Genomic DNA, 56,768 nt, shown 5'->3' on the forward strand with positions numbered 1-56,768 from the left:
GGCCCGCCCGCGCTTCATCGTCCCGCTCGCGCGACGACGAAGCGCCGCCTCCGTCTTCCGGCACGCTGTGGGATGAACCGTCGCCGCCGGCCGCAGCGCCGAAGCACGGCCGACGCCGGCGCGGCGTGCCGCCCGCGCCGATCTCCGACGACGTCGCGGCGCTGGCCGCCGCGCTGCCGCCGAACGTGCGGCTCGGCACGTCGTCGTGGTACTTCCCCGGCTGGAACGGCATCGTGTTCGACGGCGACTTCGCGCAGACAAAGCTGTCGCGCGAAGGGCTCGAAGCGTACGGCGCGCATCCGCTGCTCCGGAGCGTGAGCCTGGACCGCTCGTTCTACGGCCCGCTGTCGGTGGCCGACTATCTGCGCTACGCGCAACAGGTGCCCGACGACTTCCGCTTCGTCGTGAAGGCGCCGGCGTCCGTCACCGACGCGGTCGTGCGCGGCCGGCGCGGCGAGCCGGAAGGGCCGAATCCGACCTTTCTCGACGCGCGGCTTGCCACCGACGAATTCGTGCAGCCCTGCATCGAAGGGCTCGGCAACAAGGCGGGCGTGCTCGTATTCCAGTTCTCGCCGCTGCCGGACCGGCTGCTCGCGGAGCCGGCCGCGCTGATCGACCGGCTGTCCGCATTCTTCGCGGCGCTGCCGCCGCTGCCGCCTGATGCCGACGGCCCGCGCTATGCGATCGAGATTCGCGACGCGAGCCTGCTGACGCCGCGCTTCATCCGCGCGCTGGCCGCGCTCGGCGTGCGGTACTGCGTCGGCCTGCACGCGCGCATGCCGGACCCGCTGCGGCAGGCCGCGGCGCTCGCCCTGCTCGACGGCGACGCGCCGGGCCCGCTGATCGTGCGCTGGAGCCTGCACGGCGGCTTCAAGTACGAACAGGCGAAGGCGAAATACGAACCGTTCGACAAGCTCGTCGACGAAGATCCGGCGACGCGCTCGGCGCTCGCCGAGCTGGCCGCGCGCTATGCGCTGGCCGGGCAGCCGGTGATCATCACGATCAACAACAAGGCGGAAGGCTCCGCGCCGCTGTCGTGCATCGCGCTCGCGCGCGAGATCGCCGCCGCGTGCGCGCAGTTGCGCAGCGACGCGGCGTAGGGTCGGTTCCCGCCGCTCACGCGCCGCGTTGCGACTTCAGCCGGTGCGCGAACTTCTGGCGGAATTTCGCGAGCTTCGGCCCGATCACGACCGAGCAGTAGCCCTGCCCCGGATTGCGCGCGTAATAGTTCTGGTGATAGTCCTCGGCCGGCCAGTAGTTGCCGTCGAGCGGCACGACCTGCGTGACGATCGGCTGTGCGAACACCTGCTCGCGCTCCAGCTCGCGAATCACGTCGAGCGCGGTGTCGCGCTGCGCGTCCGAATGCGTGAACACGACCGACCGATATTGCGTGCCGACGTCGTTGCCCTGCCGGTTCAGCTGCGTCGGATCGTGCGTCGCGAAGAAAATCTCGAGGATCTCGCGATAGCCGATGCGCGCGGGATCGAACGTCACGTTGACGACCTCCGCGTGGCCCGTGTCGCCTTCGCACACGTCGCGATAACCGGGATTGCGCGTATGGCCGCCCGCGTAGCCGGACTGGACGGCGGTCACGCCGTCGACGTCGAGAAACACCGCTTCCGTGCACCAGAAGCATCCGCCGCCCAATGTCGCGGTTTCAAGCATGTCGTTCACCATGAAATCAGCACCTCGTTGATCACAGGGGCAGGCGCCCGTGCGCCCGTCCCACCGAACCGTGTCGCCGGCTGCCGTCCGTGCGGACGACGCGGCACGCCGCCCAGTATCTCACTCGCGCGCGAAGCCGGCAGGCAGCGGCGTGCGCAGCACCCGCCCGTCGTGCGTTTCTCGCCTACACTTGCAGGCACGCGCGACGCGACGACGATCGCGCTCCACGCGGCATCACGCGCAATCGTCCGCCGAAACATCGATACGGATGCCTTAACAGATACCGACGCGTCGTCGGCGCCGCTACGCACGCGCGCAGCGAATAGCGCGCACGAGATTCCGTTCAACCGAGAGGGCTTCACCATGAGCATGCGGCCTGACCCGACGTTTTACGCTTCGCCGGAACTTGCGATGCAGGCACCGGCGGAAGAATTTGCCTATACGTTGTTGCTGAGCCCCGATTTTTCCAGACCCGACGCGCTCGCGGTGATCGACGTGAAGCGCGGCTCGCCCACATACGGAAAAATCGTCCGCACGGTGACGATGCCGAATACCGGCGACGAGTTTCACCACTTCGGATGGAATGCCTGTTCGTCGGCGCTGTCGCCGCTGACCGGTCATGCGTTTCTCGAACGCCGCTTCCTGATCGTTCCGGGCCTGCGCTCGTCGCGCGTGTACGTGATCGACACGAAGCCGCATCCGACGCAGGCGCGCATCCACCGGATCGTCGAATCCGACGAGATCTTCGCGAAGACCGGCTATTCCCGGCCGCACACCGTGCACTGCGGCCCCGAAGGCATCTACGTGAGCACGCTCGGCGGCGCAGGCAAGGACGGCACCGACGGGCCGCCCGGCATCTTCATCATGGATTGCGAGACGTTCGACGTGCTCGGCCGCTGGGAGATCGATCGCGGCCCGCAGGACAAGCACTACGACTTCTGGTGGAACCTGCCGCGCGACTACATGGTGTCGAGCGAATGGGCGCTGCCGCCGCAGTTCGAGAACGGGATCGTGCCGGAAGACCTGCTCGCGAACCGCTATGGACACCGGCTGCATTTCTGGGACTTGCGTGCGCGCCGCCACGTGCAGACGATCGATCTCGGCGCGCAGCATCAGATGGCGCTCGAAGTGCGTCCCGCGCACGATCCGGCGCGCGAATACGGGTTCGTCGGCGTCGTGGTCGATACGACGAATCTCGAAGGATCGATCTGGACCTGGTGGCGCGAAGGCGGCAAGTTCCATGCGAAAAAGACCGCGACGATCGCGGCCGAACCGGCCGCGGCCGACGAACTGCCGCCGCTGTTGAAGTCGTTCGGCGCCGTGCCGCCGCTCGTCACCGACATCGACCTGTCGCTCGACGACCGTTTCCTGTACGTGTCGTGCTGGGGCACCGGCGAGATGCGCCAATACGACGTGTCGGATCCGCACAACCCGGTGCTGGCCGGTTCGGTGCGCATCGGCGGCATCGCGCGCCGCACGCCGCATCCGAACGGCCGCGCCTTCGCCGGCGGTCCGCAGATGGTCGAGATCAGCCGCGACGGACGGCGCGTGTACTGGACGAACTCGCTGTACTCGACATGGGACGACCAGTTCTACCCGGACGGCGTGCCGGCCGCGCAAGTGCTCGCGGATGCGGGGCCGCAGGGCGGGCTGACGCTCGCCGACGATTATTGGGTCGAGTTCCCCGACGGCTATCGCGCGCACCAGATCCGGCTCGAAGGCGGCGACTGCTCGACCGACTCGTTCTGCTATCCGTCGGTCTCGCGTTGAGCGGCAACCTCTCATCGTCCACGCAGTTCGCGCTGTGGGCGGCCGTGCTCGCGAGCGGCGTCTATCACGGCTCGAATCCGGCGATGGGCTGGCCGCTCGCGGTGGCGAACGGGCTGATGACGCGCCGCGGCAGCGCGCTCGCGGCGGCGCTCGGCTATCTCGCGCTCGGACACGCGCTCGCCGTACTCGCGGTGATGCTGCCGTTCGGGCTGCTCGCCGCGCTGCTCGCGTGGCAATCGGCGATCCGGATCGGCGCGGGCGCGCTGGTGATCGGCTTCGGCGTCGCGCTGCTGATTCGTCGCCGGCATCCGCGCGCGCTCGCGCGGATTGCGCCGACACGGCTCGCGCTGTGGTCGTTCGCAGTCGCGATCGCGCATGGCGCCGGGCTGATGCTGGTGCCGATCTATCTCGGGCTGTGCGGGCTCGACGCGGATGCCGGCCACCGTGCGGCGACCGCGCTCGTCGACGCGGACCTCGGAATGGCGCTCGTCGTCGCGGCCGTACACGCGACCGCGATGATCGCCGCCGGCGGCACGCTCGCGTGGATCGTCTACCGCCATGTCGGGCTGAAGTTCGTGTCGCGGAGCTGGTTCAATCTCGACGCGGTGTGGGCGTCGAGCCTGATCGTGACGGGCGCGCTCGCGCTCGGGCTGGCAGCCGCGCGATAGCGCGGGCGCGGACCGCGGCACGCGAAAGCGCAGCGCCCGACGAAAACGCAGCGGAACGCCGGCGTGTGCGCCGCGCACCACGACGCGCGGCCGCGTCGCGGCAGTGTTCGCTACGTCACCCTGCCCGCTCGATGCGCGGCCCGGCCGGGTCCGGCGCGTCCGATTCCGCTAAAATCGGGCCCATGCGAACCTTTTCCCGCTCGACCGCCTTGTCGCCTTTCGTCCGCTTCGCCCGCCGCATCCGCCGTGCGCCGCGCCTGTCCGTTTCGTTCGGGATGATTGCACGATGAGCCGCGCCAACCCGCCGGATTTCGATTCGGTCGCCTTCCGCCAGGCGCTCGGCCAGTTCGCGACGGGCGTGACCGTGATCACGACGCGCGCACCGTCCGGGCAATTGATCGGCATCACCGCGAGCTCGTTCAACTCGGTGTCGCTCGACCCGCCGCTCGTGCTGTGGAGCCTCGCGCACAAATCGGCGTCGACGCCCGTGTTCCGCACCAACAGTCATTACGTCGTCAACGTGCTCGCCGCGTCGCAGCTCGACCTGTGCAAGCGCTTCTCGACCTACAAGGGCGACCGCTTCGAAGGCATCGCGCACGTGGCCGGCAATTCCGGCATGCCGGTGCTCGACGGCGCGCTCGCGTGGTTCGAATGCCACAACCGCAGCCGCTACGACGAGGGCGACCACGTGATCTTCGTCGGCGAAGTGGAGCGCTGCGGCGTGCGTGCATGCGACGCCGCGCCGCCGCTCGTGTTCCACGGCGGCGGCTTCCACGGCCTCACACCGCTTTGATCGCACCGGTGCGCGCAAGCCCGACCGGCGCGCCCGCTTCGTCCTTCAGCGTCTGCAGCACGATGTTCGAACGGATGTCCATCACGCCCGGCGCCTTGTACAGCCGGTTCAGCACGAAATCCGAATAGTGCTTGAGGTTGTGCGCGAGCACGCGCAGCAGATAGTGGCTCTCGCCGGTCACGACAAATGCGCCGATCACCTCCGGCCATTCGCGCAGCGCCTCGGCGAACCGTTCGTGCCACTGGTTCTCCTCGTTGCGCATCGACACCTGCACGAACGCCTCGAGCTCGAAGCCGAGCTTCTCGCGGCTCAGGCACGCGCGATAGTGCTCGATCACGCCCTGCTCCTCGAGCAGGCGCATGCGGCGCAGGCAGGCCGACGGTGAAAGCGAGATACGTTCCGCCAAGTCGAGATTGCTGATTCTGCCTTCCTCCTGCAGGACGGCGAGAATCCGGCAGTCGGTGGCATCGAGCGTGATCGCGTGCATTTTTGGTCCCCCTTTTCCGTCTGATTCGAATTATCTGCCAATCGGGCGGATTGTCCATGTTTATTTCGCAAGCACTTTCTGCGAGCGTCCGCCTATCATTCGAAGGATCGATTCACCGATTCGTCATGGCATGGACACACTCTGGGACATCTCGCCGCCGATCAGCCCCGCAACCCCCGTATGGCCGGGCGACACGCCGGTTTCGGTCGAACGCGTGTGGCGGATGGAGGCCGGCTCGCCGGTCAACGTCGCGCGCGTGACGCTGTCGCCGCACACCGGCGCGCACTGCGATGCGCCGCTGCATTACGACGCCGACGGCGCGCCGATCGGCGCGGTGCCGCTCGACACCTATGTCGGCCCGTGTCGCGTGATTCACTGCATCGGCGCGGCGCCGCTCGTGCAGCCGGCCGACGTCGCGGCCGCGCTCGACGGCGTGCCGCCGCGCGTGCTGCTGCGCACGTACGCGAATGCGCCGACCGCGCACTGGGACAGCGCGTTCTGCGCGGTCGCACCGGACACCGTCGATCTGCTTGCCGCGCACGGCGTGAAGCTGATCGGCATCGACACGCCGTCGCTCGATCCGCAGGAATCGAAGACGATGGACGCGCACCGCCGCGTGCGCGCGCACCGGATGGCGATCCTCGAAGGGATCGTGCTCGACGAGGTGCCGCCCGGCGACTACGAGCTGATCGCGCTGCCGCTGAAGTTCGCGACGCTCGACGCGAGCCCCGTGCGCGCGGTGCTGCGCGCGCTGTCCGCACGCGCTTCCTGACTCCTCCGATCATTCCGACCCACGACCTACATCATGATCCACACCCGTGAAGACGCGCTCGCGCTCGATCGCGACGACCCGCTCGCCCCGCTGCGCGACCAGTTCGCGCTGCCCGACGGCGTGATCTACCTCGACGGCAACTCGCTCGGCGCGCAGCCTCGCGCATCCGCCGAGCGCGCGCAGCAGGTGATCGGCGCCGAATGGGGCGAAGGCCTGATCCGCAGCTGGAACACGGCCGGCTGGTTCTCGCTGCCGCGCCGCCTCGGCGACAAGCTGGCGACGCTGATCGGCGGCGCGCCGGGCGAAACCGTCGTGACCGACACCATTTCGATCAACCTGTTCAAGCTGCTGTCGGCGATGCTGCGCTATCAGGCCGAACGCGCGCCCGAGCGCCGCGTGATCGTGTCGGAGCGTTCGAACTTCCCGACCGACCTCTATATCGCGCAAGGGCTCATCGAGCAGCTCGGCGGCGACTACAAACTGCGCCTGATCGACGATCCCGCCGAGCTGCCCGACGCGCTCGGCCCGGACACCGCCGTCGCGATGATCACGCACGTGAACTACCGCACCGGCTACATGCACGACATGGCCGCCGTCACGCAGCTCGCGCACGATGCGGGCGCGCTGATGCTGTGGGATCTCGCGCACTCGGCCGGCGCGGTGCCGGTCGATCTGAACACCGCACGCGCGGACGGCGCGGTCGGCTGCACGTACAAGTATCTGAACGGTGGCCCCGGCTCGCCGGCGTTCGTGTGGGTGCCGCAGCGCCACCACGCGCATTTCTCGCAGCCGCTGTCCGGCTGGTGGGGCCATCGCGCGCCATTCGCGATGCAGCCCGGCTTCGCGCCCGACCCTGGCATCGCGCGCTTCCTGTGCGGCACGCAGCCGATCGTGTCGATGTCGGTGGTCGAATGCGGGCTCGACGTGTTCCTGCAGACCGACATGCAGGCGATCCGTCGCAAGTCGCTCGCGCTGGCCGACGCGTTCATCGCGCTCGTCGAGGCGCGCTGCGCGGGCCGCTCGCTGAAGCTCGTCACGCCGCGCGCGCACCATCAGCGCGGTTCGCAGGCGAGCTTCGAGCATCCGCACGGCTATGAAGTGATGCAGGCGCTGATCGCGCGCGGCGTGATCGGCGACTACCGCGAGCCGTACGTGCTGCGCTTCGGCTTCACGCCGCTCTATACGCGCTTCGTCGACGTGTGGGATGCCGTCGAGACGCTGCGCGAGATTCTGGACACCGACGCATGGAAGGCGCCCGAGTTCGCGGAGCGCGGCGCGGTGACCTGATCGGCCGACGCCCGCACGCGCCCACGCGTGCCGCGGGCCGTCCTTCAATCCTGGAGAAAGTCGTGAATTCTGGTCATATGCAACCGCCGGGCGGCGACGCGCCGGCCGGCTGCCCGTTCTCGGGCGCACGTGCGGGCGCGCCCGCGCATGCCGCGCACGAAGCGCCGCACGTGCCGGGCGATGCCGGCGACGAAACCGGCTGGCACAACGCGCAGCTCGATTTTTCGAAGTCGATGAGCTACGGCGACTACCTGTCGCTGAATGCGATTCTGAACGCGCAGCATCCGCTGTCGCCCGATCACAACGAGATGCTGTTCATCATCCAGCATCAGACGAGCGAGCTGTGGATGAAGCTCGCGCTGTTCGAACTGCGCGCGGCACTCGACGCGGTCCGGCGCGACGCGCTGCCGCCCGCGTTCAAGATGCTCGCGCGCGTGTCGCGGATCCTCGAGCAGCTCGTGCAGGCGTGGAACGTCCTGTCGACGATGACGCCGTCCGAGTACTCGGCGATGCGACCGTATCTCGGCCAGTCGTCGGGCTTCCAGTCGTACCAGTACCGGCAGCTCGAATTCCTGCTCGGCAACAAGAACGCGCAGATGCTGCAGCCGCACGCGCACCGGCCCGACATCCTCGAACAGGTGCGCGCGACACTCGACGCGCCGTCGTTCTACGACGAGGTCGTGCGTCTGCTCGCGCGGCGCGGGTTCCCGATCGCGCCGTCGCGGCTCGACCGCGACTGGCGACAGCCGACGCAGCACGACGAAACCGTCGAAGCCGCGTGGCTCGAGGTGTACCGTCATCCGCAGCAGCACTGGGAGCTGTACGAGATGGCCGAGGAGCTCGTCGATCTCGAGGACGCGTTCCGCCAGTGGCGCTTCCGGCACGTGACGACGGTCGAGCGCATCATCGGCTTCAAGCAGGGCACCGGCGGCACGAGCGGCGCTCCGTATCTGCGCAAGATGCTCGACGTCGTGCTGTTCCCGGAGCTGTGGCACGTGCGCACGACGCTGTGATGCACGTCGTCGGCCTGCCGTCGCGGTGACGCGCGGGCCGTTCGTCGCCGCGTCGCACCGCGCGCGACGGCGACGGTCGGTGCCGCCGCACCGCGACCAGCGCCACGCGCACCGCCGTAATCGGCGGCGCCGACGCCCGGTACACCACGTGCGGAACCGCCGGGCCGATCTTCACGTCGACATTCCCGCAAAGTGCGTGAGACCGCCTCGCCGCGCGGCTCGATTGGCGGTCGGATCGGCTCATGCGCTCCATCGCAAGAGCGCGCCGACAATACTGGCGAAATCGTCGTCATTCCGCCGTGCGGTCAGCAAAGCTGCCGCCATATCGTTGCCGCGCCGCAGCATCCACGGCGCTCGGCGTCGCCCGATCGTCAAGACCCGCAGGATCGGCACAAACCGACGCGCGCACCCTGCTCCCCTGTCCGCTTTACGGGCTCCGGCGGCAACCGCAAACCGCCGCCGCAACGCACCATCGAAATCCGGCGTCCGTGCCTTGACTTTCGCTCACCCGAATACGATCATTCGCTCACACTCAGAGCAAAAGATCGTATTCGATAGCGCGGATCGCGGGTCAAACGGCCAACCGACCGGGATCCGTCCGCGCCAGGAGACACCGGATGACCGACTCGCCGTCCACTCCCGCACGCGTGCTGCTGCACATCGGCGCGGGCTCGTTCCACCGCGCGCATCAAGCGTGGTATCTGCACCGCGTCAACGAAGCCGCGCCGCCCGACGAGCGCTGGTCGCTCGTCGTCGGCAACATCCGCGACGACATGCGCGCGACGATGGACGCGCTCGCCGCGCAGCACGGCGCGTACACGCTCGAAACGGTCACGCCGCAAGGCGTGCGCGCGTACGAAACGATCCGCGCGATCACGCGCGTGCTGCCGTGGTCGATCGATCTCGCCGCACTGATCGACGCGGGCGCCGACCACGCGTGCCGAATCGTGTCGTTCACCGTCACCGAAGGCGGCTACTACCTCGACGAGCACAACCGGCTCGACTGCGCGAATCCCGATCTCGCGGCCGATCTCCAGGGCGCGCGCACGACGCTGTACGGCGCGCTCGCCGCGCTGCTCGCCGAGCGCGTGAAGCGCGGCGCGGGCCCGCTCACGCTACAGAGCTGCGACAACCTGCGCAGCAACGGCGCGCGCTTTCGCGCGGGGATGCGCGAATTCCTCGAACGGCGCGGACAAACCGACTTGCTCGCATGGTTCGACGCGAACGTCGCGACGCCGAGCGCGATGGTCGACCGGATCACGCCGCGCCCGACCGCCGACGTGCGCGAACGCGTGCGCGCGGCCACCGGCGTCGACGATGCATGCCCGGTGATGGGCGAATCGTTCATCCAGTGGGTGATCGAAGACCGCTTCGCGGCCGGGCGGCCGCGCTGGGAGCTCGCCGGCGCGGAACTCGTCGACGACGTGCACCCGTACGAGGAAGCGAAGATCCGCATTCTGAACGCGACGCACAGCTGCATCGCGTGGGCCGGCACGCTCGCCGGCTACACGTATATCCACGAAGGCACGCACGACGCGGCGATCCGCGGGTTCGCGCACGACTACGTGACGCAGGACGTGATCCCGTGCCTCACGCCGAGCCCGCTCGATCTCGGCCGCTACCGCGACGTCGTGCTCGAACGCTTCGGCAACCCGTACGTGCTCGACACGAACCAGCGCGTCGCCGCGGACGGCTTCTCGAAGATCCCCGGCTTCATCGCGCCGACGCTCGCCGAATCGTTCGCGCGCGGCGCGACGCCGATCGCGACCGCGGTGCTGCCCGCGCTGTTCCTGCGCTTTCTCGAACGCTGGGCGCGCGGCGCGCTGCCGTACGCATACCAGGACGGCGTGATGGACGAAGGCGCCGCGCGCGAGATCGTCGCGGCCGCCGATCCGGCCGTCGCGCTATGCGGCAATCGCGCGCTGTGGGGCTCGCTCGCCGGCAACGCGGCACTGCTCGATGCGCTGCGCGCGGCGCTCGCGCGCGTCGACGCGTGGCTCGCACAGCGCTGACGCACGCGCACGCGCGCCGGCCAGCCGCGCATCCGGGCGAACCTGTGTTGGCACGCGTGCGGCCGCGCGGCTAAAGTAGCGGCTCCCCACTGACGCAACGGATCGCTCATGTATCTCGGCATCGACCTCGGCACCTCCGAAGTGAAGGTGCTGCTGCTCGCCCCCGACGGCACGGTCGTCGGCACCGCGGGCACGCCGTTCAGCGTGTCGCGGCCGCATCCGCGCTGGGCCGAGCAGCATCCGGACGACTGGTGGCGCGGCACGCTCGCCGCGGTCGCGGCGCTGCGCGAACGGCATCCGCACGCGTTCGCGCAGGTGCGCGGCATCGGCCTGTCGGGACAGATGCACGGCGCGGTGCTGCTCGGCCGCGACGATCGCGTGCTGCGCCCGGCGATCCTGTGGAACGACATGCGCAGCGCGGACGAATGCGCGCTGCTGACCGAGCGCGCGCCCGATCTGCACGCACTCGCCGGCAATCTCGCGATGCCCGGCTTCACCGCGCCGAAGCTGCTGTGGGTCGCGAAGCACGAACCGGACGTGTTCGCGGCCATCGCGTGCGTGCTGATGCCGAAGGACTACCTGCGCTTCCGGCTGACGGGCGCGAAGGTGTCCGATCCGTCCGACGCGGCCGGCACGCTGTGGCTCGACGTCGCGCGCCGCGACTGGTCGGACGCGCTGCTCGACGCCTGCGCAATGACGCGCGACCAGATGCCGCGCATCGTCGAAGGCAACGCGCCGTCCGGCACGCTGCGCGCGGACGTCGCGCGCGAACTCGGACTGTCCGAAGCGGTGGTCGTGGCCGGCGGCGGCGGCGACAACGCGACCAGCGCGCTCGGCATCGGCGCGATTCACGCGGGTGACGGCTTCGTGTCGCTCGGCACGTCGGGCGTGCTCAGCGTGGTCGGCGACCGCTTCATGCCGAATCCGGCGTCGGCCGTGCACGCGTTCTGCCACGCGATTCCCGACCGCTGGCAGTTGATGAGCGTCGTGCTGTCGGCCGCGAGCTGCCTGCGCTGGGTCTGCAAGCTGACCGGCACCGACGAGCCCGCGCTGCTCGCCGAAGTCGACGCGCTCGACGCCGGCGCGCTCGCCACCGCGCCGCTGTTTCTGCCGTACCTGTCCGGCGAGCGCACGCCGCACAACGATCCGTATGCGCAAGGCGTGTTCTTCGGGATGACCCATGCGACCGAGCGCGCGCATCTCGGCTACGCGGTGCTCGAAGGCGTGACGCTCGGCCTCGCCGACGGCCTCGACGCGCTGCATGCGGCCGGCGTCGAAACCGATCGGCTGTCGCTGATCGGCGGCGGCGCGCGCAGCGCGTTCTGGGCGCAGCTGATCGCCGACGCGCTGAACGTGCGCACGCGCCAGCACGGCGGCGGCGAAACCGGCGCGGCGCTCGGCGCGGCGCGGTTGGGCTGGCTCGCCGTCGGCGGCGATCCGCATACGGTGCTGACCAAGCCGCCGGTGCGCGCCGAATACGCGCCGAATCCGTCGCGCCACGCGACGCTGCGCGAGCGTCTCGACGCGTTCCGCACGCTGTATCGGCACGTGCGCCCGCTGTACGAACCGTCGCGCGCGCGGCTCGCGTAACGGCCCCGCGCCGCGCATTCCACCGGCCGTGTGCATCGCATCGGCTACAGTCGATGCCGTTGCGCCGCCCGACCGGCGACCCTGATCCGAACCGAACCGCTATCGTGTCCAAGTCCTCAGAAAAACTCGATCTCGCCACGCGCGCCGCGTGGCTCTACTACGTCGCGGGCGACACGCAGAACGAAATCGCCGAAAAGCTGCAGGTGTCGCGCCCGGTCGCGCAGCGCCTCGTCGCGTTCGCGATCGAGAAGAACCTGATCCGCGTGCGCGTCGATCACCGGCTCGCCGACTGTCTCGATCTCGGCGCGCAGCTGTCGAAACGTTACGGGCTCGCGATGTGCGAAGTCGTGCCGGTCGATGCCGACGCGCCCGACGCGATCGACCGCAAGCTCGCAGTCGCCGGCGCGCAGGTGATGGAGCGCTATCTGAGCGAAACGCGGCCGATGGTGATCGCGGTCAGCAGCGGCCGCACGCTGAAGGCGGCGGTCGCGCAGATCGCGCAGATCGACCGGCCGCAGCACCGGCTCGTGTCGATGGTCGGCGCGATCGCCGCCGACGGCTCGTCGAACCGCTACGACGTCGCGCAGTACATCTCCGAGAAGACCGGCGGCAAGCACTTCCTGCTGCCCGCGCCGCTGTTCGCCGACAGCGACGCCGAGCGCGCGCAGTGGTGCAATCACCGGCTGTACCGGATCGTCGACGCGCTGTCGGGCAAGGCCGACGTCGCGTTCGTCGGGATCGGCAACATCGGCCCGCACTGTCCGCTGTACGAAGACGGCTTCATCACCGAACAGGAGCGCGACGAGATGATCGCGCGCGGTGCGGTGGCCGAGCTGCTCGGCGTGCCGATCGACGCGCAGGGGCGGCTCGTCGACGTGTCGACGAGCGCGCGCGTGACGAGCGTGCCGCTCGCGACGCCGCCGAAGCGGCCGACGATCGCGTTCGCCGGCGGCCCGAAGAAGCGCGACGCGGTGATCGCCGCGCTGCGCGGCGGCTGGGTGTCGGGGCTCGTCACGGACGAGACCTGTGCGCGGGCGGCGCTCGACGCGACGCCGGCCTGACCGCGCACCGCACCGCTCGCACCGCTCACGCCACGCGCCGCGCCGAAAACGCGTGCCGGCGCGCACGCCACGCGCCGAGCCACGCGGCGCTCAGCAGCGCGACGAGCACCCACGGAATCGGGCCCGCGCCGGCCGCATCGAGCAGCATGCCGCCCGCGATACCGCCGCCGGCGATCGCCAGGTTCCACACCGTGACGAGCATCGATTGCGCGACGTCGGCCGCGTCGCCCGCGGCCTGTGCGGCCGCGGTCTGGAACAGCGTCGGCGCGCCGCCGAACGCAAGCCCCCACAGCGCGACGCCCGCATAGACGGTTGCCATTCCGGTGCCGGCGCCGAGCATCAGCGCGGCGAGCGCGAACAGCGCGATGCTCGCGAACGTGAGCCGCCGCTGCGCGGCGCCGATCCATGCGCCCGTCAGCGCGATACCGACCAGCGACGCGACGCCGAACGCGAACAGCACCGCATCGACCTGAGCGCCCATCCGCTCGCGCGCGAGAAACGGCGCGATGTACGTGTACAGCATGTTGTGCGCGAGTACGTACGCGAACATCACGGTCAGCACGGCGCGCACGCCCGGCAGCCGCAGCACCGCGAGCACCGGCTCGCGCGAACTCGCCGGCTGCCCCGGATAGTCCGGCAAGCGCAGCCGGACCCAGCCGATCAGCGCGAGCGCCGCGAGCGTGATGCCCGCGAACGCGACGCGCCAGCCGAGCGCCGCTCCGAGCGCGGTGCCCGCAGGAATGCCGATCGACATCGCGACCGGCACGCCGAGCATCGCGACGGCGATCGCGCGGCCGCGCAGGTGTTCGTCGACCAGCCGGCTCGCGTAGCCGGCCAGCAGCGCCCACAGCAGTCCGGCCGACATGCCGGCGACGAAGCGCGCGGCGAGCGTGAGCGCGTAGTACGGCGACACGGTCGTCAACGCGTTCGACACGACGAAGCCGGCCAGCGCCGCGATCAGCAGACGGCGGCGCGCGACCCCGCGCGTCGCGGCCACGATCGGGATCGCGGCGACGATCGAGCCGAGCGCATAGACGGTCACGAGCTGGCCGATCAGCGCGTCGGTCACGCGCAGATCGGCGCTCATCAGCGGCAGCAGGCCGGCCGGCAACGCTTCGGTCAGGACCGTGATGAAGCCGGCCGTCGCGAGCGCGAGCAGGTTCGCGACCGGCAGGCGCGCGGCCGCACGGGCCGGCGTCGCGGACATCGATACGCAATCGCTCATGCCGCCCTCCTCGCGCCGTACACCGCATCGCGCACGTCGGTGACGAATCGGCCGTGCATGCCCTCGTACAGCGTGTTGGTCAGCGCGACGACCGTGAGCCCGGCCGCACGGTCGACGAACCACGCGTGCCCGTACGCGCCGCCCCAGCGCCACGTACCGACCGACTCGGGCGACTGCGCGGCAACCGGATCGCGCAGCACCGAAAAGCCGAGTCCGAAACCGAAGCCGGGCGCATCCGGCAACTCGTGCGCGCCGGGCTGGATGCGCGCCATCTCGTCGATCCATTCGCGCGCGAGCCAGCCGTCGCGGCCGGTGCGCAGCGCGTCGAACAGCGCGACACAGTCCGCCGCGCTGCCGATCATGCCGGCGCCGCCGGACGGCCACGCATCGCGATCGAATGCGCGCGCGGGTTCGAAGCGGATCCCGACCGTGCCGTCGATGGCCGCGACGACGTCGACGTCCGCCATTCGCCGCGGCGCATGCGCGGTACTCACGTAAGGCGTCGCGACGCGCGCGGCATCGTGCGCGACGAACGCGGTGTCGGTCATGCCGAGCGGCGTCGTGACGAGCTCGGCCACCGCGTCGGCGAGCGGCCGGCCGTCGACCGCCTCGATCAACGCGCCGACCACGTCCGTCGCGAGCGAATATCTCCACGACGTACCGGGCGCGAACTGCAGCGGCACGCGCGCGATGCGCCGCACGTTCTCTGCGAGCGACACGCGTGCGCGGTCCATTCCGTCCGACACGCCGGCTCGCGCATACGGGCCGTCGTCGTCGGCTTCGAGAAAGCGATAGCCGAGGCCCGCCGTATGCGACAGCAGATGCCGCAGCGTGATGCGCGCCGGCGCGCCGTCGGGCAGCGTCGGCCGGAACGCGGGGAGCCAGCGCGCGACCGGTTCGTCGAGCGCGACGCGTCCGGCGGCGACGAGCCGCATCGCGGCGGCCGTCACGATCGGTTTCGTCACGGACGCGAGCCGGAACAGCGTGTCCTCGCGCATCGGCGTGCGGGCCTCGCGATCGGCAAGGCCCGCTGCGCACGTGTAGCGCAGCTCGCCGTCGCGCGCGACCATCACGACCGCGCCGACGATCCGTTCGTCCGCGAGCGCGCGATCGAGCACGTCGTCGAGCCGCATGCGCAGCGCGTCGTCCGGCTCGCGGTCGCGGGCAATCACAGGCAGGGATGACATGGCAATGACCTCGATGAATGAACGAACGCTCATCGTAGGGAGCCGGCAAACGAAGAAAAACTGGGCTAGAGTTCCGGACAGTCCGGACATCGACGTCCGTAATCGGGAACCTGCATGGAGAATCTGGGCGGCTTCGTCGTATTCGTTCAGGTCGCGGAAACGCGCAGCTTCGTCGCGGCCGGCCGCGCGCTCGGGCTGTCCGCGTCAGCGGTCGGCAAACGCATCGCGCGGCTCGAGGCGCGGCTGAACGTGCGGCTCTTTCATCGCAGCACGCGCAGCGTCACGCTGACCGCCGAAGGCACGCGCTTTCTCGAGCGCTGCCGCCGCGTGATCGCGGAGATCGACGCGGCCGAGCGCGAGCTCACACAGAGCGTCGAAGCGCCGCGCGGGCGCCTGCGCGTGAGCCTGCCGACGATCGGCACGCTGATGCTGCCGGTGCTCGCCGACTTCATGACCGCGTATCCGGAGATCGAGCTGGATCTCGATTTCAGCGATCGGCTCGTCGACGTCGTCGACGAAGGGTTCGATGCGGTGCTGCGCACCGGCCGTCCCGCCGATTCGCGGCTGTCGTCGCGACTGCTCGGCCATTTCCGCCAGCATCTGGTCGCGTCGCCCGACTACCTCGAACGGCACGGGACGCCGCGCACGCCGGCCGATCTCGCGCGGCACCGCTGCCTGCACTACCGGTTCCCGAGCAGCGGCAAGCTCGAAATCTGGCCGCTGCGCGCATCGCGCTCGCACGCACCGCCGGCCGTGCCGGTGTCGATGGTCAGCAACAACGCGGAAACGCGCCTGTGCTTCGCGCTGCGCGGGCTCGGCATCGCGTGCCTGCCCGAGTTCTTCGTGCGCGAACCGCTCGATGCCGGCACGCTGCGCACCGTGCTCGACGACTACGTCGCGAGCCGCACGCCGGTCTACGTGCTGTGGCCGTCAGGCCGCCATCCGACGCCGAGGCTGCGCGCGTTCGTCGATCACATGGTCGAGCACCTGCCGCTGTAATCCGCGCGCCGCGTCACGCCGCCTTCGCGTGCGCGCCCAGCCGCCGGAACGCCTGTCCTTGCTCGTCGAACAGATGGCAGTGCTCGGCGTCCGCGTGCATCTGCAGCACCTCGCCGGTGCGGTACGTATCGAACGGCGGGATGCGCGCGATCAGCCCGTCCGGCGCGACCGGCGACTCGGCGTACAGATACGCGGCGTCGCCGAGCGATTCGACGGCCATCGTCTTCGCGCTCACGCGTTGCGCCGCCGCACCGACGAGCAGATGCTCGGGCCGCACGCCGACGGTCACCGGCGCGCCGCGCTGCAATCCGGCGGCGTCGACCGCGACGCGCTGCGTGTCGCCGCTGTCGAAGCGCACGAGCACGCCGCCCGCATCGATCGACTCTGCGGTGCCTTTCAGGAAGTTCATCTTCGGCGAGCCGATGAAGCCCGCGACGAACTGATTCGCGGGCGCGTGATACAGCGCGTTCGGCGTGCCGACCTGCTGTACCTCGCCGCCCGACAGCACGACGATCTTGTCGGCGAGCGTCATCGCTTCGACCTGGTCGTGCGTCACGTAGATCATCGTCGTCTTCAGCTCGTCGTGCAGCCGCGCGAACTCGAGCCGCATCTTCACGCGCAGCGCGGCGTCGAGGTTCGACAGCGGCTCGTCGAACAGGAACACCTTCGGCTTGCGCGTGATCGCGCGGCCGATCGCGACGCGCTGCCGCTGGCCGCCCGACAGCTGCTTCGGCTTGCGGTCGAGCAGATGGTCGATGTGCAGGATCTTCGCGGCCTGCCTGACCGCCTGGTCGATCTCCGGCTTTTTCGCACCGGCGAGCTTCAGGCCGAACGCCATGTTGTCGTACAGCGTCATGTGCGGGTACAGCGCATACGACTGGAACACCATCGCGATGCCGCGCTTCGCGCTCGGCACGTCGTTGACCTTCGCGCCGTCGATCAGCAGGTCGCCGCTCGAGATGTCCTCGAGCCCGGCGATCATCCGCATCAGCGTGGATTTGCCGCAGCCGCTCGGGCCGACGAACACGACGAATTCGCCGTCGGCGATGTCGAGGTTCACGTTGCGCAGCACTTCGTTGTCGTCGTAGCGCTTCGCGATATTGCGCAGGAGCACGCTTGCCATGATCTGTCTCCGTTCGTTCGTGATGCGTGATGCGTGATGCGCCGCGTCGAGCGCGACGCGCAATCGTTCGTGGCCGTCAGCCCGGCAGCACCGCGCCGGTCGCGTGCCAGCGCGCGACGTAGCCGGGCAGCTCGCGCATGTCGTCGAACACGTGGCGCGCGCCGATCCCGCGCAGCGCGTCGATCTGCGCGGCCGACGCATGCCCGCCGCCGACGAAGCCGAGCACGGTCATCCCGGCCGCGGCGGCCGCGGTGATGCCGGTCGCGCTGTCCTCGACGACCAGGCATTGCGCGGGCGCGACGCCGAGCGCGTGCGCGGCCGCGAGATACACGTCCGGCGCGGGCTTCGGCCGCGCAACCGCGTCTGCGCAGAACAGGCGCCTGCCGAAGAAGCGCGCGAGGCCGGTGCGCGCGAGCGCCGCCTCGACGTACGCGCGGTAGCTGTTGCTCGCACAGGCCTTCGTCAGCGGGATGTCGGCGAGCGCCGCGTCGATGCCGTCGACCGCCGGTGCGTTGACGGCCGCCGCTTCGACCGCCGCGCGGATCGCGTCGACGTCGTCGGCCGACAGCGTGCGGCCGAGCGCGTCGGCCGCGCCCGCGAGCACGCGCTCGATGCGCAGCCCGAGCAGCGGCATCACGGCCGGCCGCGCATCGACGCCCGGCCAGCGCGCACCGAGCTCCTGCACGATCACGTCGGCAGCGACCGCTTCGCTGTCGATCAGCACGCCGTCGCAGTCGCAGATCAGCACGCTCGCGCCTTCGCCGGCCAAGCCTTTGCCGGCCGCGCCTTTGCCGGCCGCGCTCATTTAACAGCCCCGAACGTGAGCCCGCGCACGAGCTGCTTCTGCGACAGCCAGCCGACGATCAGGATCGGCGCGACCGCGAGCAGCGACGCCGCGGACAGCTTCGCCCAGAACAGCCCTTCCGGACTCGAGTACGACGCGATGAACACGGTCAGCGGCGCGGCGTTCGAGCTCGACAGGTTGATGCTCCAGAACGCCTCGTTCCACGACAGGATCACGAGCAGCAGCGCGGTCGACGCGAGGCCCGGCAGCGCCATCGGCATCAGCAGGTACACGATCTCCTGCCACGTCGACGCGCCGTCGATGCGCCCCGCCTCCAGAATGTCCTTCGGAATCTCGTTGAAGTACGTGAAGGTCATCCACACCGCGATCGGCAGGTTGATCAGCGTGTAGACGATCACGAGGCCGGAAACGGTATCGAGCAGCCCCGCGTTCTTCCACAGCAGGTAGATCGGCACGAGCACGCCGACCGACGGCATCATCTTCGTCGACAGCATCCACAGCAGCACCTTCTGCGTGCGCCGGTTCGGGAAGAACGCCATCGCGTACGCGGCAGGCACCGCGAGCAGCAGGCAGATCGCCGTGACGCCGGCCGAGATCAGCACCGAGTTCCATGCGAACGCGAAGTAGTTGCTGCGCGCGAACACCTCGCGGAAGCTGTCGAGCGTCGGCACGAACAACAGCGACGACGCGTACGCCTGCTGCTCGGTCTTGAACGCGGTGATCGCCATCCAGAAGATCGGGAAGAACAGCAGCAGCGCGATCAGCCACGCGAGCGCGCCCGGCAGCGCGCGCCGCACGACGTCGAACACGGCCGGCGTGCGGCGGTTCTCGAAGGTCAGGTCGCTCATTTCTCGTACTCTCCCTTCAGGTTGCGCGCGAGCATCCGCACGAGGAAGAACGACACGACGTTCGCGACCACGACGGCGATGATCCCGCCCGCGGACGCGAGGCCGACGTCGAACTGCTGCAGGCCGAGCGCGTAGATCAGGTACGACAGGTTGGTCGTCGCGTTGCCGGGGCCGCCGCCGGTCGTCGTGTAGATTTCCGCGAAGATCGACAGCAGGAAGATCGTCTCCATCATCACGACGACGGCGATCGCGCGCTTCAGGTGCGGCAGCGTGATGTAGAAGAACATCGCGATCGGCCCCGCGCCGTCGATGCGCGCGGCTTCCTTCTGCTCCTGGTCGAGCGACTGGATCGCGGTGAACAGGATCAGGAACGCGAACGGCAGCCACTGCCACGCGACGATCATGATCACCGCGACGAGCGGATAGTCGGCGAACCAGTCGACCGGCGTCAGCCCGAGTGCGCGCATCGCGTTCGCGACGAGCCCGTACACCGGATGCAGGATCATGTTCTTCCAGATCAGCGCGGACACCGTCGGCATCACGAAGAACGGCGCGATCGCGAGCAGCCGCGCGATGCCCTGCCCATAGAACTTGCGGTCGAACAGCACGGCCATCAGCACGCCGCCGACCACCGTGATCGCGAGCACCGCGCCGATCAGCACGAGCGTGTGCCAGATCGCGGGCAGGAACGACGGATCGGTCGCCAGGAAGCGGTAGTTGTCGAACCCGGCGAAGCCTTTCACGTCCGGGTTCAGCAGGTTGTAGCGCGAGAACGAATACCAGATCGTCATCGCGAGCGGAATCGACATCCACAGCAGCAGCACCGCGACGGACGGCGACACGAGCCAGCTCGCGCCGCCGCGTGCGCGACGCGGCGCGCCGGGCGGCGACGACGCGTCGCCGACCGACGGCGCATGGCTCAGGGGAATACGCAAGTGACGCATGATCGGAGTCCCTCCGGTTGATGCGCGGGCACGTACGGCTGCCCGCGCTGCAGCTTCGGCCGCGCACCGCGCCGGCGCACGGTGCGCGGCACGTTACTTCCGGTAGCCGGCCTGACGCACGGCGCGGTCGGCGGCGGCCTGTCCGGCGGCGAGCGCCTGATCGACCGTCATCTGGCCGGCCACCGCGCCGGCGATCGCCTGACCGACGACCGTGCCGAACGACTGGAATTCGGGAATCCCGACGTACTGGACGCCCGTGTACGGCACCTTCTTCAGCGACGGATCGTTCGGGTCCGCCGTCTCGATCGCCTTCAGCACGAAATCGGAGAACGGCGCGGCGGCCTTGTACTCGGCGCGCTGATAGGTCGACGTGCGCGTGCCCGGCGGCACCGACGCCCAGCCCTCGTCCTTGCCGACCATCTCGATGTACTGCTTCGACGTCGCCCACGCGACGAACTTGCGCGCGGCGTCCTGCTGCTTCGACGTCTTCGGGATCGCGAGCGCCCACGCCCACAGCCAGTGCGAGCCCTTCGGCGTGACGGCGACCGGCGCGGCCGCGAAACCGATCCTGTCCGCGACCTGCGACTGCTGCTTGTTGTACAGCATCCCGGCCGCGACCGTCGCATCGATCCACATCGCGCACTTGCCGGACGCGGTCAGCGTCAGGTTCTCGTTGAAGCCGTTCGAGCTCGCTCCCGGCGGGCCGTCCTTCTTCAGCAGGTTCACGTAGAACGTGATCGCCTTCTTCCATTCCGGCGACGTGAGCTGCGCGTTCCAGTTCTCGTCGAACCAGCGCCCGCCGAACGTGTTCACGACCGTCGACACGTACGCCATGTTCTCGCCCCAGCCGGCCTTGCCGCGCAGGCAGATTCCGTAGATGCCCTTCGACTTGTCGGTGAGCTTGTCCGCGAATTCGGCGATCTGGTCGTAGGTCGGCTGATCGGGCATCTTCAGTCCCTTCGCCGCGAACAGGTCCTTACGGTAGAACGTCATCGAGCTCTCGACGTAGAACGGCAGCGCATACAGCTGACCGTTGTACGACAGGCTGTCGCGCGCGGTCTTCACGATGTCGTTCAGGTCGTAGTCGGCCGGCAGTCCGGTCATCGGCGCGAGCCAGCCGCGCTTGCCCCACTGCGGCGTCTCGTACGTGCCGATCGCCATCACGTCGAACTGGCCGCTGCCGGTCGTGATGTCGGTCGTCGCGCGCTGACGCAGCACGTTCTCCTCGAGGATCACCCAGTTCAGCTTGATGTCCGGGTTCGCCTTCTCGAACGCCGGCGACAGCTTCTTCAGCTCGATCATGTCCGGGTTGTTCAGCGTCGCGATCGTCAGCGTGCCCGCGGATGCGGCGCATGCGGCCGTCGCGAACGCGGCGCCGGCGAAACGGCGTACGGCGGCGGCAAGCATCTTTCGTTGCATGGCATGTCTCCTTATGTCCGTGATTATCGAGGTCGGTGTTGCGTCGCTTCCTTCACGGCCCGTCACGCCGGCCGCTGCATCCCGCACGCGCGCGCATAGTGCGCGATCACGTCGCGTATCCGATGGCGCACCCACGCGCGCGGTTCGTTCGCGAGAGTGCCGGCGCGGCATGCCGCGTACACGTCCGGCAGCCACTGCGCGACGAGCGTCTCCGGCACCGGCTGCCGCGCGAGATTCGCGAACAATCGTTCGACCGCCGCCGCGACCGCGGGCTGCAGCCAGTAGTAGCGGATCCGGTCGCTGTAGCTGAACTGGCGCGCGAGCCGCTGCTCGGTCTCGTCGCCGCGATAGTACGGCGCCCAGTGCTCGGGCTGCGCGCGCATCGCCGCGTCGACGACGTCGCGCAATTGCGAGCGCTGCGCCGCATCGTCGATCAGCGCTTCCTCGATGAACGTCAACGCGAACAGCGCCTCGCGCAGCGCGAACGTCAGCGCGGGGCCGACCTTCAGCACCGCAAAGTGGTCGCGCACCAGCGCGGCGAGCGCGCGCTCGGTCTGGTAGTCGGTCGAGTGCGCTTCGAACACGAGGCGCGGCACGCGCAGGATGCTCGCGCCGAGCGACGCGGCCTTCGCGCTGTCGTAGTCGAGCACGTGGCGATCGTCGAAATCGACGCCCGGCTGCGCGACGATCGCGACCACGCGCGACCACGCGTCGTCGAGGCCGGCCGCCGCGAACGCCGTGCGGTGCGCGTCGAGCGTCGCCGCGACGCTGTCGGCGCGCGTCACGGCGATTCGCGCGATCGAGTCGCCGTCCCGATCGCCGCTCACTTCGCCGCCCGGCGTCGGCACTTCGGTGCCGATCACGTAGACCGGCGCGATCCCCGCGCGCGACGCCGCATCTTCGGCCGCGCGGCACAGCACGGCGGCCCGTGCGGCGATCGTGCGATCGTCGAGCCGCGCCGGATCGTCCGCGCACGCCATGCTCGCGTCGAGATGGATCTTCTCGAAGCCGGCGTCGACGTACGCGGCGACCATCGCCGCAGCGTCGCGCATCGCGTCGGCCGCGCGGCGGTGCCGCCACGGGTTCGGGCCGAGATGATCGCCGCCGAGCACGAGCGCGGACGGCGCGAGCCCGCAGCGCTCGGCGATCGCATCGACGTCGCGGCGGAAATCCGCGGGCGTCATGCCGGTATAGCCGCCGAGATGATTGACCTGGTTGCAGGTCGCCTCGATCAGCAGCGGCGAACCGTCCGCGCGCGCGGTTTCGCACGCGGCCTCGAGCACGAGCCGGTGCGCGCTGCAGATCGAATAGATGCCGCGCTGCGCGTCCGCGCGATTCGCGTCGAAGATCATCCGCAGCACGGCTTCGGCGTGGGCGCCGCGCGTGCGCTCGACAATGCTCGTCACGCCGGACATGCGACACCTCGTTCGGTCAGGAAGCGGTCGATCTCGGCCGCGCCGCTGTTGCCCTCCATCGGCCCGCGCCGCGTGACCGCGATCGCGCCGGCCGCATTCGCGCGACGCAACGCGGCGTCGATCGGCATGCCGCCGACGAGGCTCGCGACCAGCGTGCCGCCGAAGCAGTCGCCGGCGCCGGTCGGATCGACTTCGTCGACCGGCCACGCCGGCACGTCGACGCGGCCCGTGCGGTCGAACGCGGCGCTGCCGGCCGCGCCGCGCTTGAGCACGACGCGCTCGAGCAGCGGATGCGTCGCGAGCAGGCCCGCGATCGCGCGCTCGGCCGGCTGCGGCCCGCAGAAGAACGGCAGATCCGCTTCGCTCGGCAGGAACAGGTGGCATGCGGCGAGCATCTCGTCGAGCGCCGCGCGCATCGGTCGAAAGCTGAGCATCTCGGGCCGCACGTTCGGGTCGAACGACACCTTCGCGCCCGCGCGCGCAGCTTCGATCACGCCGCGCCGGACGGCCGCGATCGCCGAGTCGCTCGTCAGCGACGAGCCCATCACGTGAAAGTAGCGGCAACCGTCGAACATCGACGCGTCGACGTCGGACGCGTCGATGCACGCGGCCGCGCTCGCGGACAGATTGAAGACGAAGCTGCGCGAGCCGTCGTCGCGATAGGCGACGAACGCGGTGCCGGTCGGGCGCGCGGCGACGCGGCGAACGCGCGCGACGTCGACGCCGTCGCGTTCGAGCCGCGCGACGATCGCGTCGCCGAACGCATCGCGGCCGACGCAGCCGGCATACGCGACGCGCGCGCCGAGCCGCGCCGCCTGATCGGCGAAGATCGCGGGCGCGCCACTCGGAAACGGTCCGGCGAACAGGCCCGGCGCATCGAAGCCCTGGCCGCGCTCGGCGGCGACGAATTCGGCCAGCAGTTCGCCGGCGACGACGATCTCGGCCATCATCCGCGCCCTCGTGCAGCGCGGCACGCGTGCGGCGCGCACCTCGCGGATTCGAAGGCGGGCCGGCAGGCGCGGCGTGCGAGCGGCGCCATCTCAGCTCATCCAGTTGCCGCCGTCGACGTTCAGCGTCTGGGCGGTGATGTAGTCGGCATCGGCCGACGCGAGAAACAGCGCGGCGCCCGTGAGGTCGGCCGGCGCACCCATGCGGCCGAGCGGCACGGCTTCGCCGACGAGACGCTTCTTCTCGCCGAGCGGCCGGTTCTCGTAGCGCGCGAACAGCGCGTCGACCTGCTCCCACATCGGCGTGTCGACGACGCCCGGCGCGATGCCGTTCACGTTGATCCGATGCGGCGCGAGCGCGAGCGCCGCCGACTGCGTGTAGCTGATCACCGCTGCCTTCGTCGCGCAGTAGTGCGATACGAGCGCCTCGCCGCGACGGCCGGCCTGCGACGACATGTTGATGATCTTGCCGCCGCGCGCCTGCTCGACCATCCGCTGCGCGACGGCCTGCATCAGGAAGAACATCCCCTTCACGTTGACCGCGAACAGCCGGTCGAACACGTCCCACGATTCGTCGAGAAGCGGGCGCATGTCGAACAGCGCCGCGTTGTTGAACAGGATGTCGACGCCGCCGAAGCGCTCGACGGCGGCCGCGACGATCCGCGCGATGTCGTCGCGGCGCGTGACGTCCGCGGTCACGGCCACCGCGCGGCCCGGATTCGCTTCGATGAGCCGCGCGAGCGAGCCGCCGGCCGGCTTCACGTCGACGAGCACGCAGTGCGCGCCCTCGTCCAGATAACGCTGCGCGACCGCCTCGCCGATGCCGCTCGCGGCGCCCGTCAGAATCGCGACCTTCTGTCCCAGTCTCACTGGCTGTCTCCGGTTCGTTTTGCTTTGCGACCGCAGCGAAGTGAGCGAACGCCCGCTGTGCGATCAATTGCTCTGTTGGTGATCGAATGATCGGATACGCGATTCGCGCTGTCAAGGCGACCGGACGGCTTTCGATGATGCGCTGCGGCAGACGCGCACGCGACACGCACGCGCAACGCGCGCCCGCCAACGCGCAGCGTGCGCGGTGCAGCGCAGCCGAAGCGGCGACCGGAACGGCGGGACGGCGGCCGAAGGCAAGCGCGCGACGCATTCGCGCTGCACGGCGCCGCGATACGTTATATCATCGCCGTACTTTGTCTCATGCCTGCTCGATGTCATGGCTACCTCATCGTCCATCGCCGCCCGGCTGTCCCGGGCCGACGCATTCGCCGCCGACCACGGACTCGCGTGGACGCCGCTGCGCCGCCAGGTCTACGAACGCGTGCTGGCCGCGCAGCGCCCGATCGGCGCATACGACCTGCTCGCCGAGCTCGAACCGCAGCGCGGCCGCGTGCCGCCCACCACCGTCTATCGCGCGCTCGATTTCCTCGTCGAGCACGGCTTCATCCACCGGATCGAATCGAAGAACGCGTTCTTCGCGTGCTGCGAGATCGGCGTGCCGCACGAAGGCCAGTTCCTGATCTGCGATTCGTGCGGCGAGACCGTCGAGATCCCGGGCGGCGATCTCGCGAAGCAGCTGTCTTCCAGCGAGCCGGCGCACGGTTTCGAAGTCCATCATCAGGTCGTCGAATTGAGCGGCCTGTGCGGCCATTGCAAGACCAAGCCCGCACAGCGCTGACGCAGAACCGCGCGGCGCGAACGCCGCCCTTTCCACGAGGAGTTTCATGTCCATTGCCCTGAAGCGCGCGCCGCGTCGCGCCCTGTCGCCGGCCGGCTGGCGTTCCGCCGTCGCCGCCGCTTTCGCCGCGTTGTCCGTCGCGATGCCCGCGTTCGCGGGCGCGGCGACCGTCAACGTCGTCGCCGCCGAGAATTTCTACGGCGACGTCGCGTCGCAGATCGGCGGGCGCCACGTGTCGGTCACCAGCATTCTCAGCAACCCGGATCAGGATCCGCACCTGTTCGAAGCGAGCCCGAAGACCGCACGCGCGCTGCAGCAGGCGCAGGTGGTGATCTACAACGGCGCCGACTACGATCCGTGGATGGGCAAGCTGCTGAGCGCGTCGAAGCAGCCGAAGCGCGCGACGATCGTCGTCGCCGATCTGGTCGGCAAGAAGGCCGGCGACAACCCGCATCTGTGGTACGACCCGGCGACGATGCCGGCCGCCGCCCGCGCGATCGCGGCCGAGCTCGGCCGCGCCGATCCGACGAACAAGGCCGACTACGACGCGAACCTGCAGAAGTTCGTCGCGTCGCTGAAGCCCATCGACGACAAGGTCGCCGCGCTGCGTACGCAGTACAAGGGCGTGCCGGTGACGGCGACCGAGCCCGTGTTCGGCTACATGTCCGACGCGATCGGCCTCGACATGCGCAACCAGCGCTTCCAGCTCGCGACGATGAACGACACCGAAGCGAGCGCGCAGGACGTCGCCGCGTTCGAGAAGGACCTGCGCAACAAGCAGGTGCGCGCGCTGATCTACAACAGCCAGGCCGAAGCGCCGATGACGCGCCGTCTGCTGAAGATCGCGCGCGACGCCGGCGTACCGACCGTCAGCGTCACCGAGACGCAGCCGGCCGGCAAGACGTTCCAGCAATGGATGGCCGGCCAGCTCGACGCACTCGCGAAAGCGCTTTCCGCCGGCAAGCAATGACCGCGACTCCGCACGCACTTCGACTCGATCGCGTCACGCTCGAACTGGGCGGCCGCACGATTCTGCGCGACGTCAGCTTGTCGATCGAACCCGGCGAATTCGTCGGCGTGCTCGGGCCGAACGGTGCCGGCAAGACGACGCTGATGCGCGCGGTGCTCGGCCTCGTGCCGGTCGCGAGCGGTGCGCTGTCGGTCGGCGGTGCACCGGTCGCGCGCGGCAATGCGGCGATCGGCTACATGCCGCAAATCCGCAGCGGCCTCGCGAACCGCCGGATGCGCGGCTACGACTTCGTCGCGATGGCCGCGGACGGACATCGGTGGGGGCTGCCGCGCACGAACGCGGCGACGCGGCGCGACGTCGATCGCGTGCTCGCGCTCGTCGGCGGCACGTCGCTCGCACGGCGGCCGCTGTCGGAACTGTCGGGCGGCGAGCGGCAGCGGCTGCTGCTCGCGCAATGCCTGCTCGGCAGCCCGAAGCTGCTGCTGCTCGACGAGCCGCTGATCAGTCTCGACCCGAATCACCAGCGCGGCGTGGTCGAACTCGTGCGCCGCGTGCAGCGCGAGCTCGGCATCACCGTGCTGTTCTCCGCGCACGAGCTGAACCCGCTGCTCAACGCGCTCGACCGCGTGCTGTATCTCGGCAACGGCGTCGCGGCGCTCGGCACCGTCGACGAGGTCATCACGAAGCCGGTGCTGACGCGCCTGTATGGCTCGCCGATCGACGTGATGCGCGTGAACGGCAAGATCTTCGTGATGTCGGGCGACGTCGAAATCGAAAAGCACGATCACGAGCACGAGGACGACGACGGGCATGCGCACGGCGGCGGACACGGCCATCACCACGGGCACGGACATGCCCACCGCGGGCATTCGCACGATGTTTGAATACGACTTCATGATCAACGCATTCGCGGCGTCGGGGATCGTCGCGGTGCTCGCCGGCATCGTCGGCTATTTCCTCGTGCTGCGCGGACAGACGTTCGCCGGCCACGCGCTGTCGCACGTCGGCTTCACCGGCGCGACCGGCGCGGTGCTGCTCGGCATCTCGCCGATCTGGGGGATGGTCGGCTTCACGCTCGCGGCCGGGATCGGCATGGGCGCGCTCGGCGAGCGGCTCGCGGGCCGCGACGTCGCGATCGGCGTGATCCTGTCCGGCGCGCTCGGCTTCGGGCTGCTGTTCCTGCATTTCTACACGTCGTTCGCGACGCAGGTGACCGCGCTGCTGTTCGGCAACGTGCTCGCGGTCAGCCGCGACACGCTCGCGGTGCTCGCCGGCATCGGCGCGGTGAGCCTCGTCGCGCTCGCGCTGATCGCACGGCCGCTGCTGTTCGCGTCGCTGCAGCCGGAGCTCGCCGAAGCGAAAGGCGTGTCGCTGCGCACGGTGTCGGTTCTGTTTCTCGCGGTGTGCGCGCTGGCCGTTGCCGCGGCCACGCAGATCGTCGGCGTGCTGCTCGTGTTCACGTTGCTGGTCGGGCCGGCGGCGGCCGCGCAGAACGTATCGACGCGTCTGTCGACCGGCGTGCTGTTCGCCGCGCTGTTCGCGCTGTTCGAAGCGTGGGCCGGCATCGCGCTCGCGTATCACACCGACTGGCCGACAAGTTTCTGGATCACCGCGCTGTCGGCGCTCGTGTATGGGGTGAGCCTGCTGCGCCGGACGGCGTGATGCGCGACGCTGCCCGCCGACGTCACGGGCCGGCTGTCCATACACATACCGCCGTCGCCGCGACAAGCAGAAAACTGCACCACTGCCGGCGACCGACGCCGGGCCTCGCGAGCAACACGAGTCGCGCTACAGCGATGGTCGTGAGAGGCGCGTATGCGGCAAGCGTCCTGTCGCTTTGCTTCGTCCGATTGCACCGATCGCAACAGATGGATCGATTTCCTGCATCCACGCGTACTTGTTCCAGTACGGCAACACAGGCGCGTGCGGATTGAGCGCGCAGCACAAAACCGAACGCCGGACCGCGCACCGCACGATGCGCGGCCGGCGCTGCGCAAGCGCTAGCGCGTCAATACCCGCGCATGATGCGCGATGTGATCGGCGATGAACGTCGAGATGAAGTAATACCCGTGGTCGTAGCCCGGATGGCGGCGCAGCGTCAGCGGCTGGCCAGCCTTCGCGCATGCGGCTTCGAACACGTCGGGGTGCAGCTGGTTCGCGAGGAACGTGTCGGCAAGGCCCTGATCGACGAGGATGCCGTCCGCGAACTTCGGCGCATCCGCGCGCGCGACGAGCTCGCTCGCGTCGTGCTGCTTCCACGCTTCACGGTCGGCGCCCAGATAGCCGGAGAACGCCTTCTCGCCCCACGGGCAGCGCGTCGGCGCGGCGATCGGCGCGAACGCCGACACCGACCGGTACAGGTCCGGATGACGCAGCGCGAGCGTGAGCGCGCCGTGCCCGCCCATCGAGTGACCGAAGATGCCGAGCCGCGCACCGTCGATCGGCAGATCGGCCGTCACGATCTCGCGCAGCTCGCCCGTCACGTACGACTCCATCCGGTAATGGGTCGACCACGGCGCCTGCGTCGCATCGACGTAGAAGCCCGCGCCGACGCCGAAATCCCACGCATCGGTCTCGCCCGGCACGCCGGCGCCGCGCGGGCTCGTGTCGGGCGCGACGAGCGCGATGCCGTGCTGCGCCGCGTACCGCTGCGCGCCGGCCTTGATCGCGAACGTCTCTTCGGTGCACGTGAGCCCCGCCAGATAGAACAGCGCCGGCACGCGGCCGTGCGCAGCCTGCGGCGGCAGGTACACGGAAAACTTCATCGGCAGGCCGATCGCCGCCGAATCGTGACGATAGAAACGCTGCTCGCCGCCGTGGCACGCGTGCGAAGAAACGAGTTCGAGCATCGCGATGCCCTCGATCAGTACAGCACGACCGAACGAATCGACTCGCCCTGCTTCATCAGGTCGAAGCCGTCGTTGATCTTCTCGAGCGGCAGCGTGTGCGTGATCAGGTCGTCGATGTTCAGCTTGCCTTCCATGTACCAGTCGACGATCTTCGGCACGTCGGTGCGCCCGCGCGCGCCGCCGAATGCCGAGCCCTTCCACTGACGGCCCGTCACGAGCTGGAACGGACGCGTGCTGATCTCTTCGCCGGCCGCGGCCACGCCGATGATGAACGACTGGCCCCAGCCCTTGTGCGTGCACTCGAGCGCTTCGCGCATCAGCTTCACGTTGCCGACGCATTCGAACGAGTAGTCGGCGCCGCCGTCGGTCAGCTGCACGATGCGGTCGACGACGTTCTCGACTTCGTTCGGGTTGATGAAGTGCGTCATCCCGAACTTCTTCGCGAGTTCGACGCGCTTCGGGTTGATGTCGACGCCGATGATCTTGTCCGCACCGACCATCTTCGCGCCCTGGATCACGTTCAGGCCGATGCCGCCGAGGCCGAACACGACGACGTTCGCGCCGGCCTCGACCTTCGCCGAGTAGACGACCGCGCCGACGCCGGTCGTCACGCCGCAGCCGATGTAGCAGATCTTGTCGAACGGCGCGTCCTCGCGCACCTTCGCGACCGCGATTTCCGGCACCACGATGTAGTTCGAGAACGTCGACGTGCCCATGTAGTGGAAGATCGGCTTGCCGTCGAGCGAGAAGCGCGACGTCGCGTCGGGCATCAGGCCCTTGCCCTGCGTCGCGCGGATCTTCTGGCACAGGTTCGTCTTGCGCGACAGGCAGAACTTGCATTCGCGGCATTCGGGCGTATAGAGCGGAATCACGTGATCGCCCTTGCGCACCGTGCCGACGCCGGGGCCGACGTCGACGACGACGCCCGCGCCTTCGTGGCCGAGGATTGCCGGAAAGATCCCTTCCGGGTCGGCGCCCGACAGCGTGTAGTAGTCGGTGTGGCAGATGCCGGTCGCCTTCACTTCGATCAGCACTTCACCCGCGCGCGGGCCTTCGAGCTCGACTTCCTCGATCGTCAGCGGCGCACCGGCCTTCCATGCAATCGCGGCTTTCGTCTTCATCGTGTCACTCCTGTCTATCTGGAAGTTTGTCGGCCGAAGTTAGCGCTTTAGCGCTTACTCCGGCCCCATGCAAAGCTGTCGACCAGAGTTAGCGCTTCAGCGCTTACTCTGGTCCCATGCAAAGCGGTCGGCCGGAGTTGGCGCTTCAGTGCTTACTCCGGTCCCATGCCAAGCTGTCGACTAGAGTTAGCGCTTCAGCGCTTACTCCAGCCCATGCAAGCGGTCGACCGGAGTTAGCGCTTCGACGCTGCTCCAGCCCCATGCAAAGCTATCGATCCGAGTCGGCGCTCCGCTCTTTACTCGCGCTCATGCAAAGCGCCGATCGAAGCAAGCGCTCCGCTCCAGCACCCGCTCGATCCCATGCAAAGCCGCCGACCCGAGCACAGTTCATCGGCCGCCCGCGCGTCTGCAACGCAGCCGAAACCCTGCCGCGCGACGCCGCACGCAGCATCGCCAAAGATGTCGTGCTCGCCATGATCGCCGATCGCGCCGCGCGCCGCGTGCGCGAATCAGTCGCCGGCTTGCCACGATGCGTCATCGCCGACGCAAAACGACAAGTGCCCGAGTTTAAACGCCCGTCGTGAACCATGCATCCGTACGCGCATACAGATCGACGAAGCGCGCATGGCGTGCGGCCAGCGCGCGATCGTCGCGCGGTGCGGCCACCGGTGTCGCGGCCGGCGCGAGCGTGCGCAGCGCCGGCTCGTGCCAGTGACCGATCGCGACGCCGGCCAGCAGCGCTGCGCCGCGCGTCGCAGCGTTCGGGCAGTCGACCGCGTCGAGCGACGCGCCGAGCGCGTCGGCGAGCAACTGCCGCCAGCGCGGATCGACCGAGCCGCCGCCGGCGAGCCGCAGCGTCGTCACCGGGTTGCCGCGATCGGCGTCGCGAATTGCGTCGAGCCCCGCGCGCAGCGCAAACGCGACGCCTTCGAACGCCGCGCGCATCATCGCGCCGCGCGTGTCGCCGAGTCCGAGGCCGAGCCAGCCGCCGCGCGCATCGGGATTCATCCACGGCGAACGCTCGCCGGTCAGATACGGCAGAAAGCACAGGCGCTCCGACGCGGGCTGCGCGAACGCGTCGTCGTAGGCATCGGCCCAGCGCGGATAGCCGAGCCAGCCGCGCACGGCTTCGAGCGCGAGGCCGACGTTCTGCATCGCCGCCATCGTGTAATAGCCGCCGCCGGCTGCCGCGCGATAGCGATGCAGCTCCCGCGCCGCAGGCGGCAGCGCGTCGGCGAGCACGACGATCTGGCCGCCGCTGCCGGTGGTCAGCAGCGCGTCGCCGGCCGCGACGAGCCCGCTGCCGAGCGCGGCGCACGCGGTGTCGGCCGCGCCGGTCGTGAGCGGCACGCCGGCGGGCAGCCCGAGCGCCGCGGCCGCATTCGCGGCGAGCACACCGCAGCGCGCGCTCGACGCGCGCACCGGCGCGAATCGGTCGGCCGGCAGACCGAGTGCGTCGATCAGCGCGATGTCCCAGTCGCCGTCCGGGGTCGCGAGCGCGGTCGCGCATGCGTCGCTCGGATCGGCCGCGACGTCGCCGCCGAGCGCGATGCGCAGCCAGTCCTTCGGCTGCACGACCCAGCGCGCGGCACGCAACGTGTGCGGTTCGTGCGCGGCCAGCCAGCGCAGCAGCGGGCCCGCCATACCGGGCGCGATCGGGTTCGCCGCGGCGGAGCGCCCCGCGTCGGGCCAACTGGCCGGATCCGTCTCGCGCACCGCGCGCGTATCGGGCCACAGCAGCGCCGGCCGCACTGGTCGCCCGTCGCCGTCGAGCGGCACGACGCCATGCATCTGGCCGGAGAAGCCGATCGCGGCGACCTGCGCGCGTTCGTCGGCCGGCAGGCGCTCGGCCGCGCGCACGAGCGCGTGCCACCACGTGTCGGGCGCGATTTCGGCCCAGCCCGGCTGCGGCGACGACAGCGCATAAGGTTCGCTCGCGACCGCACGCTCGACGCCGTCGGCATCGAGCGTGACGAGTTTGACGGAGCCGGTGCCGAGGTCGATTCCGAGCAGGCGCATGACGGGAAAAAGGATTCGAATGAACGGATGTCGATGATAGCGGGATCGCGATACGCATTCGATCGACGCGCGACGCCGCTCGCGATTCAGGCGACCGTCGCGTCGCGCAGATCGACCGCCGAAACGCCGGTTCGCGCAGGTCGCACGTTGCGCGGGAAAAACCTTCGTTCGCGGGTTAACCCGACACGGTTTTTCGCGATGCGATTTCGCCACTATGCGGCGATCACGATACACACCATAAGGCAGTCGATATTTGGCACGGGCGCCCGCGCTATTTTGGCTGGCTATAAAACCGGGGAACCTCACGCCTGCGGCAGTTTCCCGATGATCGACCTCTCGCTCCATGCCGAAATGGCATATCGAACCAGCAAAGAACGGAATAGGACGCAGTGCTCTTGTTGCGCCTGTGCATTCCGCATAACTTCGTACCATCCCGAAAACAAGATCATGGAGTGAGACAGATGCAATCGAACACGGTCCATCCGTGCGATGAGGTGCTGCCTACCGGCAAGCTGGTCACGCTTGGCCTGCAGCACGTCCTCGTCATGTACGCCGGCGCCGTCGCCGTGCCGCTCATCGTCGGCGGCGCGCTGAAGCTGCCGAAAGACCAGATCGCGTTCCTGATCAGCGCCGATCTGTTTTCGTGCGGGATCGCGACGCTGATCCAGACGCTCGGCCTGTGGATCTTCGGAATCCGCCTGCCGGTGATCATGGGCTGCACGTTCGCGGCGGTCGGCCCGATGATCGCGATCGGCACGAACCCCGGCCTTGGCATTCTCGACGTGTTCGGCTCGACGATCGCGGCCGGCATCATCGGCATCGTGCTCGCGCCGATGATCGGCAAGCTGTTGCGGTTCTTCCCGCCTGTCGTCGTCGGCACCGTGATCTCGGTGATCGGGCTGTCGCTGATGGAAGTCGGGATCAACTGGGCAGCCGGCGGCGTCGGCAATCCCGAATACGGCAGCCCCGTCTATCTCGGCCTGTCGCTGCTGGTGCTCGCGCTGATCCTGTTGATCAACAAGTACGGTCGCGGCTTCATCGCGAACATCTCGGTGCTGCTCGGCATCGTCGCAGGTTTCGCGATCGCGTTCGCGCTCGGCCGCGTGAACACGGACGGCGTGTCGGTCGCGCCGTGGGTCGGCTTCGTGATGCCGTTCCACTTCGGCTGGCCGCACTTCGACCCGCTGTCGATCGCGACGATGGTCACGGTGATGTTCGTCACGTTCATCGAATCGACCGGCATGTTCCTCGCGGTCGGCGACATGGTCGATCGTCCGGTCGATCAGGATCGCCTCGTGCGCGGGCTGCGCGTCGACGGTCTCGGCACGCTGATCGGCGGCATCTTCAACTCGTTCCCGCATACGTCGTTCTCGCAGAACGTCGGGCTGATCGGCGTGACCGGCGTGAAAAGCCGCTTCGTGTGCGCGACCGGCGGCGTGATCCTCGTGCTGCTCGGCCTGTTTCCGAAGATGGCGCAGGTCGTCGCGTCGGTGCCGCCGTTCGTGCTCGGCGGCGCCGGCATCGTGATGTTCGGGATGGTCGCCGCGAACGGGATCAAGGTGCTGTCGAAGGTCGACTTCGTGAACCAGCACCACAACCTGTTCATCGTCGCGGTCAGCATCGGGATGGGCCTCGTGCCGGTCGTGTCGCCGCACTTCTTCTCGAAGCTGCCGCCCGCGCTCGCGCCGATCCTGCACAGCGGCATCCTGCTCGCGTCGGCGAGCGCCGTGATCCTGAACATCGTGTTCAACGGCGTGAAGGGCGAAAAGGACGCGCGCTGCGAAATCCGCCGCGCCAGCCACGACTTCGACGGACGCCCGGTCGACGTGCACCACTGATCCGCTCGGCACGCGCGGTACGGCGGCACGGCCGCTCGAGCAAAAACGCCACGGGATCCCGTGGCGTTTTTGCTTTGCGACGGCCGCATTCGCGAACGCACTCGCGGACGCGCCTGCCGGCGGCCGCATCCGCGAACGGATGGCGGCGCGCGATCCGCGAATGCCAGCCCGTCACTTCAGGACAGCACGATCCGTCGGCATAAAAAACAACGCCACGGATTTCCATCCGTGGCGTTGTCGCATCGCGATGCGGTGCCGGCTCGACGACCGGTGCGCATCCCGCACCGGCCGCTCGCCGCGCTTACCCGTTCGTCGCTGCCGACGAGGCCGGCGCCGGTGCGGCCGCCTTGTCGTAGTCGGCCGTCTCGTCCGGCGCGCGCGGCGTCTCGCCGGCCCGCTGGATCCATCCGCCGCCGAGCGCACGATACAGATCGACGAGGTTCGTCCAGCGCGCAAGCCGTGCACTGATCAGCGACTGCTGCGCGGAGTACAGGTCGGTCTGCGCGGTCAGCACCGCCAGATAGCTGTCGACGCCGTTCTTGTAACGCAGATCCGACAGGTCGAAGCGACGCTGCTGCGCGTGCTCGTTGCGCTCGAGCGCGGCGATCTGCTGGTCGTACGTACCGCGCGCGGCCAGCCCGTCGGCCACTTCGCGGAACGCCGACTGAATCGCCTTCTCGTAGTTCGCGATCTCGATGCGCTTCTGCACGTTCGCGAGGTTCAGGTTCGCGATGTTCTGCCCGCCTTCGAAGATCGGCATCGTGATCTGCGGCGCGAACGACCACGCGGCGGTGCCGGCCTTGAACAGCCCGCCGAGCGTCGGGCTCGCGGTGCCGAACGCGCCCGTCAGCGAGATGCGCGGGAAGAACGCCGCACGCGCCGCGCCGATGTTCGCGTTCGCGGCGAGCAGCGTCTGCTCGGCCTGCATCACGTCCGGACGGCGCGTGAGCAGATCCGACGGCAAGCCTGCCGGGACGTCGGCGAGCAGGTTCTGCGCATCGAGCGGCATCCCCGGCGGCAGATCGTCCGGCAGCGGCTCGCCGATCAGCAGCACCAGCGCGTTCAGCGCCTGCGCGCGTGCGCGCGCCTGCGCCTGCTGGTTCGCGAGCGCCTGCTCGACGACCGTCTGCGCCTGACGCAGCTCGAGCTCGGAGCCCGTGCCGTTGTCGAACTGCAGCTTCGTCAGGTCGTACGACGCCTGCGCGGTCTTCAGCGTGTCCTCGGTGACCTTCAGCAGATCGTCGGTCGACAGCAGCGTCAGATACTGGTCGGCCACCTGCGACACGAGCGAAATCTCGGCGGCCTGCCGCGCATACGCGGTCGACAGATACTGCGCGAGCGCCTGGTCCTTCAGGCTCTGCACGCGGCCGAACAGATCGAGCTCCCACGACGCGGACAACCCGACGTTGTACGTCGTCGTGATGTTGCGCCCCGGTATCGCGGTCAGCGAATTCGGCAGCCGCTGACGGCTGCCGCTGCCCGTCGCATCGAGCGTCGGGAACAGCCCCGCGCGCGTGATCTGATACTGCGCGCGCGCCGCCTCGATGTTCAGCACCGATACGCGCAGGTCGCGGTTGTTCTTCAGCGCGATCTCGATCAGCCGCTGCAGGCGCGGATCGACGAAGAACTCGCGCCAGCCGATGGCGGTCGCCGCCTGGCCGTTCGCGCTGCGCGCGCCGGCGGCACCCGGCTGCGTCGCATAGACGCCGCCGGCCGGGTACGCCTGCGCGACGGGCGCGTCGGGCCGCGTGTAACGCGGCGCCAGCGTGCAGCCCGCGGCCAGGAGCGCGACCGCGATTGCAGTCAAAGCGTGTTTTTGCATCATCACTGTCCCTTGTTGCCTTCGTCGCCGTTGCCCGGCTTCTCTTCGTGGTGCGAGTGCGCCTGAGCCAGACGCAGCGCCTCGTCGACGTCTTCCTTCTCGCCGCTGAAGATCGCACGGATCTTCACGAAGAACATCGGGATCATGAAGATCGCGAGGAACGTCGCCGTGATCATCCCGCCGATCACGCCCGTGCCGATCGCGTGCTGGCTCGCGGAACCCGCGCCGTTGCTGATCGCGAGCGGCAGCACGCCGAGAATGAACGCGAGCGACGTCATCAGGATCGGACGCAGCCGCAGGCGCGCCGCTTCCAGCGCAGCCTCGATCGGCCCCATCTTCTCCGACTCCTGCAGCTCGCGCGCGAACTCGACGATCAGAATCGCGTTCTTCGCGGACAGACCGACGGTGGTCAGCAGGCCGACCTGGAAGAACACGTCGTTCTCGAGGCCGCGCAGCGTCGCGGCCAGCAGCGCGCCGATCACGCCGAGCGGCACGACCATGATCACCGAGAACGGGATCGACCAGCTTTCATACAGGGCCGCCAGACACAGGAACACGACGAGAATCGAGATCGCATACAGGATCGGCGCCTGCGAGCCGGACTGGATTTCCTGGAACGACAGGCCCGTCCACGAGTAGCCGATGCCGGTCGGCAGCTTCGTCGCGAGCGCTTCCATCGCGGCCATCGCCTGGCCGGTCGACTTGCCCGGTGCGGCCTGCCCCTGGATTTCCATCGCGGAGATCCCGTTGTAGCGCTCGAGCTTCGGCGAACCGTACGTCCAGTGACCGGTCGCGAACGCGCCGAACGGCACCATCCCGCCCGATCCGTTGCGCACGTACCAGATGTTCAGGTCTTCCGGCGTCATCCGGAACGGCGCGTCCGACTGCACGTACACCTTCTTGATCCGGCCGTCGGTGTCGAGGAAGTTGTTCACGTACTTCGACGCCCACGCGATCGAGAACGTCTGGTCGATCGCATCCGCGGTCACGCCGAGCGCGTTCGCCTTCTCGCGATCGATGTCGACCTTGTACTGCGGCGTGTCGTTCAGGCCGTTCGGGCGCACGCCCTGCAGCGTCGGATCCTTCGCGGCCATCCCGAGCAGCTGGTTGCGCGCGGCCATCAGCGCGTCGTGGCCGAGACCGGCGTTGTCCGTCAGCTCGAAGTCGAAGCCGGCGGCCGTGCCCAGTTCAGGAATCGACGGCGGATTGAACGGAATGACCATCGCGTCCTTGTAGCCGGCGTAGCGGCCGAACATCCGCCCGATCAGCGCCTGCACCTTCTGGTCCGCATGCTGACGCTGCGCGTAGTCCTTCAGGCGCACGAACACGAGACCGGAGTTCTGGCCGCGACCCGCGAAGCTGAAGCCGTTCACCGTGAACGCCGACTCGACGATGTCCTTCTCGTCCTTCAGCAGATAGTCGGTGATGTTCGCGAGCGTCCGCGCGGTGGTTTCCTGCGTCGAGCCGGAAGGCGTCTGCACGATCACGAACATCAGGCCCTGGTCTTCATCGGGCAGGAACGACTTCGGCAGGCGCACGAACAGCAGGCCGACCGCGACGATCACGACCAGATAGATGATCAGCCAGCGGCCCGAGCGCTTGATCACGTGATGCACGCCGACGTGGTACTTGTCGCGGCTCGCGTTGAACGTGCGGTTGAACCAGCCGAAGAAGCCCTTCTTCTCTTCGTGATGCCCCTGCGGGATCGGCTTGAGGATCGTCGCGCACAGCGCGGGCGTCAGAATCAGCGCGACGAGCACCGACAGCACCATCGCGGACACGATCGTCAGCGAGAACTGCCGGTAGATCGCGCCGACCGACCCGCCGGAGAACGCGACCGGCACGAACACCGCGGACAGCACGAGCGCGACGCCGACGAGTGCGCCGGTGATCTGGCCCATCGCCTTGCGGGTCGCCTCCTTCGGTCCGAGCCCCTCTTCGGCCATCACGCGCTCGACGTTCTCGACCACGACGATCGCATCGTCGACGAGCAGACCGATCGCGAGCACGAGGCCGAACATCGACAGCGTGTTGATCGAGAAGCCGACCAGCGACATGATCGCGAACGTGCCGAGCAGCACGACCGGCACCGCGATCGTCGGGATGATCGTCGCCCGCAGGTTCTGCAGGAACAGATACATCACGAGGAACACGAGCACGATCCCTTCGAGCAGCGTCTTGACCACTTCCTCGATCGACAGCTTCACGAACGGCGTCGTGTCGTACGGATACTTGACGACGAGACCGTGCGGGAAGTACTTCGACAGCTCGTCGATCTTCGCGCGCACGGCCTTCGCGGTCGCGAGCGCGTTCGCGTTCGTCGCGAGCTGGATACCGAGCGCCGCGGACGGCTGCCCGTTGTACTTCGTGTCGAAGTTGTAGTTCTCGGCGCCGAGGCCGATCTGCGCAACGTCCTTCAGGCGCACCTGCGAGCCGTCCTGGTTCACCTTCAGCAGGATGTTGCCGAACTCGGCCGGCGTGCGCAGCAGCGTCGCCTCGGTGATCGTCGCCTGCAGCAGCGTGCCGGGTTTCGCCGGCGTGCCGCCGATCTGGCCGCCTGCGACCTGCACGTTCTGCGCGCTGATCGCCGACGTCACGTCGACCGGCGTGAGCCCGTAGTTCGTCAGCTTGACCGGATCGAGCCAAACGCGCATCGCGTACTGCGAGCCGAACAGCGTGACGGTGCCGACGCCGTTCAGACGGCTGATCGGATCCTGCACGTGCGACGCGACGTAGTTCGCGAGGTCGTAGCGGTTCATGCTGCCGTCCTCGGAGTTGAACGCGAGCACGAGCAGGAAGCTGCTGCTCGACTTCGTCACCTTCAGGCCGAGCTGCTGGACCACCTGCGGCAGGATCGGCGTCGCGAGCGACAGCTTGTTCTGCACCTGCACCTGCGCGATGTCGGGGTTCGTGCCCGGCGCGAAGGTCAGCGTGATCGTCGCGGTGCCCGAGTCGTCACTGGTCGACGACATGTACAGGAAGTTGTCGAGACCGCTCATCTGCTGCTCGATCACCTGCGTCACCGTGTCTTCCACCGTCTTCGCGGAAGCACCCGGATAGTTCGCGCTGATCTGGATCGACGGCGGCGCGATCGTCGGGTACTGCGCGATCGGCAACGTGAAGATCGCCGCAACCCCGGCCAGCATCAGGATGATGGCGATCACCCACGCGAAGATCGGGCGATCGATAAAAAACTTTGCCATGAAACAGGCTCCCTGTTATTGCGCGCCCGAAGCGGCGGCAGACGATCCGGCGGCGGCGCCCGCCGGCGTGCCGGACGCGCCTGCGCCCGACGCGGCAGCGGCCGATCCCGGTGCGGCGGCGGCCGGCGCGGCCGCGCCGGATGCGGCGTTCGCCGCCGGCGGAAGCTGCGCGGGAACGGCCTTCACCGTCGCGCCCGGACGCACCTTGTCGACACCCTGCACGATCACGCGATCGCCGGGCTGCAGGCCGCCTTCGACGACCCAGTCCTGACCCTGGATGCGCGACGCGGTCAGGATGCGCGGCTCGACCTTGTTGCTCGCGTTCACGACCATCGCGACCGCCTGGCCCTTCTGGTCGTGCGTGACGCCGACTTGCGGCACCAGATACGCGCTGTCGTTCACGCCTTCCTCGATCCGCGCACGCACGAACATCCCCGGCAGCAGCACGCGGTTCGGGTTCGGGAACACCGCGCGGACCGTCACGGAGCCGGTCGTCTGGTCGACGGTCACGTCGGAGAACTGCAGCTTGCCCGGCTCCGAATACGTGCGGCCGTCCTCGAGGATCAGCGACACCTTCGCGGCACCCGGGCCGGTCGTCTTGAGGCGCCCGCTCTGCACGTCCTGGCGCAGCTTCAGCCCGTCGAGGCTGGACTGCACGAGGTCGACGTACATCGGATCGAGTTGCTGCACGGTCGACATCAGCGTCGCCTGGCTCGCCTGCACGTATGCGCCCGGCGTCACCTGCGAGATGCCGACACGGCCGCTGATCGGCGACACGACGTCTGTAAAGCCGAGATTGATCTGCGCGGTTTCGACCGATGCCTTGCCGGCCGCGACGTCGGCGACGGCCTGCCCTTGCGCGGCCACTGCGTTGTCGTAGTCCTGCTTGCTGACCGCGTTCGCGGCGACCAGCACCTTGTAGCGCGCGACCAGCGCGTTCTGCGTGACGAGGTTCGCCTGCGCCTTCGCGAGCGTCGCCTTCGCGCTGTTCAGTGCCGCGATGTACGGCGCCGGATCGATCTTGTAGAGGCGCTGCCCGGCTTTCACGTCGCTGCCTTCGGTGAATTCGCGGCGCAGCACGATGCCGTCGACCCGCGCACGGACCTGCGCGACGAGGAACGCGCTGGTGCGGCCCGGCAGTTCGGTGAAGACCGGTACGGCTTGCGGCTGGACGGTGACGACGCCGACTTCCGGCGTTTGCGGCGGCGGTGCCGATTCTTTTTTCCCGCACGCGGCCAGGAAAACGGCGGCCGTCGCGACAGTGAGTAAGCGGTATGGAACCCGTTCGACGCGCATGGAGCGACCTCTGTGTATAACCAATGGAATGAGTGTCGCGCCCGGACGGAGCGCAACACGGATGCGCCTCGCGGCGCAGATCGAACACCTGAATTACTGGACTGCTGGATACAGCTAGTCGGCACGAAACCTCCGTGCCGACGAGATGCCACGCACTGCGGACTGTTACTTTGGCGGGAATCAGCAGAGTGGGATATTAACTGATTGCCACTTGGGTCATTCGATCGTAGGGTGGTATTGTATATACATTCACGAATGTATGTAAAAAGCTCGTTCGCGCCGTGCCACGCGCCGAGTCTTACGAATTATTACCAACTGCAAGCATAGCCCCTTCGCGCAGCAACGGCGAGGGGTCACATCCCGTATTCATCCACGATCGACCGATTCAGGCCTGCACAATGGTCAGACGCACCAAGGAGGAGGCGCTCGAGACGCGCAACCGGATTCTCGACGCCGCCGAACACGTGTTCTTCGAGAAAGGCGTGTCGCACACGTCGCTAGCGGACATTGCCCAGCACGCCGGCGTGACGCGCGGCGCGATCTACTGGCATTTCGCGAACAAGAGCGAACTGTTCGATGCGATGTTCGACCGTGTGCTCCTGCCGATCGACGAACTGAAGCGGCTGCCGACCGACGCGCCGGGCGGCAATCCGCTCGAGAAGATCCGCAAGATCCTGGTCTGGTGCCTGCTCGGCGTGCAGCGCGACGCACAGTTGCGGCGCGTGTTCAGCATCCTGTTCATGAAGTGCGAATACGTGGCCGACATGGAGCCGCTGCTGCAGCGCAATCGCGCGGAGATGAGCGACGCGCTGCACATGATCGACGCGGACCTCGCGATGGCCGTGCGGCTCAAGCTGCTGCCCGAGCGGCTCGACACGTGGCGCGCGACGCTGATGCTGCACACGCTCGTCAGCGGCTTCGTGCGCGACATGCTGATGCTGCCCGACGAGATCGACGCCGAGCAGCATGCGGAAAAGCTCGTCGACGGCTGCTTCGACATGCTGCGCTGCAGCCCGGCGATGCTGAAGGACGGCGACTGACGACCGGGCGGCGCCGGGTGGGTCGACGTCGCGCCGCCCCGAACGAGGCGGCGGGCAGCGCGATGAGATGAGATGCGATGCATTGTCCGATCGCGCCGCGTATGCGCACAGTGGCCCGGCGGACGTTCTTCGCTAGAATCGGGCCACCGCCATTTCGGAGCCCGCCATGTCCGCCGTTGGGTCGCCCGCCCCGTTGCCGTCGCACGCATCGTCCGCGTCGTCGGCACCGTCCACATCTTCCGCATCTTCCGCATCTTCCGCATCGTCCGCGCCCACCATCGTCGCCGTGATCGCCTACGACGGCATCAGCCCGTTTCACCTGTCGGTGCCGTCCGTCGTGTTCGGCAAGGAGCGCGATGCGGCCGCGACGCCGGCGTTCGAGTTCCGCGTCTGTTCGTCGGAACGCGGCCCGCTCGCGACGACCGGCGGCTTCACGATTACCGCGGCCTGCGGACTCGACGGGCTCGCCGATGCCGACATCGTGATCGTGCCGTCATGGCGCGACCCCGACGAAACGCCGCCCGACGAACTGCTCGATGCGGTGCGCGCGGCCTCGGCACGCGGCGCGCAGCTCGTCGGCCTGTGCCTCGGCGCGTACGTGCTCGCCGCGGCCGGGCTGCTCGACGGCCGTCCGGCGACGACTCACTGGGCGTGGGCCGACGACTTCGCGCAGCGCTTTCCGCGCGTGAAGCTCGACCCCGACGTGCTGTACGTCGACGACGGCAACCTGACGACGTCGGCCGGCACGGCCGCCGGGCTCGACTGCTGCCTGCACGTCGTGCGGCGGCGTTTCGGCTCGGACGCCGCGAACCGCATCGCGCGGCGTCTCGTGATCCCGCCGCATCGTCAGGGCGGGCAGGCGCAGTACGTGCCGCAGCCCGTCGCCGCGCATCCGCGCGACGCGCGGCTCGCCGAGCTGCTCGACTGGGTACGCGCGCATCTCGACGCCGCGCACAGCGTCGACTCGCTCGCCGAGCGTGCGCTGATGAGCCGGCGCACGTTCACGCGCCACTTCCGGCAGGCGACCGGCACCACCGTCACCGCGTGGCTGCAGGCCGAACGGCTCGCGCGTGCGCAGCATCTGCTGGAAACCACCGGTCAGTCGATCGATGCCGTCGCGCAGGCGGCCGGCTACGGGTCGAGCGTGTCGCTGCGCCAGCATTTCGCGGGCGCGCTCGGCACGTCGCCGTCGGCATATCGAAGGCAATTTCGCGGCGCGGCGCCCGACGTGCGGCCATAGCGGCCGCCGCTGCGGCGACGACCGCCGAACCGCGGAAACCGGCGATAGACGGCCGCTCAGCCGACGCCGATCCACCGCGTCGCGTAAAGCAGCAGCGCGACGAAGACGATCATCGCCGCCCATGCCCAGACCGGCAGCGCGCCGGACCCGCGATGATGAAGCGCGCCGGCCGCGCGCCCGGCGAACGCGCTGCCGAGGTGCGGCGGCAGCGACCGTTTCGTCGCCGCCATCAGCGATGCGGGCCGCAGGAACACGTGCTGGCGGCGCGGTGCGGCCGAGCGCGCGCGATTCGGCGCGAGGCCGTGCTTCGCCTGCACGACCGCGCAGAATTCGCGGAAGAAGTCGTCGGCCCATTCGCGCAGCGCGTTCTCGATCTGCCGCGCGGGCAGCTCGGCGAGCGGACCGCTCGCGGTCGCCCAGATCACGTACTCGATGCGCGTGGCATCCGCGTCGTCGTCCGGCGTCAGCAGCAGCTCGACCTGGCCGCGCAGCGCGCCGAGGCCGTCGGCGCGCGCCTTGAAGTTCAGTACGCGGCGCGGCTGCCCTTGCGCGTCGCCGTCTTCGCCGACCGAATGTGCGCGCACGTCGTAGCGGGCGCGCAGCGGACCGAGCGGCACCGTGATCGTCAGCGCGAACTCGCCGCGCGCGAGCTTCGCGAACGATTCGCAATGGTCGAAGCTGGCGCGCAGCAATGCGATGTCTTCGAGCGCGTCACGCACGACAGCGGGCGCGAGCGGGACGCGTAACGTGTCGTTCAGTTCCATGATGCCTCCCCGATGAACACGCGCCGCATCACGACGTCTCGACGAGACCGTCGACCCGTGCGGCATCGAACGCGACGTAGTGCGCAAGCGCCGCGGCCGCGTCCTTCGGTTCCTCGTAACTCCATGCGGCGTTCTCGATCACGCCGTCTTCCGTCTGCAAGTCGAAATGCACGGCCCGCCCTCGAAGCGGACAAGTCGTCGTGACGCCCGACTTCACGAGCCGATGCATGTTGACGTCGCCGCGCGGCAGATAATGGACGTCGGGCAGCCCCGCCTCGCGTACCGTCAGCGCGCGGCCGCGCGAATCGGCGTACGTGATCCCGCGATGAATCACGCGCACGCGGTGGCGGTTCGGCACGATTTCGAGACGGGGGACGGCAGGATCGGACATCGTTCCTCCTTCGGGGCGGCTGCGTGCGCGCGGGCCGGGCAGGAAACGAAAAAGCCACGGCGCGCGCCGTGGCTTTCATTATGGGCGAAACTTCGTCCGATTGCGCGACCGCCGCCGGCGGTTGCAGACCACTCGCTACTGCGCGTTCCACTGGAATGCGGCCTTCGTGCCGCCCTTCGCGCCGACCGTGACGGCACGCGTTTCGTCGCTGCCCTGGTACGACGCGTGCACCGTGTAGCGCCCCGGCGGCAGCTTCACCAGCATGTACGGCCCGCGCGCGTCCGTCTTCAGCACTTCGGCGCCGTTGCGGTCGACGATCCGCACATGGACGTCGGCCAGGTATTCACCGCCCTTGCCGGTGAAGCGCAGCGCGAGCGGCCACGCCGACTCGTTGCGCTCGAACGCGGTCGACTGGTCCTTGCCGATGCCGCCCGACACGAAGCTGACGTCGCCTTGCTGCGTGGCATCGGGCAAGCCGTCGGACGACTGCGCATACGCCGCGCTTGCGCCGGCGGCAAGACCTGCGGCCAGCGCGGCCGCGATGGCAAAACGGGACACGTTGCGTAGATGTTGCATGGCTCTCTCCTTTGGGTCGGAACACATACGGGACGCAGCGCCATGGGGTCGGACGGCGCGGCGCCCGCCGCGGCCGGCGGCACCGCCGTACGGGCCGCGCCGCGGCGACCGCCGGTCAGCTCAGGTCGACCGGCACGAAGATCTGGGCATTATCGCGCTGAATCAGCAGAGCAAGACTGTTGCCCGCCGCCTTCACCGCTTCGCGCAGCTGCTCGGCGCTCGTGACCGGCCGGCCGTTGACCGCGAGGATCACGTCGCCGGGCTGGATGCCCGCGCTCGCGGCCGGACCGGCCGCCTGCTGGACGATCAGCCCGTGCGACACGTTGTCCGCGCTGCGCTCCTGCGGCGTCAGCGGGCGCACGGCGACACCGAGGCGACCCTGCTCGACCGGCCCGCCGTCGTTCGACGCGAGCTTCGCGTCGGTCATCGCGCCGAGCGTCACGGTGATCGATTTCTTCGCCTTGTCGCGCCACACGACGAGGTCGGCCTTCGAGCCCGGCTTCAGGTTCGCGATCTGCGCGGGCAGCGACGTCGAATCCGCGACCGGCGAGCCGTTGACCGACAGGATCACGTCGCCCGGCTGCAGCCCGGCCTTTGCGGCCGGACCGTTCGGATCGACGGAGCTGATCAGCGCGCCGTCCGGCTTCTGCAGCCCGAACGAGCTCGCGAGCGTCTGGTTCAGCCCCTGCACCGCGACGCCGAGGCGGCCGCGGCTCACGTGGCCGGTCTTCACGAGCTCGTCCTTCACCTTCATCGCCTCGTTGATCGGAATCGCGAACGACAGCCCCTGGAAGCCGCCCGTCTGCGAGTAGATCATCGAGTTGATGCCGATTACCTCGCCCTGCAGGTTGAACAGCGGGCCGCCCGAGTTGCCGGGGTTCACCGGCACGTCGGTCTGGATGAACGGCGTGTAGTTCTCGTCCGGCAGCGCGCGCGACTTCGCGCTGATGATGCCCGACGTGACCGTGTTGTCGAAGCCGTACGGCGAGCCGATCGCGACGACCCACTGGCCGACCTTGCTCTGCGCCGGATCGCCGATCTTCACGGTCGGCAGCCCGGTCGCGTCGATCTTCAGCACCGCGACGTCGGACTGCTTGTCGGAGCCGACGACCTTCGCCTTGTACTCGCGCTTGTCGGTCAGCTTGACCGTGACGACGTTCGCGCCGTCGATCACGTGCGCATTGGTGAGGATGTATCCGTCGGAGCTGATGATGAAACCCGACCCGAGGCTCGCGCTCGGCTGGTCGTCCGGCTGCGCGTCGCCGCCCATGCCCGGCACCTGGCCGTAGAAATGCTTGAAGAACTGGTAGAACGGATCGCTCGGATCGATCGGCAGCTGCGGCTGCGGCACGCGCCGCGCCACCTGCTTCACGACGTGCTTCGCACTGATGTTTACGACCGCCGGGCCGTAAGTCTCGACCAGCCCGGAAAAATCGGGGATGCCGGTCTTCGCGGCCGCCTCGGCCGGCATCAGCGCGGCGGCCTGCGCGGGCGTGATGATCTGCGGATCGGCGCGATGCGTGCCTGCGACGTAGCCGGCGGACAGGGCGGCCGCGACGGCGATCGCCACGGCGCTGCGAGCAAGGAATCGGGTGTTCATCGTAGGACCTCCTCTTTGTTAGGACGCAGCGTAACGACCCTGACTTAAAGGAGGCTTAATCAGCCTTAAGCGACGCTTAAGCGGGCCCGCGCGGCCCGCGGCGCGCGGCTCACGCGAATTCGGAGGACTGTGCTTCGTCGGCCGGCAGCTGCGCGTCGCGGAACACGACGCTCACGAGCAGCCCGCCCGCGGCCGCGTCGCCGAGCGACACCGTCGCGCCCTGCTGCGCCGCCACGCGCTTGACGATCGCGAGGCCGAGCCCGCTGCCCGACACGTCGGTGCGCGCGCGGGCGGAGCTGTCGCGGTAGAAGCGGTCGAACACGCGCTCGCGCTCGTCGGCCGGAATGCCGGGCCCGCTGTCGCCGATCTGCACGCACGCGCGGCCGGCCGCGTCGCGCGTCAGCGATACGTCGATGCGCCCGCCGTCCGGCGTGTACTTCACCGCGTTGTCGAGCAGGTTGCCGAACATCACGCGCAGCGCGCCGACGTCGGCGACGACGGTCGCCGCACGCGCCTCCTCGAAACCCAGATCGATCCCGCGACGCTGCGCGAGCGGCGCATAAGCCGCCACGCATTCGGCGAGCAGCGCGTGCAGGTCGACCGGCTCGCGCACCGTCGCGCCGTCGGGTTCGGCGCGGGCCAGCGCGAGCAGCTGCTCCGCGAGACGTGTCGCGCGCGTGACGCCCTGCTGCAGATCGTCGAGCGCCTCGCGGCGCGACGCGTCGTCCTTCGCGCGCGCGACGAGCTGCGCCTGGATCTGCACCGCGGCGAGCGGCGTGCGCAGTTCGTGCGCGGCATCGGCGACGAACGCCTTCTGCGTGTCGAGCGCCGACGACAGCCGCGCGAGCAGCCCGTTCAGCGCGCGCACGAGCGGCTGCACTTCGAGCGGCAGCCGCGCATCGGGCAGCGGATCGAGCGCTTCCGGGCGCCGCGCCTCGACCGCGTGCGTGACGCGGGCGAGCGGCGCGAGCCCGCGCCCGACGATCATCCATACGGCCGCGCCGAGAAACGGCAGCAGCACGATCAGCGGCCACAGCGTGCGCAGCGCGACGTTCGCCGCGAGCCGGTTGCGCACCGACAGCGGCTGCGCGAGCTGCACGACGTTGTCGCCGACGATCGCGCCGTACACGCGCCATTCGCCGCGATCGGTGCGCTCGGTCGAGAAGCCGAGTTCCGCGCGCGGCGCGATCGGCGCGCGCGGATGCGAGAAGTACATCAGCACGCCGTTGCGGTTCCAGATCTGGATCACGATCCCTTCGTCGCCGTTGGTGCGCGAGCCGAACACCTGCGAGAACGGCTCGGACGGCAGCGCCGCCGCGATTTCCTGCAGCTGGTAGTCGAACAGCTCGTTCGCTTCGGCGAGCGCCTGCCGGTAGATCAGCCAGCCCGCCATGCCCACGCCCGCGACGACGATCGCGAGCAGCCAGACCAGCAATTGATGACGAATCGACCTCACGCGTCAGCTTTCCTTGACCACCATGTAGCCGAGCCCGCGTACGTTGCGGATCAGGTCGGAGCCGAGCTTCTTGCGCAGCGCGTGGATGTAGACCTCGACCGTGTTGCTGCCGATCTCCTCGCCCCAGCCGTACATCTTCTCCTCGAGCTGGCTCTTCGACAGCACCGCGCCGGGCCGCGCGAGCAGCGCCTCGAGCAGCGCGAACTCGCGCGCGGACAGCGCGACCGGCGCGCCGTCGAGCGTCACCTGGTGCGACGCGGGATCGAGCGTCAGCGTGCCGTGGCGGATCAGCGACTCGCTGCGGCCGGCCTGACGGCGGATCAGCGCGCGCATCCGCGCGCCGAGTTCGTCGAGGTCGAACGGCTTGACGAGATAATCGTCGGCGCCCGCGTCGAGCCCCTTCACGCGATCGGCCACCGCATCGCGCGCGGTGACAATCAGCACCGGCAGCGCGAGCCCGCGCGCGCGCAGCGTGCGCAGCACGTCGATGCCGTCGCGCTTGGGCAGGCCGAGATCGAGCAGCAGCAGGTCGTACGCTTCGCCGCCGAGCGCGGTGAGCGCCGCTTCGCCGTCCTGCACCCAGTCGACCGCGAAGCCGTCCGAGCGCAGCGCCTTGCGCACGCCCTCGGCAATCATGCGATCGTCTTCGACAAGCAGAATCCGCATCGGAACAGGAGTCCATCGGACGAGTGAAAGATGGCGACCATTGTAGCGCCGCGAATCGCGCGTGCGCGACGCGGCGCCGCAAACCCGGCGCACGCGCGCCGGCGCGGCACGATGCGCGATTGCAACGAGCAGGCGCGCGGTTGTCTCTACAATGTGCGCTTGCGCGCGCAACCGACGCGCCGTCCGAGCCCCTGCTTACCGTATTCGTCCATGCCGATTTCCGCACTTTCCGCCCGCTTCGCGCCGCGCGCGCGCCTCTGCCTGCGCGCGGCCGCCGTCGTCGCCACCTGCACGGCTCTCGCGTTCGCGCCGGCCGCGCAGGCCCGCAAGAAAACCCACAAGGAACCGCACCGCACGCCGGTCGTGTCGCCGGCCGCGCGCGCGGCCGGGCTGCCGACTTCGGTGCTCGTCGCGCTGCAGCGCGCGAAGGTGCCGGCGTCGGCGATGAGCGTCGTCGTCGAGCGCGTCGGCGATCCCGAGCCGTTGATTGCGTGGAACGCGACCCGGCCGATGCTGCCCGCGTCGACGATGAAGCTCGTCACGACGTTTTCCGGCCTGTCGATCCTCGGCCCCGACTTCCGCTGGCGCACGACCGCTTATGCGGACGGCCCGGTCGACCCGGACGGCACGCTGCAGGGCAACCTGTACATCAAGGGCACCGGCGATCCGAAGCTCGTGCCGGAGGAGCTGATCGATCTCGTCGACAAGATCCGCAAGGCCGGCATCAAGCGCGTGGCCGGCGGACTCGTGCTCGACAAGAGCTATTTCGCGGCGTCGACGCGCGACCTGCCGTCGTTCGACGACGATGCGAGCGCACCGTACAACGTCGGCCCCGATCCGCTGCTGTACGCGTTCAAGGCCGTGTCGTTCACGGTCACGCCGGGCGACGACGGCAAGGTCGCGGTCGACGTGCTGCCGCCGCTCGCGAACCTGTCGATCGACAACCAGCTGCACGAAGGCAACGGGTCGTGCGCGGCCGCCGCCGCTGCCGCGCGCCCGACGCTGACGGCCGGCGGCGGCATCGTGACCGCGTCGTTCGCGGGCGACTATCCGCTGCGCTGCGGCGCACACACGACGAACCTCGCGATTCTCGATCACACGACGTTCTTCGCGCGTGGCTTCCTCGCGCTGTGGCAGCAGGACGGCGGCACGATCGCCGGGCCGGTGACCGAAGGGAAGGTGCCGAGCGCCGCGCGGCCGATCGCCGTTCATCACAGCCCGGTGCTCGGCAGCATCGTGTACGACATCAACAAGTTCAGCAACAACGTGATGGCGCGCAACCTGTTCCTGACGATCGGCGCGGTGGCCGGCAAGCCGCCCGCGACGCCCGAGCAGTCGAGCCGCGCGATCGAAGCGTTCCTGCGCAAAAGCGGAATCGCGATGCCCGACCTCGTGCTCGACAACGGCTCGGGCCTGTCGCGCGACGAGCACGTGAGCGCGCAGTCGCTCGCGGCGCTGCTGCAGGCCGCGAACGCGAGCCCGGTCGCGCAGGCGTTCGTCGACTCGCTGCCGATCGCCGGCATCGACGGCACGATGAAGAACCGCCTCACGAACGCCGGCGTGCTCGGCAAAGCGCACATCAAGACCGGCACGCTGCGCGACGTGCGCGCGATCGCCGGCTACGTCGCCGGCGCCGACGGGCAGAGCTACGTGGTCGTCAGCTTCATCAACGACGATCACGCGGAAGCCGCGCGTGCCGCGCACGACACGCTGCTCGAATGGGTCTACGCGGGCGCGCACTGACGGCGCTGCCGTGCATGCGCGCGCATGCAGCGACCGTCGCGCGGCGCCGCTTTCCTCGTCGCGTTGGCCGGCCGTAGCGGCCGGCGCGTCCGTCTCCGGCGTTCGCGCACCGGCCTCCGAAAAAGCGGGGCCGTACCGCCCGGCCTCGCGCCGCGCGACTTCCGTAGAAACCCTGTCCTCAGAGGGAACCCTCTACGCTGCCCTCTCGCGTCGCGCGTGGCGATTGCGTAGGCTGTTGGCCTGACCAATATCGACAACGGGCAACACGCCCGGCCTCACGGCTTGCAGGGGAAAGGAGGAGACACGTCCATGCGCTTCGACGTCGAATTGCTTCTGCTCGCGCTGGCGCCCGTCTTCCTGCTCTGCATCGGCTGGGAAGCGTGGCACCTCCATCGCACGCGCGCGCAGGACCGCGTCTACGCATGGCGCGACACGCTGTGCAACGCGACGCTCGCGCTGATGCACCAGGGCGCCGACAAGCTCGCGTGGGTGTTCGTGATCCCGGTCTACGCGTACTGCTACCGCCACTATCGCATGTTCACGTGGGACGACGGCTGGCTGTCGTTCGCGGTGCTGTTCGTGTGCCAGGACCTGCTCTACTACGTGTTTCACCGCGCGAGCCACCGCGTGCGCTGGCTGTGGGCCGCGCACGTCGTCCATCACTCGTCCGAGCGGATGAATTTCTCGACCGCGTTCCGCCAGAGCCTGATGTATCCGGTCGCGGGCATGTGGGTGTTCTGGCTGCCGCTCGCGGTGCTCGGCTTTCCGCCGCAGCAGATCGTCGGCATCGTGCTGATCAATCTCGCGTTCCAGTTCTTCGTGCACACGCAGGCGATCGGCAAGCTCGGCTGGCTCGAGTACGTATTCAACACGCCGTCGATCCATCGCGCGCACCATGCGCGCAATCCACGCTACATCGACCGCAACTACGCGGGCGTGCTCGTGATCTGGGACCGCCTGTTCGGCAGCTACGTCGACGAATCGCCGGACGACCCGCCGCAGTACGGAATCGTCGAGCCGCTCGGCTCGAACAACCCGCTCGTCGCGACGTTCCACGAGTGGGTGTCGATGGCGGCCGACGCGCTGCGCGTCGAAGGCGCGCGCAACAAGCTGCGCGCGATTTTCGGCCCGCCCGAATGGGCGAGCGCTTATCATGCGCAGATCGCCGAGGCCGCAAACCACGATCCGCGCACCGCGCCGCTTGCGGCCGTGCGCGACCAATAAACCGTTTCAGCCAACGGCCGCCGCGCCGCCCGCAGCTGAACGGGCGCGCAGATGCGAGACATCAGGCCATATCTACGAGGAGATCGATCGATGCAGTCACAACAACCGTTCCCGACGCGCGCACGACAACGCCTGCTGCGCACCGCGCAGGTCGCGATCGCCGGCGCGGCGCTCGCGCTGCTCGCCGCGTGCGGCGGCGGCGACGACAACAACAGCGCGTCGAACACGCCGCCGTCCGGCGTGAAGATGCAGATCGTGTCGTTCGGCGACAGCCTGTCGGACGTCGGCACGTATTCGCAGATCAAGCTCGGCTTCGGCGGCGGCCGCTTCACGACCAATCCCGGCCAGGTGTGGACGCAGAACGTCGCGCAGTACTACGGCGACACGCTGCAGCCCGCGAACCAGGGCGGCTTCGGCATCCCGCTGCAGCCGACCGGCGGGCTCGGCTATGCGCAGGGCGGCTCGCGCGTGACGCTGCAGCCCGGCATCGGCCATGCGGACGCGAGCGTGCCGAACGCCGACTACGCGCAGGCGACGACGACGCCGATCGCCGATCAGGTCAAGCAGTACCTGTCGCAGCACGGCAGCTTCAACGCGAACCAGATCGTGCTGATCAACGGCGGCGCGAACGACATCTTCTATCAGGCTCAGGTCGCGCAGGCGCAAGGCAACACGCCGGCCGCGCAGCTCGCAGCGGCGCAGGCGATCGGGCTCGCCGCGCAGCAGCTCGCGGGGCTCGTCCAGCAGATCGTCGCGGCAGGCGCGACGCACGTGTTCGTCGCGAACGTGCCGGACATCGGCGGCACGCCGCTCGCGCTGCAGGGCGGCACGCAGGCCGCGTTCACGCAACTGTCGGGCCTGTTCAACCAGACGCTCGCCGGCACGCTGGCCGCGCTGAAGGTGGACATGACGAAGGTCGTGGTGATCGACGCGTTCAAGTGGCAGGACGGCATCGCGGCCAACTACCAGGCGAACGGCTTCAGCGTGTCGAACACCGACACCGCGTGCAATCTGAAGGCGATGGTCGCGGCCGCGACGCAGTACGGCGTCGCGAATGCGTCCGCATTCGGTTCGTCGCTGTTCTGCTCGCCGCAGACGTACACGGTCGCGAATGCGGACCAGACGTACATGTTCGCGGACACGGTCCATCCGACGACGCGCCTGCACGCACTGTTCGCGCAGTACGTCGAACAGCAGATCGCCGCATCGGGCGTCGGCAAGTAAGCGCCCGGCTGCAGCCGGCGCGCATGCGATGCGCGCCGGCGCGATGCCAAACGAAAACGCCAGACCGGTTTGTGCCGGTCTGGCGTTTTTTTCGTGGATGAGCGAGCGGCGGCGCGGCGGCGGTATCGCTCGCGTCGTCGTGCGGCGTCAGTCCCGCGCTTCGAATGCGGCCGCCGCACGGCCGAGACGATCGTTGACCGCGATCCAGTCGATGGTCTCCGGCAGCTTTTCGACGAGGATGCGCGCGACCTGCGCACGATCGAGCGCGCGCAGCATGCCGTACAGATCGCGCGCATACGCGTGCGGATCTTCGGGCGCCGCGACGAAATGCACGCCGTCGGCCTGCGCCCAGCGGCCCGCGCGCGACGCGCGCGCGACCAGCGCGACGCGCTCGCCGTCGGCCTGCGCGGCCGCGAGCAACGGCTCCAGCGCATCGAACGGCAGCAGCGCGAGCGGCGTGCGCGGCGCGTAATGCGCCTTCAGCGTGCCCGACGCGCGCGGCGCGGTGGCGTCGCTGCCGTCCGGCAGCCGCGGCGCACGGCCGAGCACGTCGGCGATCTGCTGCGGGCTCACATGGCCCGGTCGCAGCAACGCCGGGAAACCGCGCGACAGATCGACGATCGTCGATTCGATGCCGACTTCGGACGGGCCGCCGTCGAGCACGTGCACCGTGTCGCCGAATTCGTCGCGCACGTGCTGGGCGGTCGTCGGGCTCACGTGGCCGAACCGGTTCGCGGACGGCGCGGCTACACCGCCGTGTCCGCCGCGGCGGGCGCTGAACGCGGCGAGCAGCGCCTGCGCGACCGCATGCGACGGGCAGCGCAGCCCGACCGAGTCCTGCCCGCCGCTCACCGCGTCCGGAATGCGCGGATGGCGCTTCAGGATCAGCGTCAGCGGGCCGGGCCAGAACGCATCGATCAGCTTCCGCGCGTCGGCCGGCAGATCGGCAGCCCAGTATGCCGGGTCGCCGCCCGGCGGCAGATGCACGATCACCGGATGGTTCGCGGGCCGCCCTTTCGCCGCGTAGATCCGCGCGACGGCCTCGGGGTCCGCCGCGTCGCCGCCGAGCCCGTAGACGGTTTCGGTCGGAAACGCGACGAGCTGCCCCGCGTCGAGCAGCGCGGCGGCCGCGTCGATCTGCGCGCGCGTCACGGACATCGGGAGATCGGTGGACATCGTGCGGCGCCTCAGTCGAGCGGCACGCGCAGCAGCTGCGCGCACGCGTGGGCAGCGGCGACGGCTTCGTCGCGCGTCGCGGCGGTGAAATTCACGTGTCCCATCTTGCGGCCGACGCGCGCTTCTTCCTTGCCGTACAGATGCAGATGCGCGGCCGGCATCGCGGCAACCGCGTCCCACGGCGGCGTGACGGCATCGGCCGCGCCGTCCGGAAACCACACGTCGCCGAGAATGTTCAGCATCGCGGCCGGCGAATGCTGGCGCGGGTTGCCGAGCGGCATGCGCGTCATCGCGCGCACCTGCTGCTCGAACTGGCTCGTTGCACACGCATCGACCGTGTAGTGGCCGGAATTGTGCGGGCGCGGCGCCATCTCGTTCGCGACGAGCGAGCCGTCTTCGAGCACGAAGAATTCGACGCACAGCACGCCGACGTAGTCGAGCGTGTCGGCGATCCGCACCGCCGCCTGCTGCGCCTGCTCGACCAGCGCGGGATCCGCGGCCGGCGCCGGCACCACCGTCAGCGCGAGAATGCCGTTGTGGTGCGCGTTCTGCGCGAGCGGGAAAGCGGCCGAGCGGCCGTCCGCGCCGCGCGCGATCAGCGCCGACACTTCGTATTTCAGCGGCAGCCGCTTCTCGAGCACGCACGGCACGCCGCCGAGCGCCGCATGTGCATCGCGCGCTTCCTGCGCGGTGCGCACGCGTACCTGGCCCTTGCCGTCGTAGCCGAGACGCGCCGTCTTCAGGATGCCCGGCAGCACGGCGTCGAGCGCGGCATCGTCGAGCGCGGCGAGCGCCGCCGCCGATTCGATCACGACGTGCGGCGCGACCGGCACGCCGGACGCTTCGATGAAACGCTTCTCCGCGATCCGGTCCTGTGCGATCGCGACGCAGCGGCCGGCCGGCGCGACGAACGTCGTGCGCGCGAGGAAATCCAGGCTCGCGGCCGGCACGTTCTCGAACTCGGTCGACACCGCGTCGCACAGCGCGGCGAGTTCGGTCAGCGCGGCCTCGTCGTCGTACGCGGCGCGCAGATGGCGATCGGCCACCGCGCCGGCCGGGCTCGCCGGATCGGGATCGAGCACGGCGACGCGATAGCCCATCGACTGGGCGGCAAAGCAGAACATGCGGCCGAGCTGGCCGCCGCCGACCATGCCCAGCCACGCGCCGGGCAGGATCGGGGAAACGGTATCAGGAGTTGCGGTCATGTCAGTGGTCGATCGCAGCGGGAAGCGGAAATGCCCGCCGCAGTAGGAAAGTCCGGCGCCGGCCGCGAACGGCGCGGCGGCGCCGTGCCGTCATTCGAGCGGCGGCAGCACCATCGCGTGCGCGGCTTCGTTCTGGCGTACGCGGAACGCGGCGAGCCGGTTCGCGTAGTCGGCCGACGTGCCGGACAGGATCGACACCGCGAACAGCGCGGCGTTCGCGGCGCCGGCCTCGCCGATCGCGAACGTCGCGACCGGCACGCCCTTCGGCATCTGCACGATCGAGTGCAGCGAATCGACGCCCTTCAGATACTTGCTCGCGACCGGCACGCCGAGCACGGGCACCGTCGTCTTCGCGGCCAGCATGCCGGGCAGGTGCGCGGCGCCGCCGGCGCCCGCGATGATCGCGCGCAGCCCGCGCTCGCGCGCCTTCTCCGCATAGTCGAACATCTCGTCGGGCATCCGGTGCGCGGACACGACCTTCGCTTCGTATGGCACGCCGAACTCCTGCAGGATCGCGACTGCGTGCTTCATCACGTCCCAGTCGGAACTCGAACCCATCAGCACGCCGACGAGCGGCGCGCTGTGCGTGTGGGCGGTCTGGACTTCGCTCATTTCGTGCGTTCCCCCGTCAGGCGAGCGGCTGGCCGGTGATGCGCTCGAGCGCTTCCTGGTACTTCGCGGCCGTCTTCGCGACGACGTCGGCCGGCAGTGCCGGCGCGGGCGCGGTCTTGCCCCACGGCTGCGTCTCGAGCCAGTCGCGCACGAACTGCTTGTCGAACGACGGCGGGTTCGTGCCGACCTGATACTGGTCGGCCGGCCAGAAGCGCGACGAGTCGGCAGTCAGCACTTCGTCCATCAGGTACAGCTTGCCGTGGTTGTCGAGGCCGAACTCGAACTTCGTGTCGGCGATGATGATCCCGCGCGTGGCCGCATAGTCGGCCGCTTCCTTGTACAGGCGGATCGAGATGTCGCGAATCGTCGCGGCCAGCTCGGTGCCGATGCGGCGCTCGGTTTCCTCGAACGTGATGTTCTCGTCGTGCTCGCCCATCTCGGCCTTCGCCGCGGGCGTGAAAATCGGCTCCGGCAGCTTCTGCGCGTTCTGCAGGCCTGCGGGCAGCTGCACGCCGCACACGGCGCCGCTCGCCTGGTATTCCTTCCAGCCGCTGCCCGCGAGGTAGCCGCGCACGACCGCTTCGATCAGGATCGGCTCGAGACGCTTGACGACCACCGCGCGACCCTTCACCTGCTCGACTTCGTCGGCCGCGACGACCGCTTCGGGCGCGTCGCCGGTCAGATGGTTCGGCACGATGTGCGCGAGCTTGTCGAACCAGAAGTTCGCCATCTGGTTCAGCACGCGGCCCTTGTTCGGAATCGGCTCGCCCATGATCACGTCGAATGCCGACAGACGGTCGGTCGTGACGATCAGGAGCTTGTCGTTGCCGACCGCATAGTTGTCGCGGACCTTGCCGCGACCGAGGAGCGGCAGCGAGCGGAGCGTGGATTCGTAAAGGGTAGACATCGTCTTTTCGCAGATAAGGAGCCAAACAAAAAGGGAAACGCCGTTCCCCGCGGCTGGCGGGAACGGCGGCCTTGCAATACATCGGCGAACCGGCCGGGCGGGTGCGCCGGGCGGTTGCCGGCCGGCC

51 protein-coding genes are annotated in these 56,768 nt (G+C 69.1%); 22 read left to right on the top strand and 29 right to left on the bottom strand.

The features are described from left to right. On the top strand, positions 1-1,100 hold a 1,100-nt coding region (locus BUB20358_RS16095; protein ID WP_174905088.1), incomplete at its 5' end, for a DUF72 domain-containing protein. A gap of 16 nt (positions 1,101-1,116) precedes the next feature. On the opposite strand, the gene msrA is transcribed toward BUB20358_RS16095, so the two are convergent. Beyond that, the gene (gene msrA / locus BUB20358_RS16100) at positions 1,117-1,677 is read right to left on the bottom strand and encodes a peptide-methionine (S)-S-oxide reductase MsrA (RefSeq protein WP_006763555.1); all 561 of its coding nucleotides are present in this window, start codon (positions 1,675-1,677) and stop codon (positions 1,117-1,119) included. Between the two features lie 351 nt (positions 1,678-2,028). Between msrA and BUB20358_RS16105 the strand changes: the two genes are divergently transcribed. From BUB20358_RS16105 to BUB20358_RS16115, 3 genes are all read left to right on the top strand, one after another. Beyond that, positions 2,029-3,435, top strand: a complete 1,407-nt coding sequence (locus tag BUB20358_RS16105; RefSeq protein WP_006763554.1) for a selenium-binding protein SBP56-related protein — start codon at positions 2,029-2,031, stop codon at positions 3,433-3,435. Further along, a complete protein-coding gene (locus tag BUB20358_RS16110; protein WP_006763553.1) occupies positions 3,432-4,103 on the top strand; it encodes a hypothetical protein in 672 nt (223 codons plus the stop codon). The genes BUB20358_RS16105 and BUB20358_RS16110 overlap by 4 nt, the downstream gene beginning before the upstream one ends. Before the next feature lie 286 nt (positions 4,104-4,389). Then, positions 4,390-4,896 carry a flavin reductase family protein gene (locus BUB20358_RS16115; protein WP_006763552.1) on the top strand — a complete coding sequence of 169 codons (507 nt, stop codon included), beginning with the start codon at positions 4,390-4,392 and terminating at the stop codon, positions 4,894-4,896. On the opposite strand, the gene BUB20358_RS16120 is transcribed toward BUB20358_RS16115, so the two are convergent. Further along, positions 4,883-5,383, bottom strand: coding sequence for an Lrp/AsnC family transcriptional regulator (locus BUB20358_RS16120; protein ID WP_006763550.1), 501 nt, complete (start codon positions 5,381-5,383; stop codon positions 4,883-4,885). The two genes, BUB20358_RS16115 and BUB20358_RS16120, sit on opposite strands and share 14 nt — an antisense overlap. Positions 5,384-5,513: 130 nt before the next feature. On the opposite strand from BUB20358_RS16120, the gene kynB reads away from it, so the two are divergent. From kynB to BUB20358_RS16150, 6 genes are all read left to right on the top strand, one after another. Further along, positions 5,514-6,155, top strand: coding sequence for an arylformamidase (gene kynB / locus BUB20358_RS16125; RefSeq protein WP_045552414.1), 642 nt, complete (start codon positions 5,514-5,516; stop codon positions 6,153-6,155). A 33-nt stretch (positions 6,156-6,188) separates the two neighbouring features. Next, positions 6,189-7,442, top strand: coding sequence for a kynureninase (gene kynU / locus BUB20358_RS16130; RefSeq protein ID WP_006763549.1), 1,254 nt, complete (start codon positions 6,189-6,191; stop codon positions 7,440-7,442). Between the two features lie 77 nt (positions 7,443-7,519). Then, a complete protein-coding gene (kynA, locus tag BUB20358_RS16135; protein WP_006763548.1) occupies positions 7,520-8,455 on the top strand; it encodes a tryptophan 2,3-dioxygenase in 936 nt (311 codons plus the stop codon). A gap of 617 nt (positions 8,456-9,072) precedes the next feature. Continuing rightward, complete coding sequence (dalD, locus tag BUB20358_RS16140; RefSeq protein WP_006763547.1) at positions 9,073-10,467, top strand: D-arabinitol 4-dehydrogenase; 1,395 nt, start codon at positions 9,073-9,075, stop codon at positions 10,465-10,467. Between the two features lie 108 nt (positions 10,468-10,575). Continuing rightward, positions 10,576-12,057 carry a xylulokinase gene (xylB, locus tag BUB20358_RS16145; RefSeq protein WP_006763546.1) on the top strand — a complete coding sequence of 494 codons (1,482 nt, stop codon included), beginning with the start codon at positions 10,576-10,578 and terminating at the stop codon, positions 12,055-12,057. A gap of 53 nt (positions 12,058-12,110) precedes the next feature. Continuing rightward, positions 12,111-13,118, top strand: coding sequence for a sugar-binding transcriptional regulator (locus BUB20358_RS16150; protein WP_006763545.1), 1,008 nt, complete (start codon positions 12,111-12,113; stop codon positions 13,116-13,118). Positions 13,119-13,143: 25 nt separating this feature from the next. Here BUB20358_RS16150 and BUB20358_RS16155 read toward each other — a convergent pair whose 3' ends face one another. Beyond that, positions 13,144-14,343, bottom strand: a complete 1,200-nt coding sequence (locus BUB20358_RS16155) for an MFS transporter (protein WP_035971821.1) — start codon at positions 14,341-14,343, stop codon at positions 13,144-13,146. Further along, complete coding sequence (locus BUB20358_RS16160; protein ID WP_035971820.1) at positions 14,340-15,530, bottom strand: serine hydrolase domain-containing protein; 1,191 nt, start codon at positions 15,528-15,530, stop codon at positions 14,340-14,342. Before BUB20358_RS16160 ends, BUB20358_RS16155 begins: the two co-directional genes overlap by 4 nt. Before the next feature lie 114 nt (positions 15,531-15,644). On the opposite strand from BUB20358_RS16160, the gene BUB20358_RS16165 reads away from it, so the two are divergent. Beyond that, positions 15,645-16,529, top strand: coding sequence for a LysR family transcriptional regulator (locus BUB20358_RS16165; protein WP_006763543.1), 885 nt, complete (start codon positions 15,645-15,647; stop codon positions 16,527-16,529). Positions 16,530-16,542: 13 nt separating this feature from the next. Here BUB20358_RS16165 and BUB20358_RS16170 read toward each other — a convergent pair whose 3' ends face one another. From BUB20358_RS16170 to BUB20358_RS16205, 8 genes are all read right to left on the bottom strand, one after another. Beyond that, positions 16,543-17,652 carry an ABC transporter ATP-binding protein gene (locus tag BUB20358_RS16170; protein ID WP_006763542.1) on the bottom strand — a complete coding sequence of 370 codons (1,110 nt, stop codon included), beginning with the start codon at positions 17,650-17,652 and terminating at the stop codon, positions 16,543-16,545. A 76-nt stretch (positions 17,653-17,728) separates the two neighbouring features. Beyond that, positions 17,729-18,457: an HAD family hydrolase gene (locus BUB20358_RS16175; RefSeq protein WP_006763541.1), complete on the bottom strand. Its 729-nt coding sequence runs from the start codon at positions 18,455-18,457 to the stop codon at positions 17,729-17,731. Beyond that, positions 18,454-19,305: a carbohydrate ABC transporter permease gene (locus BUB20358_RS16180; protein WP_006763540.1), complete on the bottom strand. Its 852-nt coding sequence runs from the start codon at positions 19,303-19,305 to the stop codon at positions 18,454-18,456. The genes BUB20358_RS16175 and BUB20358_RS16180 overlap by 4 nt, the downstream gene beginning before the upstream one ends. Beyond that, the gene (locus BUB20358_RS16185) at positions 19,302-20,249 is read right to left on the bottom strand and encodes a carbohydrate ABC transporter permease (RefSeq protein ID WP_006763539.1); all 948 of its coding nucleotides are present in this window, start codon (positions 20,247-20,249) and stop codon (positions 19,302-19,304) included. Before BUB20358_RS16185 ends, BUB20358_RS16180 begins: the two co-directional genes overlap by 4 nt. A 93-nt stretch (positions 20,250-20,342) precedes the next feature. Further along, positions 20,343-21,668 (bottom strand): ABC transporter substrate-binding protein, encoded by a 1,326-nt coding sequence (locus BUB20358_RS16190; protein WP_006763538.1) that lies wholly within the window; start codon positions 21,666-21,668, stop codon positions 20,343-20,345. 62 nt (positions 21,669-21,730) lie between these two features. Continuing rightward, positions 21,731-23,083, bottom strand: coding sequence for a D-tagatose-bisphosphate aldolase, class II, non-catalytic subunit (locus BUB20358_RS16195; RefSeq protein WP_035971818.1), 1,353 nt, complete (start codon positions 23,081-23,083; stop codon positions 21,731-21,733). Next, entirely contained in the window at positions 23,071-24,030 is a 960-nt protein-coding gene (locus tag BUB20358_RS16200) for a sugar kinase (protein WP_006763536.1), read from the bottom strand. The genes BUB20358_RS16195 and BUB20358_RS16200 overlap by 13 nt, the downstream gene beginning before the upstream one ends. 93 nt (positions 24,031-24,123) lie before the next feature. After that, positions 24,124-24,900 carry an L-iditol 2-dehydrogenase gene (locus tag BUB20358_RS16205; RefSeq protein ID WP_006763535.1) on the bottom strand — a complete coding sequence of 259 codons (777 nt, stop codon included), beginning with the start codon at positions 24,898-24,900 and terminating at the stop codon, positions 24,124-24,126. 337 nt (positions 24,901-25,237) lie between these two features. On the opposite strand from BUB20358_RS16205, the gene BUB20358_RS16210 reads away from it, so the two are divergent. From BUB20358_RS16210 to BUB20358_RS16225, 4 genes are read left to right on the top strand one after another with little or no spacing between them, the layout of a single operon-like run. Beyond that, the gene (locus BUB20358_RS16210) at positions 25,238-25,699 is read left to right on the top strand and encodes a Fur family transcriptional regulator (RefSeq protein WP_035971816.1); all 462 of its coding nucleotides are present in this window, start codon (positions 25,238-25,240) and stop codon (positions 25,697-25,699) included. Between the two features lie 46 nt (positions 25,700-25,745). Continuing rightward, positions 25,746-26,669, top strand: a complete 924-nt coding sequence (locus BUB20358_RS16215; RefSeq protein ID WP_006763533.1) for a metal ABC transporter solute-binding protein — start codon at positions 25,746-25,748, stop codon at positions 26,667-26,669. Next, positions 26,666-27,553: an ABC transporter ATP-binding protein gene (locus BUB20358_RS16220; RefSeq protein WP_035971814.1), complete on the top strand. Its 888-nt coding sequence runs from the start codon at positions 26,666-26,668 to the stop codon at positions 27,551-27,553. Before BUB20358_RS16215 ends, BUB20358_RS16220 begins: the two co-directional genes overlap by 4 nt. Further along, positions 27,546-28,331, top strand: coding sequence for a metal ABC transporter permease (locus BUB20358_RS16225; RefSeq protein WP_035973283.1), 786 nt, complete (start codon positions 27,546-27,548; stop codon positions 28,329-28,331). The genes BUB20358_RS16220 and BUB20358_RS16225 overlap by 8 nt, the downstream gene beginning before the upstream one ends. Positions 28,332-28,669: 338 nt before the next feature. Here BUB20358_RS16225 and fghA read toward each other — a convergent pair whose 3' ends face one another. Then, positions 28,670-29,518, bottom strand: coding sequence for an S-formylglutathione hydrolase (gene fghA, locus BUB20358_RS16230; protein ID WP_006763530.1), 849 nt, complete (start codon positions 29,516-29,518; stop codon positions 28,670-28,672). A 14-nt stretch (positions 29,519-29,532) separates the two neighbouring features. Further along, entirely contained in the window at positions 29,533-30,639 is a 1,107-nt protein-coding gene (locus BUB20358_RS16235) for an S-(hydroxymethyl)glutathione dehydrogenase/class III alcohol dehydrogenase (RefSeq protein ID WP_006763529.1), read from the bottom strand. Between the two features lie 260 nt (positions 30,640-30,899). Here BUB20358_RS16235 and BUB20358_RS16240 point away from each other — a divergent pair, with 260 nt between their 5' ends. Further along, complete coding sequence (locus BUB20358_RS16240) at positions 30,900-31,223, top strand: hypothetical protein (protein WP_123806814.1); 324 nt, start codon at positions 30,900-30,902, stop codon at positions 31,221-31,223. On the opposite strand, the gene BUB20358_RS16245 is transcribed toward BUB20358_RS16240, so the two are convergent. After that, positions 31,207-32,658 (bottom strand): xylulokinase, encoded by a 1,452-nt coding sequence (locus tag BUB20358_RS16245; protein WP_035971811.1) that lies wholly within the window; start codon positions 32,656-32,658, stop codon positions 31,207-31,209. The genes BUB20358_RS16240 and BUB20358_RS16245 overlap by 17 nt on opposite strands. Before the next feature lie 461 nt (positions 32,659-33,119). On the opposite strand from BUB20358_RS16245, the gene BUB20358_RS16250 reads away from it, so the two are divergent. Further along, a complete protein-coding gene (locus BUB20358_RS16250) occupies positions 33,120-34,496 on the top strand; it encodes a nucleobase:cation symporter-2 family protein (RefSeq protein WP_035971810.1) in 1,377 nt (458 codons plus the stop codon). 301 nt (positions 34,497-34,797) lie between these two features. On the opposite strand, the gene BUB20358_RS16255 is transcribed toward BUB20358_RS16250, so the two are convergent. From BUB20358_RS16255 to BUB20358_RS16265, 3 genes are read right to left on the bottom strand one after another with little or no spacing between them, the layout of a single operon-like run. Continuing rightward, a complete protein-coding gene (locus tag BUB20358_RS16255; RefSeq protein ID WP_035971808.1) occupies positions 34,798-36,321 on the bottom strand; it encodes an efflux transporter outer membrane subunit in 1,524 nt (507 codons plus the stop codon). Beyond that, positions 36,321-39,521, bottom strand: a complete 3,201-nt coding sequence (gene bpeB / locus BUB20358_RS16260; RefSeq protein ID WP_006763526.1) for an efflux RND transporter permease BpeB — start codon at positions 39,519-39,521, stop codon at positions 36,321-36,323. The genes BUB20358_RS16255 and bpeB overlap by 1 nt, the downstream gene beginning before the upstream one ends. A 15-nt stretch (positions 39,522-39,536) precedes the next feature. Continuing rightward, positions 39,537-40,817 (bottom strand): efflux RND transporter periplasmic adaptor subunit, encoded by a 1,281-nt coding sequence (locus BUB20358_RS16265; protein ID WP_035971806.1) that lies wholly within the window; start codon positions 40,815-40,817, stop codon positions 39,537-39,539. 398 nt (positions 40,818-41,215) lie between these two features. On the opposite strand from BUB20358_RS16265, the gene BUB20358_RS16270 reads away from it, so the two are divergent. Then, entirely contained in the window at positions 41,216-41,857 is a 642-nt protein-coding gene (locus BUB20358_RS16270) for a TetR family transcriptional regulator (protein WP_035971804.1), read from the top strand. A gap of 132 nt (positions 41,858-41,989) precedes the next feature. Here BUB20358_RS16270 and BUB20358_RS16275 read toward each other — a convergent pair whose 3' ends face one another. Beyond that, complete coding sequence (locus BUB20358_RS16275; RefSeq protein WP_162487088.1) at positions 41,990-42,136, bottom strand: hypothetical protein; 147 nt, start codon at positions 42,134-42,136, stop codon at positions 41,990-41,992. A gap of 7 nt (positions 42,137-42,143) precedes the next feature. Here BUB20358_RS16275 and BUB20358_RS16280 point away from each other — a divergent pair, with 7 nt between their 5' ends. Further along, positions 42,144-43,097 (top strand): helix-turn-helix domain-containing protein, encoded by a 954-nt coding sequence (locus BUB20358_RS16280; protein ID WP_375136221.1) that lies wholly within the window; start codon positions 42,144-42,146, stop codon positions 43,095-43,097. 56 nt (positions 43,098-43,153) lie between these two features. Here the strand turns inward: BUB20358_RS16280 and BUB20358_RS16285 are convergent, their stop codons facing one another. From BUB20358_RS16285 to BUB20358_RS16310, 6 genes are all read right to left on the bottom strand, one after another. Beyond that, on the bottom strand, positions 43,154-43,861 hold the full coding sequence (locus BUB20358_RS16285) for an SRPBCC family protein (protein ID WP_035971801.1): 708 nt from the start codon (positions 43,859-43,861) through the stop codon (positions 43,154-43,156). A 28-nt stretch (positions 43,862-43,889) separates the two neighbouring features. Continuing rightward, positions 43,890-44,252 carry a DUF427 domain-containing protein gene (locus BUB20358_RS16290; RefSeq protein WP_006763521.1) on the bottom strand — a complete coding sequence of 121 codons (363 nt, stop codon included), beginning with the start codon at positions 44,250-44,252 and terminating at the stop codon, positions 43,890-43,892. Between the two features lie 135 nt (positions 44,253-44,387). Next, positions 44,388-44,828, bottom strand: a complete 441-nt coding sequence (locus BUB20358_RS16295; RefSeq protein ID WP_035971799.1) for a carboxypeptidase-like regulatory domain-containing protein — start codon at positions 44,826-44,828, stop codon at positions 44,388-44,390. A 115-nt stretch (positions 44,829-44,943) separates the two neighbouring features. Next, a complete protein-coding gene (locus BUB20358_RS16300) occupies positions 44,944-46,428 on the bottom strand; it encodes a DegQ family serine endoprotease (protein ID WP_006763519.1) in 1,485 nt (494 codons plus the stop codon). A gap of 109 nt (positions 46,429-46,537) precedes the next feature. After that, positions 46,538-47,884, bottom strand: a complete 1,347-nt coding sequence (locus tag BUB20358_RS16305) for an ATP-binding protein (protein WP_006763518.1) — start codon at positions 47,882-47,884, stop codon at positions 46,538-46,540. 3 nt (positions 47,885-47,887) lie between these two features. Next, positions 47,888-48,550, bottom strand: a complete 663-nt coding sequence (locus BUB20358_RS16310; RefSeq protein ID WP_035971797.1) for a response regulator — start codon at positions 48,548-48,550, stop codon at positions 47,888-47,890. Positions 48,551-48,760: 210 nt separating this feature from the next. Between BUB20358_RS16310 and dacB the strand changes: the two genes are divergently transcribed. The 3 genes from dacB (at position 48,761) to BUB20358_RS16325 (ending at position 52,741) form a co-directional block, all read left to right on the top strand. After that, positions 48,761-50,293 carry a D-alanyl-D-alanine carboxypeptidase/D-alanyl-D-alanine endopeptidase gene (gene dacB, locus BUB20358_RS16315; protein WP_035971794.1) on the top strand — a complete coding sequence of 511 codons (1,533 nt, stop codon included), beginning with the start codon at positions 48,761-48,763 and terminating at the stop codon, positions 50,291-50,293. Between the two features lie 309 nt (positions 50,294-50,602). After that, positions 50,603-51,517 carry a sterol desaturase family protein gene (locus BUB20358_RS16320; RefSeq protein ID WP_006763515.1) on the top strand — a complete coding sequence of 305 codons (915 nt, stop codon included), beginning with the start codon at positions 50,603-50,605 and terminating at the stop codon, positions 51,515-51,517. Positions 51,518-51,607: 90 nt separating this feature from the next. Then, the gene (locus BUB20358_RS16325) at positions 51,608-52,741 is read left to right on the top strand and encodes an SGNH/GDSL hydrolase family protein (RefSeq protein ID WP_006763514.1); all 1,134 of its coding nucleotides are present in this window, start codon (positions 51,608-51,610) and stop codon (positions 52,739-52,741) included. A 147-nt stretch (positions 52,742-52,888) separates the two neighbouring features. Here BUB20358_RS16325 and BUB20358_RS16330 read toward each other — a convergent pair whose 3' ends face one another. From BUB20358_RS16330 to BUB20358_RS16345, 4 genes are all read right to left on the bottom strand, one after another. Further along, positions 52,889-53,917 carry an L-threonylcarbamoyladenylate synthase gene (locus BUB20358_RS16330; protein WP_035971791.1) on the bottom strand — a complete coding sequence of 343 codons (1,029 nt, stop codon included), beginning with the start codon at positions 53,915-53,917 and terminating at the stop codon, positions 52,889-52,891. An 11-nt stretch (positions 53,918-53,928) separates the two neighbouring features. Beyond that, entirely contained in the window at positions 53,929-55,122 is a 1,194-nt protein-coding gene (locus BUB20358_RS16335) for a 5-(carboxyamino)imidazole ribonucleotide synthase (protein WP_006763512.1), read from the bottom strand. A 90-nt stretch (positions 55,123-55,212) separates the two neighbouring features. Then, positions 55,213-55,734: a 5-(carboxyamino)imidazole ribonucleotide mutase gene (gene purE, locus BUB20358_RS16340; RefSeq protein ID WP_006763511.1), complete on the bottom strand. Its 522-nt coding sequence runs from the start codon at positions 55,732-55,734 to the stop codon at positions 55,213-55,215. 16 nt (positions 55,735-55,750) lie between these two features. Further along, complete coding sequence (locus BUB20358_RS16345; RefSeq protein ID WP_006763510.1) at positions 55,751-56,641, bottom strand: phosphoribosylaminoimidazolesuccinocarboxamide synthase; 891 nt, start codon at positions 56,639-56,641, stop codon at positions 55,751-55,753. Positions 56,642-56,768: the final 127 nt, after the last annotated feature.

The organism is Burkholderia dolosa, from assembly GCF_902499135.1.
GTDB lineage: Bacteria > Pseudomonadota > Gammaproteobacteria > Burkholderiales > Burkholderiaceae > Burkholderia > Burkholderia dolosa.

Bases quoted from the DNA above. Each gene is read 5' to 3' on its own strand.
- msrA (WP_006763555.1), bottom strand. From the start codon at position 1,677: ATGGTGAACGACATGCTTGAAACCGCGACATTGGGCGGCGGATGCTTC.
- BUB20358_RS16105 (WP_006763554.1), top strand. From the start codon at position 2,029: ATGAGCATGCGGCCTGACCCGACGTTTTACGCTTCGCCGGAACTTGCG.
- BUB20358_RS16115 (WP_006763552.1), top strand. From the start codon at position 4,390: ATGAGCCGCGCCAACCCGCCGGATTTCGATTCGGTCGCCTTCCGCCAG.
- BUB20358_RS16120 (WP_006763550.1), bottom strand. From the start codon at position 5,383: ATGCACGCGATCACGCTCGATGCCACCGACTGCCGGATTCTCGCCGTC.
- kynB (WP_045552414.1), top strand. From the start codon at position 5,514: ATGGACACACTCTGGGACATCTCGCCGCCGATCAGCCCCGCAACCCCC.
- kynU (WP_006763549.1), top strand. From the start codon at position 6,189: ATGATCCACACCCGTGAAGACGCGCTCGCGCTCGATCGCGACGACCCG.
- kynA (WP_006763548.1), top strand. From the start codon at position 7,520: ATGCAACCGCCGGGCGGCGACGCGCCGGCCGGCTGCCCGTTCTCGGGC.
- dalD (WP_006763547.1), top strand. From the start codon at position 9,073: ATGACCGACTCGCCGTCCACTCCCGCACGCGTGCTGCTGCACATCGGC.
- xylB (WP_006763546.1), top strand. From the start codon at position 10,576: ATGTATCTCGGCATCGACCTCGGCACCTCCGAAGTGAAGGTGCTGCTG.
- BUB20358_RS16150 (WP_006763545.1), top strand. From the start codon at position 12,111: ATGCCGTTGCGCCGCCCGACCGGCGACCCTGATCCGAACCGAACCGCT.
- BUB20358_RS16155 (WP_035971821.1), bottom strand. From the start codon at position 14,343: ATGAGCGATTGCGTATCGATGTCCGCGACGCCGGCCCGTGCGGCCGCG.
- BUB20358_RS16160 (WP_035971820.1), bottom strand. From the start codon at position 15,530: ATGTCATCCCTGCCTGTGATTGCCCGCGACCGCGAGCCGGACGACGCG.
- BUB20358_RS16165 (WP_006763543.1), top strand. From the start codon at position 15,645: ATGGAGAATCTGGGCGGCTTCGTCGTATTCGTTCAGGTCGCGGAAACG.
- BUB20358_RS16170 (WP_006763542.1), bottom strand. From the start codon at position 17,652: ATGGCAAGCGTGCTCCTGCGCAATATCGCGAAGCGCTACGACGACAAC.
- BUB20358_RS16175 (WP_006763541.1), bottom strand. From the start codon at position 18,457: ATGAGCGCGGCCGGCAAAGGCGCGGCCGGCAAAGGCTTGGCCGGCGAA.
- BUB20358_RS16180 (WP_006763540.1), bottom strand. From the start codon at position 19,305: ATGAGCGACCTGACCTTCGAGAACCGCCGCACGCCGGCCGTGTTCGAC.
- BUB20358_RS16185 (WP_006763539.1), bottom strand. From the start codon at position 20,249: ATGCGTCACTTGCGTATTCCCCTGAGCCATGCGCCGTCGGTCGGCGAC.
- BUB20358_RS16190 (WP_006763538.1), bottom strand. From the start codon at position 21,668: ATGCAACGAAAGATGCTTGCCGCCGCCGTACGCCGTTTCGCCGGCGCC.
- BUB20358_RS16195 (WP_035971818.1), bottom strand. From the start codon at position 23,083: ATGTCCGGCGTGACGAGCATTGTCGAGCGCACGCGCGGCGCCCACGCC.
- BUB20358_RS16200 (WP_006763536.1), bottom strand. From the start codon at position 24,030: ATGGCCGAGATCGTCGTCGCCGGCGAACTGCTGGCCGAATTCGTCGCC.
- BUB20358_RS16210 (WP_035971816.1), top strand. From the start codon at position 25,238: ATGGCTACCTCATCGTCCATCGCCGCCCGGCTGTCCCGGGCCGACGCA.
- BUB20358_RS16215 (WP_006763533.1), top strand. From the start codon at position 25,746: ATGTCCATTGCCCTGAAGCGCGCGCCGCGTCGCGCCCTGTCGCCGGCC.
- BUB20358_RS16220 (WP_035971814.1), top strand. From the start codon at position 26,666: ATGACCGCGACTCCGCACGCACTTCGACTCGATCGCGTCACGCTCGAA.
- BUB20358_RS16225 (WP_035973283.1), top strand. From the start codon at position 27,546: ATGTTTGAATACGACTTCATGATCAACGCATTCGCGGCGTCGGGGATC.
- fghA (WP_006763530.1), bottom strand. From the start codon at position 29,518: ATGCTCGAACTCGTTTCTTCGCACGCGTGCCACGGCGGCGAGCAGCGT.
- BUB20358_RS16235 (WP_006763529.1), bottom strand. From the start codon at position 30,639: ATGAAGACGAAAGCCGCGATTGCATGGAAGGCCGGTGCGCCGCTGACG.
- BUB20358_RS16240 (WP_123806814.1), top strand. From the start codon at position 30,900: ATGCAAAGCTATCGATCCGAGTCGGCGCTCCGCTCTTTACTCGCGCTC.
- BUB20358_RS16245 (WP_035971811.1), bottom strand. From the start codon at position 32,658: ATGCGCCTGCTCGGAATCGACCTCGGCACCGGCTCCGTCAAACTCGTC.
- BUB20358_RS16250 (WP_035971810.1), top strand. From the start codon at position 33,120: ATGCAATCGAACACGGTCCATCCGTGCGATGAGGTGCTGCCTACCGGC.
- BUB20358_RS16255 (WP_035971808.1), bottom strand. From the start codon at position 36,321: ATGATGCAAAAACACGCTTTGACTGCAATCGCGGTCGCGCTCCTGGCC.
- bpeB (WP_006763526.1), bottom strand. From the start codon at position 39,521: ATGGCAAAGTTTTTTATCGATCGCCCGATCTTCGCGTGGGTGATCGCC.
- BUB20358_RS16265 (WP_035971806.1), bottom strand. From the start codon at position 40,817: ATGCGCGTCGAACGGGTTCCATACCGCTTACTCACTGTCGCGACGGCC.
- BUB20358_RS16270 (WP_035971804.1), top strand. From the start codon at position 41,216: ATGGTCAGACGCACCAAGGAGGAGGCGCTCGAGACGCGCAACCGGATT.
- BUB20358_RS16275 (WP_162487088.1), bottom strand. From the start codon at position 42,136: ATGGTGGGCGCGGACGATGCGGAAGATGCGGAAGATGCGGAAGATGTG.
- BUB20358_RS16285 (WP_035971801.1), bottom strand. From the start codon at position 43,861: ATGGAACTGAACGACACGTTACGCGTCCCGCTCGCGCCCGCTGTCGTG.
- BUB20358_RS16290 (WP_006763521.1), bottom strand. From the start codon at position 44,252: ATGTCCGATCCTGCCGTCCCCCGTCTCGAAATCGTGCCGAACCGCCAC.
- BUB20358_RS16295 (WP_035971799.1), bottom strand. From the start codon at position 44,828: ATGCAACATCTACGCAACGTGTCCCGTTTTGCCATCGCGGCCGCGCTG.
- BUB20358_RS16300 (WP_006763519.1), bottom strand. From the start codon at position 46,428: ATGAACACCCGATTCCTTGCTCGCAGCGCCGTGGCGATCGCCGTCGCG.
- BUB20358_RS16310 (WP_035971797.1), bottom strand. From the start codon at position 48,550: ATGCGGATTCTGCTTGTCGAAGACGATCGCATGATTGCCGAGGGCGTG.
- dacB (WP_035971794.1), top strand. From the start codon at position 48,761: ATGCCGATTTCCGCACTTTCCGCCCGCTTCGCGCCGCGCGCGCGCCTC.
- BUB20358_RS16320 (WP_006763515.1), top strand. From the start codon at position 50,603: ATGCGCTTCGACGTCGAATTGCTTCTGCTCGCGCTGGCGCCCGTCTTC.
- BUB20358_RS16325 (WP_006763514.1), top strand. From the start codon at position 51,608: ATGCAGTCACAACAACCGTTCCCGACGCGCGCACGACAACGCCTGCTG.
- BUB20358_RS16330 (WP_035971791.1), bottom strand. From the start codon at position 53,917: ATGTCCACCGATCTCCCGATGTCCGTGACGCGCGCGCAGATCGACGCG.
- BUB20358_RS16335 (WP_006763512.1), bottom strand. From the start codon at position 55,122: ATGACCGCAACTCCTGATACCGTTTCCCCGATCCTGCCCGGCGCGTGG.
- purE (WP_006763511.1), bottom strand. From the start codon at position 55,734: ATGAGCGAAGTCCAGACCGCCCACACGCACAGCGCGCCGCTCGTCGGC.
- BUB20358_RS16345 (WP_006763510.1), bottom strand. From the start codon at position 56,641: ATGTCTACCCTTTACGAATCCACGCTCCGCTCGCTGCCGCTCCTCGGT.